This window comes from Endobacterium panacihumi, from assembly GCF_050847465.1.
Classification (GTDB): domain Bacteria; phylum Pseudomonadota; class Alphaproteobacteria; order Rhizobiales; family Rhizobiaceae; genus Neorhizobium; species Neorhizobium panacihumi.
On sequence record NZ_JBOZRA010000001.1, the window covers coordinates 2020941 to 2075780 of the forward strand.

A 54840-nucleotide genomic window follows, 5' to 3' on the forward strand; every position below is an offset into this window, starting at 1 on the left:
TATTGAAATTGCGCGCATCTGCGGCTGACCGCCTCTCAACAGCTTGCTTTTCCGTCGGAGCGGCAGGTGTTGTGGCGCCGCTGTTCGCGCCCATATTTCAAAGCGGGCCGACCATTCCAAAAACCTATACCGAGATGCTGCTGATTTTTGGTGCTACCCTGATTTGGCTCACGATGGGCTTCGTGCTACATATGATCGGAGGAGCTTTTCTACTCAAGCTCGGAGACAAGTAATGGATGCACTCACGCTTTATGCTGGTAGCGGCGCAGTGCTTTTGATCATTGCCCTTTTCGTACTTTACCGCCTGCGCCATAACTGACGCAGGCAGACGGACTGTTATTACAGCCCGATCTCTTCCGCAAACGGCGGATTGGCCCCTGCTCGCGAGACGGTGACGGCAGCAGCCTTTGCACCCAGCGCCAGCGCGCTTGCGATCTGGTCTTCCGTCAGGCTCGCCACCTGCGCCTTGGTCAGCAGGTTCTGCATCTTTAGAGAGGCGAGAATGCCGGCATCGAACGTATCACCGGCGCCGACCGTATCAACGACCGTCACCCGTTCGCTCGGTACCGTGACCTTGTGGGCAGCGGTGTAACCGACAGCTCCTTCGGCACCGCGCGTGACCACGACGAGCTTTGCACCGTGGCGCAGCCAGTGGCGGGCGAGCGTATCCTCATCGCCTTCCATGCCGAACCATGCCAGGTCCTCGTCGGAGAATTTGACGATATCGGACATCGCCGCCATGCGGTTGATGCGGGCAAGGTGCGCTGCCTTGTCCTTGATGAAACCGGGGCGGATATTGGGGTCGAGCGAGATGACGCGGGTGGCGGCTTCGCGCTTCATCAGCGCCTCATAGGTCGAGCCGCAGGGTTCCGGGATCAGGCTGATGGCGCCGAAATGCAGGGCTTCGCACGTATCGTCCAGTGCCGGCAGGTCGGCTTCGGTGATCATGCGGCCGGCCGTGCCTTCGTCGTAGAAGGCGTAAGTAGCGTGGCCGTCGACCAGCTTCACGAAGGCGATGGTTGAGGGACGCGATGCGAGTGCGCAATAGCTGAAATCGACCTTGCTCTTGCGCAGCGTGTCACGAAGAATGTCGCCCATCATGTCGTCGGCGAGACCGGTGAAAAAGCCAGTCTTCACACCAAGGCGGCCAAGCGCGATCGCGGTATTGAACACCGCACCACCGGCATAGGGTGAAAATGCCGGTTCGCCGAGCGTCGTTTCACGCGGAAGCATGTCGATAAGGGCTTCGCCGCAGCACAAGATCATGGATTTCCCTCCCGAGGAATAACCTGTTTTGCACAGGAATAAGCGAGCTTTTGACAATTGGCCAGAGCAAAAGCTCGCTTTAAATGAATCGCTTAACGCGGCAACTCGCTGATGCCGCCATTGCGGGCGGACCATTCCAGCGGTGCATCGAGGAATGCTTCGACTTCCGAAAGCGTCTTTTCGTCGAACAGTTTTTGGTCACGCGCGACGGCCAGAACATTGCGCCATGTGGCGATGTGGTGGAACTGCACCTTGCCATCGGCAAACCGCAGCGCGCCTTCATCGAAAATGCCGTAATAGAACAGCGCCATGCCGTGATCGACAACACCACCGGCAGCGCGGATCGCGTCGATGAACTTGAACATCGAACCGCCGGCCGTGGTCAGGTCCTCGATGACGAGGACACGCGATCCTTCCGGCATGTTGCCCTCGATCTGCGCATTGCGGCCATGGCCCTTCGGCTGCTTGCGCACATAGATCATCGGCAGGCCGAGACGATCAGCCAGCAACGCTGCAAAGGGGATGCCGGCCGTTTCGCCACCGGCGATGCAATCGAATTTTTCGAAACCGGCATCGCGCAGCAGGGTGGCGACGGCGAAATCCATGATGGTGGAGCGGACGCGCGGATAGGAAAGCAGCTTACGGCAATCGATATAGACCGGGCTCATCATGCCGGAGGCGAACTTGTAGTGCTTTTCAGCGTTAAAATGCACCGCCCCGATTTCCCACAACATCTTTGCCATGAGTTCGGCCATGACCGTGCGATCGGTAAATGTGGTGTGCATACCTTGTGCTCCTTGTGCGTCCGTTGCTGCGGCATATCAGCAAGAAAGCCGCGCATCCAGTGGATCGCGGCTTTCAAGAGCTAAAAGTGCTGAGAACATCAAGCGCTGGTGCGCACCTCTTCCAGTTCGACCGCATGCAGGAAGCCGGCCACCTCGACCCGATTGCGACCGGCGCGCTTGGCCTCATAGAGCGCGCCATCGGCCATATTCAGGACACTGTCAAAACTGCGATTTTCGGCTGTGCCGAAGGCGATACCAGCACTTACGGTACAGGACACAGTCTTTTCGCCGATCTCGATCATCCGTTCTGCAAATCCGCGACGGATGCGCTCGGCAATTCGTTCGGCGCGACCCGGCAAAACATTTCTGACGATGACCACGAATTCCTCGCCGCCAAGACGAGCGACCGTATCTGTTTCGGCCTTGACCTTCATCTCCTCGGCAAAAGCGCGGATGACCATGTCGCCGGCAGCATGACCGTGCTGGTCGTTGATCGACTTGAAACGATCGATATCGAAAACGATGATCGCTGTTGACTGGTCGATCTGCGTGGCATCAAATTCTTCGAACACGGCGCGGCGATTGAGCAGGCCGGTCAGGGGATCCGTCATCGCCTCGCGGCGGTGGAAAGCGGCAAGACGCCACTGGTGCAGCGCCAGCGAGAAAGCGCCGACGCCGGTCATGCTGGCGATGCAGATGGCGATGTTGAGCTTCTCCGCCCAGTTCTGCGGCGCATGGCCGATCACCCATTGCTGGTCGCGGATCAGCACATAGGCGCAAAGCGCGAACGAAACGCCGGCTGTGGCGTAAAGTGACGCCATGCCGACCAGCGGCCCCGGCGCTTCATGCCGGACGAGCCAGTATTCGCGGGCGGTCGCCGTCAGAAGTATCGCTGTTGTGACATTCATCATGATGATGGAAATGCCGTCATAGCCCATCAACATGGCAGGCAGGCCAAGTACCATGGTGATGGAGCCGGCAACCAGAGAGATCCGCAGAGGCGAACGACCGGAACGGAACTGGCAGCCGGCGGCGTACATGACGGAAAAGCCCGCCATGATGAAGAAATAGGAGATGGCGCCGGTCACGATGCCGGCCTGCAGCGTATAGGCGCTGTAGCTGAAAATACCGACGATAATCAGCGCTAGGCTGACCACCCAGGTGAGCATGAAGCTGTCGCTGCGGCGCGATGCCCAGGTCGCGAAAAGCGCCACAAGCAGGCAGATCGCCGAGAATCCCAGCGCGAGAAGAAGTGAATTGTAATCGAGCATCATGCCTCGCCGTGTCCCCGACGGGCATCATGTCCCGCCATTCCCCCAAGGCGAACATCCGCCCTCACGTTGGGCGGTAACTTAGGACCTGATTCATGATCAAAATATTACCAACCTTCGTAAAAGGCCATGTAATTTCGACCATTACTGGGGGGATTTCTACCCTATATTACACAACTGCCCAGTGTATCGGGAACATTGGATCGAAGACCGTCACCGGTCCGGCACCCGTCTCGATCTTGGCGGGGAAGGAAACCGGCTTCGTCTGTTTTTCCAAAATGATGCGCTCTTCGTTCGGCACGAGGCCATACCATGCCGGACCGTTCAACGAGGCGAAGGCCTCAAGACAATCGAGCGCGCCCTCCTCTTCGAACACATGGGCAAGGCAGCTCATCGTGTTGATCGAGGTGTAGATGCCAGCGCAGCCGCAACCGCATTCCTTGAGCGGATCGACATGCGGGGCGGAATCCGTGCCGAGGAAGAACCGGCTGTCACCGGAAGTGGCGGCGGCGCGCAGCGCCAGACGATGGCTTTCGCGCTTGGCAACCGGCAGGCAGTAGTAATGCGGGCGAATGCCGCCGACCAGAATGGCGTTGCGGTTGATGATCAGGTGATGAGTGGTCAGCGAGCCGGCAAGGTTCTTCTCCGCCGACTTGATGTAGTCGATGCCGTTGGAGGTGGTGACATGCTCCATCGTGATCTTCAGTTCCGGCAGGCGCTTTCGTAGCGGATCGAGCACGGTTTCGATAAACACGGCCTCGCGATCGAAGATGTCGACCTCCGGTGTCGTGACCTCGCCATGTACGCAGAGCGGCAGGCCGATCTTGGCCATCCGCTCCAGAACCGGCATGGCCTTGTCCATGTCGCGCACGCCGCCATGCGAATTGGTGGTGGCGCCGGCCGGATACAGTTTGACCGCATGGATAAGGCCGCTTGCCTTGCCGGCTTCGACGTCGTCGGCATCGGTATGTTCGGTCAGGTAAAGCGTCATCAGCGGCTCAAACCGATCACCTTCCGGCAAAGCTGCCATGATGCGCTGTCGATAGGCTTCTGCATCCTTGGTCGTTACCACGGGCGGCACGAGGTTCGGCATGATGATGGCGCGGGCAAAATGCCGGCTCGAGTCGCCGATGACTCCCTTCAACATGTCGCCATCACGCAGATGCAGGTGCCAATCATCGGGGCGACGGATGCTGATGCGGGTCATGGAAGCGGCCTTTTTCGTGGAAAGAGCTTTCGCAATAACACCGAAAGGCCCAGTGAAACAACCGCGCACCAAAGCGTGATTAAAATTCTCAGCGCCCGCAAAACGGGAATGTTTTCAGAGGAATAGCCGCTGTGTTGGGACGATTTTTCACGCCTTGGATTTGATGAAACCCACGAAATCCGGGCAACAACGCGGAACCGACGCCCATTTTCGGCGTTCGTTTATCAATCTTTAAGTGGTTATGAATCGGAGGCGAGGATGAAGTCCCGTTCCAATAAAGTCAATCGAATGATGTTGCTGGCAACAGGAAGTGCTGTCGCATTATGCATGCTGACCGTTTCCCTCAACGCCGAACAGCGTGCGAAGGTCGAAAATATCGCAGCCCTGCAGAGCGATTGCGACCGCATGGCCGGCAGCGCCTATGACAAGGATCGCAATGCAACCTTCGCACCGGTGGATATCGACAATATCGACGCGCAGGCCGTCGGCGTCTGCCGCACCGCCTTCGAGGCAACCGGCAATCCCCGCTTCGCTTACCAACTGGGCCGGGCACTCAACAAGGCTCAGGAACCAGATGAAGCCATGGTCGCCTATGAAGCCGCCGTCGACGGCGGATATTCCGCCGCAAAGGTCAATTTCGGCATGCTGATGGGGCGCCTTGGCGATGCCGAGTCCGAGTTCCGGCTTTACAGCGAGGCTGCCACCAGCGGCAATGTGCTGGCGCAGTACAATCTTGGTGTCGCCTATCGTGATGGTCTGGGCACCAATGCCGATGGTCAGCAGGCTCTGAAATGGTTCGAAGAGGCTGCCGTTGGCGGTGATGATACTGCCGCCTTCAATATCGGCTCCATCTACGATGAGGGCAAGCTTGTTCCGGAAGACAATCAGACAGCCATCGCCTGGTACGATCTGGCTGCCCAGCGGGGCTCGACGGACGCGATGATCAATCTCGGCCTGATGTACGAAAATGGCGAAGGCATTGCCGCCAACCCCGAGCGTGCGGCCGAGATGTTCCGCTCTGCGGCCGACAAGGGTGACGTGTTCGGCGCCTACAAGCTGGCGCAGCTGGAAGACCATGGTGTCAATCCGCCGGCCCCACAACAGGATGAACTGGCCGAAAGCGTCAATACGCTGGTGCTGAAGCAGGGCGATGTCGAGCCGTTCGGCAGCAAGCCCAAGGACATCTGAAACCCCTGGGAGGCGCGGCCCGCTCCATCCCGGGCCCATGCGCTTTCAAGAGCCCGGACCGGCTGATGCTGGTCCGGGCTTCTTCATGTTCAGGCGTCGGGGATATCGCCTGCGGATGGCCCCCAGACATCGGTCATGGCGAAACCGGCGCTGAGCGGATCAAACGGATCGAGAGCGACCTGGTGCAAGCCGAAGGTAAAGCCGCGCCCGGCAATGGTCGGCACGATGGCGGGTTTGCCGGCAATCATGGTTTCTCGCTCAACACCGACCTCGAATTCCGAGCCTATGATCGAGCGTGAGGTAAAGACATCACCGACCTTCACCTTGCCGCGGGCATGCAGGGCGGCAAGATTGGCGGAATTGCCGGTGCCGCAGGGCGAACGATCCGCCCTGCCCGGCCACATGGTCGTGCATGTGCGCACCGCGCCATCCGCATCCACATCGCGGAACATCACATAGGCGATGCCAGAAATGGCCGGGATTTCGGGATGGACGACCGGCAACGCATCATTGGCCAATTGCTTGATCACCATACCGGCGCTGACGAGTGTCGCCGCATTGCTTTTCGAGATCGTCAATCCGATCTGACCGACATCCACCAATGCGTAAAAAATACCGCCGTAACAGACATCGAGGCTGATCTCGCCCCATTCCGGTGTCGACAGTTTCTGGTCGAGCGCGTGCACGAAGGACGGCACCATGGTGAGCTTGACCTTTTCGCAGCGACCGTCACGGCAGGTGGCCACGGCACGCACGAGGCCGGCTGCCGTTTCCAACGTGACCACGGTTTCCGGCTCCTGCATTTCGACAATCCCAGATTCGAGAAGGGCAGTCGTGACACAGATCGAGTTCGAACCCGAACTGGCGTGCGCCTGATCGGGCTGAAGGATGACGAAGGCGGCATCGGCTGACGGGTCGGTCGGTGGCAGCAGAAGGTTGACGGAACCGAGCGGCATGCCGCGCGGCTCCAGGCAGAGGAAACGGCGCAGCTCCTGCCCCTTGGGATCACTGTTCAGCCAGGCCAGCTTGGCGGCCGTGGTTTCACCCGGGATCTTTGGCACACCGCCGATCGCCACACGGCCAATCTCGCCTTCGCAGTGGACGTCCAGCAGCTGGATCGTACGCTTCCACCTCATTTCCGTCTTCCTTATATGAGCAGGTGTATTTTGTCGTTGTCTGCACCGCGGTTCAGGTGCAGTAGTGCGGTTAGTTCTAGACCGGTCCAGCAGCGCAAATCGAGGGAAAAAACGTCGGATGCTCGCCATATTCGGAAAAGCCGCCCTGACTGCGGGTGCCGCTATTCTCGATGTCTATCGCAACGGCATGGAAGTGTCGCTGAAGGCGGATGCAAGCCCGGTGACACAGGCTGACGAACTGGCCGAAGAGATCATCGTTGCAGCGCTGAGTGAAGCTTTTCCCGATATTCCCGTCATTGCCGAAGAAGCCGTCGCCGCTGGTCATGCGCCCGAGATCGGCACGCGTTTCTTTCTGGTGGACCCGCTCGACGGGACAAAGGAATTTGTCGCCAGGAACAGCGATTTTACCGTCAATATCGCGCTGATCGACGGGGGCGTGCCGGTGGCCGGCATCGTTTATGCGCCTGCACTCGGTGTTGCTTACGCCGGCGAAGGCGACAAGGCATGGAAGATGGCGGTGTCCGACGATGGCAAGGTCAGCATTCGTGTGCCGATCAACAGCCGCACCGTGCTGAAGCCACCAGTCGGGTTGATCAGCCGCTCGCATTGCAATGCCAAGACCCACGAATTTGTCGCCGAACATGCGGTCAAGGACTGCCGCAGCATCGGTTCATCGCTGAAATTCTGCATGCTGGCAGAGGGTGACGCCGACGTTTATCCGCGTTTCAGCCGCACGATGGAATGGGACACCGCCGCCGGCGACGCCATTTTGCGGGCGGCCGGCGGCAGGACATTGGGCTTGGATGGCAAGCCGCTCATCTACGGCAAGCGCAAGCAGGGTCATGACAGCGACTTTGCCAACCCCTCCTTCATCGCCTGGGGGCGGGCCGCCGAAACGGCCTGAATCCTACACCGCCACCGAGTGCCGGGCCGCGCCCTGTCCAAAATAACGGTCGAAGCGTGAGGCTATCGTGCGCACGAACGTTCTTCCCTGCGGCGTGACCGAAAAGACGTCACCATCAAAACCCGTCATGCCGTCGCCGTCCTGCTGATTGACCTGCGCCGCTTCGGCGCGCAGTACCGAGGCGGCCGGGCCAAAACGGTGCTCCAGATTGCTGACGGAGAAAGCATAGGAACACATCAGGTCTTCGATGGCCGCGCCGACAACACGATCGATATCCGTCAACTCCTTGCCGCGGAGAACCGGCAAGCGGCCTTCCTTGACCGTTCGCATATATTCTCCCGTCGCCACGATATTCTGGATGTATCCGCCACCGACCTTGCCAATGGAAGATGCACCGAGACCGATGAGGCCGGGCGCAGCGTCCGTTGTATAGCCCTGGAAGTTGCGATGGACCTCGCCGGCCTCAAGAGCCGCAGCAAGGCTGTCTCCGGGTTTGGCAAAGTGGTCGATGCCGATGGCAACGTAACCGGCCTGTTCCAGCCGCTCCGCCACGAGGCTTGCCATGGAGAACCGATCCTGAATGCCCGGCAGTGCCTGTTCGTCGATCAGCGTCTGGTGTTTTTTCAGCCACGGCACATGCGCGTAACCGAAGATCGCAAAACGATCCGGCTGCACGGCAAGGGATAGCTCGATCGTGCGGGCAACACTGTCCATCGTCTGATGCGGAAGGCCGTAGACGATATCGAGATTGACGCCGCCGACGCCGAGCTTGCGTAGCGTTTCGACAACAAAAGCCGTCTGCTCGAAACTTTGCGGACGGTTGATGGCTTTCTGGACAGCCTCGTCGAAATCCTGCACGCCGATGCTGGCACGGGTGACACCGAAGTCGCGCCAAGCAGTGAGCTTTTCTGCATTGACGAAACCGGGATCGATCTCGACACTGATCTCGCAATTTTGGGAAATGTCGAAATGCCGGTCGAGCGCGTCACGCAGACGCACTAGATCCTTCGGTGCAATCATGGTCGGAGAACCGCCACCGAAATGGATGGCGATCACTTCACGCCGCTCTTTCAGCGCCGCAGCAACAAGGCCGATTTCGAGAAGCAGCGCATCGAGATAGGTCGCCAGCGGATCGTAGCGCTTCACCTGCTTGGTGTGGCAGCCACAGTACCAACAGAGCCGGTCGCAGAAGGGCACATGCAGATAAAGGGACAGCGGGCCGTCGTGTTCGGCAAGCCAGAGCGCATAATCGTCCGGACCGATACCGGCATGGAAATGCGGCGCTGTCGGGTAGCTGGTGTAGCGGGGAACGGGTGCGGCGTAGCGGGCAACGAGATCCGGGTGCATGAAAGGCTCCTTTTCAGCCCGAAAATTAGGCCGGCCTTGCAGACAATTCCTTGACTTCAATCAAGTCTCCTCTGCCATCCCCAATGTGCGTGCAATGATGTAGGCTTGGCCATCCAGCCAACCGCCGACAAACCGCGGCACATTCGAATCGGAGTTTCGAAATGTCATTGGTTCAGGAAAAACTTTTGCCGGCGCCGCTTCCTCATCCCGAAGAGATCAGGTCGGATTTCGAAATGCGATTCGGAAAACACATCACGCTGCAGGCCAGTGCGCGCATCACACCGGCAGGCGTGATCAGTGCCGGTATCGCGGTCGCATTGATGACAATGGCGCTGGGATACGCGGCCGGATCAGCATTGCGGCGAAAATAAAAAACCAACTGGACATAAGTGCGACAAGGCACACTGTGCGGTTATGATTTCATCGCGATTTCAAAGGGAAGAGAAATGGCGCACCCGAAGAGATTCGAACTCCTGACCCCCAGATTCGTAGTCTGGTGCTCTATCCAGCTGAGCTACGGGTGCGTCTGTCGGCGGTGTGTCCCGCCTCGTCAGCGGCGTGTTCCGCTGGCGTGGCGATCCTCTAAAACGTCCCGAATACGAATGCAAGCGATTTTCCCGCCCGATTTGTCATTTTACCGACATAAGTCGTGCGCAGCATTGAATTCATTACGAAAAACGTATCAAGCTCGAGCCCGATAGTCTTCGAAGGAAACCGGACGGTCGGGAATCTCGATGCGGAACTGGGTTCCCGGTCCCGGTTTTTCCACCAGCCCGATGGTTCCACCATGGGCAAGCACCAGTTCGCGGGCGATGACGAGGCCAAGACCAGTGCCGCCGGAGCGCGCCGAGCCCCGGAATGCCGAAAACAGATTTTCCCGTGCCTTGCGCGGCATGCCCGGGCCGGTGTCATCGATGGTGATGCCTACCACGCTGCCGACACGCTGCGCGGTGACGCTGACGCGGCGGCCGACAAGCGGATCACCGACATCAGCCTGCGCCAGCGCCTGAACGGCATTACGGCAGAGATTGTGGATGACGCGAAACAACTGCTCGCTGTCTGCGTCCACTTCCAGATCGGCCGGGATTTGGTCGAGATATTCGATATCACCATCGGGATCGAGCGCCAGCATGTCACGCACTTCCTGGCACAATCCGCCCAGCCGGATGCGCCGACGTTTTGGCGCAGCCTCGCGGGCCTGGCCATAGGCCAGAACCTCGGTCGAATATTCGACCGCGCGGTCGATTGTGCGCAACAATTTTGGCGCAAAGCTGCGTACCATCGGATCCTCGACATCCACCAGCCTGTCCGACATCAGCTGTGCCGAGGCGAGAATGTTGCGCATGTCGTGATTGATCTTGGAAACAGCCAGCCCAAGATCAGCGAGATTTTTCTGCTGTTTCAGCGTGCGCTGCAGCTCCACCTGCATGGCGGTGAGGTGGCGACCCGCAACGGCAAGCTCCCCCTTTTCCTTGGCAGGACTGAAAAGCCGGCCCGGATCTTCGGGATGTTCGGAAAAGATCTGCATGCCGCGCGTCAGGCGTCGGATCGGCTTGATCATCATCCGGTTGATGGCGACATAGATCATAAAGGCGGTGATCAATGAGATCATCAACGACAAGATGAACATGTCGCGTGAAAAGCTCAGCATGGCCTTGTGCAGCGCCTTGTCGCTCATCACAAGCTCGATGATCATGTCGCTTTCGCCGATCGGACCATAGACGCGCATGATGCGATTGCCGCCGAACACCAGCGTCTCGAGAGAATCGCGCATGGAGATCAGTGGTGTCTGGGCGGCAAGGTCGATCTGCTCGTCGACCTGCGGCGGCATGTCCATGGCGGCGAGAAGCCGCGAGGTGCCGTCCTTGCGCAGCGCGATCACCTTGGTGCCGGTGGCCAGCAGCGTATCATCCTGAACGGCACGCGGCAGCTCAGCCGGTTGCAAGCCATCGATGACGATGCCTGCAGCAGCAGCCGTATCCAGTCGGTCACGCAACCAGCCATCGCGCATATTGGCGACGGTCGGTACGAAGATCAGAATTTCGGCAAGCATGACAAAGATGACGGTGAGCCAGAGCAGCCGTCCCGACAGCCCGCCGAAGACACGCGGCATCGGCTCCAGCGGCAAATCAGCCGCCGGGCGCGTCTCGGCTTCCCGAGGCATCACCGCCGCGTCATCCGTCATGCATTTCTCCATGCCATGTATGCCGGCGAACATCATTGCGCCGCAGAGGCTGCATATTAGCGGCGTGACGCAGCTTTTCCAATCCCATCACTGCAAACTAAGGGCGCCGGCATGCAGGAAAAGCCCTTCTGCGATTGACTTTCGCGTCTGACTGCCCTTATAAGCCGCCCCAACGTCCGGCCACCCGATCCGCGCGAGCGCGAACGGCGTGCCGGAACGTTTCTTTCGCAACGCTCTTGCTCTTAGAAGCAAACCCAAGAAGGGCCGCACACCGCGGTATTAAAAAAATGAAGCGTACTTACCAGCCGTCCAAGCTTGTTCGCAAGCGTCGTCACGGTTTCCGCGCACGCATGGCAACCAATGGCGGCCAGAAGGTTCTGGCAGCTCGCCGCGCACGCGGCCGCAAGCGTCTTTCCGCCTAAGGCCGGCTGCCCGATGACAAACCGGGCGACCAAAGACGACAAACCTCCGAAAAATGCTGTCGGGCGGCTGAAAAGCCGTCCGCAGTTTCTTCGTGTCCGGGAGGGAGAACGCCGCAAGGGCAAGTTCTTTCTTCTGGAAGTGCTCGACCGCCAGGAGCCGGACACCGGTGCGCGCGTCGGGTTCACCGTCACCAAGAAGCATGGCAATGCGGTTGAACGAAACCGCATGCGCCGCAGGCTGAAGGCCGCTGTCGGCCACAGTGCCGCAATTGCAATGAAAGACGGACACGATTATGTCATTGTCGCCCGACGCGAGGTGCTGACGGCGAAATTTGCCGATCTGGAGGCCGCGCTTTCCCAGCGCATCGAGAGCCGCCCAAGACATGGCACCCCGAGGAACTCCGCCCCAGGAAAGCATGATGGAAAAAAACCGTAATTACTTCATCGCGATCGGACTATCGGTCCTGATCGTCCTTGCCTGGCAGTTCCTCTATATGGGCCCGCGCATGGAAGCCCAGCAGCGCGCCGAAGAAGCCCGTCAGGCTCAGCAGGCGCAGCAGCAGACCATTACTCCTGAAAGCCCGGGCGCGACCTCGCCGACCACCGGCCTCCCGGGCGCGACACAGGCTCAGGCGACCGCCACCCGCGAGGAATCGCTTGCCAAGTCGCCGCGCATTGCTATCGACACGCCGGCTCTTTCCGGTTCGATCAACCTGGCCGGCGCCCGCTTCGACGACCTGAAGCTGCGCGAGTACCACGAGACCGTGGATGACTCGAGCCCGCTGATCACGCTCTTTTCTCCGGCCGACACCAAGGACGGCTATTTCAGCGAAGTCGGCTTTGTCGGCAGCGCCGATTCCGGCAGCGTTCCCGGTCCCGGCACGCAGTGGACCGTGGCCAGCGGTGACAAGCTGACCGTCCAGACCCCGGTTACGCTGAACTGGACCAACGACAAGGGCGTTGTCTTCACCCGCAAGATCTCGATCGACGAGCATTACATGCTGACGATCGACGACAAGATCGACAACCCGACCGGTGCTGCCGTCAACATCGGCTCCTATGGCCGCGTGACCCGCTACAACAAGCCGGCAACGCCGTCGGTCTGGGTCATTCACGAAGGTTTCCTCGGTGTCATCGGCACCGGCGGCAGCCTTTCGGAGCACACCTATTCCAATATCGAAGAAGAGAACGTCACCCATCCGAAGGCGACCGGCGGCTGGATCGGCATCACCGACAAGTACTGGGCATCTGCTCTCGTGCCGCCACAGGGCGTTGCCTACGAGTCGCGTTATTCGCACTTCACCGATGGCCAGCCGCGTTACCAGGCCGACTTCAAGACCGACAACATCACCATTCAGCCGAACGGCTCGACCGAACTGAAGAACCTGATTTTCGCCGGCGCCAAGGAAGTGCCGCTGATTGCGCAGTATGAAACCCAGTTCAACATTCCGCTGTTCGACCGCATGATCGACTGGGGCTGGTTCTGGTTCTTCACCAAGCCGATGTTCCAGCTGATGGACTTCTTCTTCCGTTATTTCGGAAACTTTGGCGTTGCCATCCTGATGACGACCATCGTTGTCAAGGCGATCTTCTTCCCGCTGGCCAGCAAGCAGTATGCTTCCATGGCCAACATGAAGCGCGTTCAGCCGAAGATGGAAGAGCTGAAGGCCAAGCATGGCGACGACCGCATGGCCCTGCAGAAGGGCATGATGGAGCTGTACAAGGAAGAAAAGATCAATCCGATCGCCGGTTGCTGGCCGGTTCTTCTGCAGATCCCGGTCTTCTTCGCGCTTTACAAGGTCATCTACGTGACCATCGAAATGCGCCACGCTCCGTTCTTCGGCTGGATCCAGGACCTTTCGGCTCCGGACCCGACCTCGCTGTTCAATCTGTTCGGCCTTCTGCCCTACGACGTGCCGCACATGCTGATGATCGGTGTGTGGCCGCTGATCATGGGTGTCACCATGTTCATCCAGATGCGCATGAACCCGACGCCGCCGGACCCGACGCAGGCGATGATCTTCACCTGGATGCCGGTCGTGTTCACCTTCATGCTGGCAAGCTTCCCGGCTGGTCTGGTCATCTACTGGGCCTGGAACAACACGCTCTCGGTCACCCAGCAGGCGATTATCATGAAGCGCCACGGCGCCAAGATCGAACTGTTCGGAAATCTGGCGAGCATGTTCAAGAAAAAGCCGGCGGCGGAAAAGCCCGCCGAAGACAAGAAATAAGCATTGAGAAACCCCGCTTCGGCGGGGTTTTTCTTTGGACGCTGAAAATGCCCTTTGCCTTGCAAAGCTTGACATTGCGTCCCAAAACCACGAAGCCCGAGCCTTCGGATCAAAGACAGGATACCAAGACCAATGCCCACTGACGGAAACATGGACGCCAAGCCTCTGTTCGGCCGCCCCTGGATCTTCATCCGTGGCGTGCCCTCGATGGATTTCCTGCCGCCGGAAGGCCCGTTGGAAGTGGCCTTTGCCGGCCGCTCCAATGTCGGCAAGTCGTCGCTGATCAATGCACTGGTGGCCAAGAAGGGGCTTGCCCGCACATCGAACACACCGGGCCGCACACAGGAACTCAATTATTTCGTTCCCGATGGCTTCTCCGGCCAGGAGGGCGACCTGCCGCCAATGGCGATCGTCGACATGCCGGGCTACGGTTACGCGCAGGCGCCGAAGGAGTTGGTCGACAACTGGACCAAGCTTGTGTTCGATTATCTGCGTGGCCGTTCCACGCTGAAACGCGTCTATGTGCTGATCGACAGCCGCCACGGCATCAAGAAGAATGACGATGAAGTGCTGGATTTGCTGGACAAGGCAGCGGTGTCCTATCAGGTCGTTCTGACCAAGACGGACAAGATCAAGGAAGCCGGCGTGCGCCGGCTGATCGAGGAAACGACGGAAAAGATCCGCAAGCGCCCAGCCGCCTTTCCGGAAGTCTTGGCGACTTCCTCGGAAAAGGCCGGCGGCATCGACGACCTGCGCCGCGCCATCGGCGTGGCTGTGGGGCGACCGGCCTGACAGTCATGCTGTGGGGACGGCAGGGGGACACCGTCAGGCCGGCCGAACGGCCGCGTTCGGGGCGGAAGCGGCCGTCATTCCATGATGGTCCGGCCCCTCGAACTCTTGGATGAGTTCATTTTCAGCCGGACCATGCGCATTCGAACTTACATCTTTGGCAGAAGCACCGCGTCGATGACGTGAATGACGCCGTTCGACTGCTTGACGTCGGCGATGGTGACATGTGCGACGCCGCCATTTTCATCGGTCAGCGTGATCTTGCCCATCGACTGCTTGGCCTTCAGCACGCAGCCACCGACGGTCTTGACGTCGTGGGTGCCCTTGTCGTCCTTGATCATCTTTTCGATGGCCGTGGACATGGCATTGGCGGCAACCACATGGCAGGTCAGAACCTTGGTCAGCTGCGCCTTGTTTTCCGGCTTCAGCAGCGTATCGACCGTACCCTTGGGCAGCTTTGCGAAGGCTTCGTTGGTGGGCGCGAAGACCGTGAACGGACCCTTGCCGGAAAGTGTATCGACCAGGCCAGCGGCCTTCACGGCGGCAACCAGCGTGGTGTGATCCTTCGAATTGACGGCGTTTTCGACGATGTTCTTGTTTTCATACATGGCGGCACCGCCGACCATCGGGTTCTTGGCCTGCGCCACGCCAGCAGCAGCCACCACGCCGACAATCGCCAGCGCGCGAATAACAGATTTCAACATTTCAGAAGTCCTCTTCCACAATTGATCCGGCGGTCTCGGCGGGTTGCCGGAGCGCTGGTTCCTCATCCTCGGGAACATAAGAAGAGACGGACATCAGGCGAAAAGAGTTTCAGCCGGAACGAGTGCTTCAAACAAAAAATCCGGCGATTGCGCGCCGGATTTTCAACTACGTAAAGAAGACGTTAACGCGTCAGGGTGCGCGCGTCTGGCCGGCAGCGATGACCGGACCGGTCGCAGTGCCTGTCGGCGAACCGCCAAAGGGCTCGAGACTGACGGCGAGCGTGACGCCTGCGGCAATGCGACTGCGGATTGCTTCCGGGATTTCGATTTCACCCTCGCCGCTCTGCGGCAGCACACCCAGCGACACGGCCGGATCGTTGCCGGAGATCATCCACAGTTCCAGCGACTTCTGATCGCTCGGACCGGCGGCGACCGGGGTGACAGAAAGGCGGCCGTTATCGGCGCTATAGCTGGCGACGAGGCTGATGGCGTTGCCCTCACCCGACATCTGCGCCACCAGCGGCTGAACGGGCTTGGGAGTCCCGAAAGGCAGGTTCTGCAGCACGACTGTACCGGCCAGCAGGATTACGGAAAGCGCGGTCAGCGAACGCCACAAGGTCACCGAACTCCAGACACCGGCAAAACCGCTCCTTGCCGGTTTCGGGAACAGTCGGTCTTCGATACGGGGATAGATGCCCGCACGCGGATGCGACACATCATAATCGTCGTTGAAGCTCGACAGGTTTTCCGACCAGCGGCCGACCATGGCCGCAAACATCGTGTCACGCGCCATGCGCGCCTCGACATTGCGTCGCTCTTCCAGCGACAGCACGCCGAGAACATATTCCCCGGCAATCACCTGGTCGCGGGCTCTATCACCTTCGCTCTGGTCCGGTGTGGTCATCTGTCCAAGCACTCTCTCAGCTTCAATAGGCTCCGTCGCAGCCAGGTGCGCATCGTGTTGAGCGGCACGGCGTGGCGGTCTGCCAGTTCCTGATAACTCAAACCCTCCACATAGGCGCTTCGAACGGCACCTGCGCGGTCAGATTCCAACTCTTCCATGCACCTGTCAATGCGCTTGCCCTCGCCCTTGAGGACGGCGGCCTGCTCGGGATCGGCACCGCTATCCGCGATGTCCCACCCCTCTTCATCGATATTGCTGGCCACCGGTCGGCGCGCCCGCAATAGGTCGATCGAATGGTTACGCGCAATCGCCATCAGCCAGCCAAGCGGGTTTATGCCGCTTGCCGCAAAACGATCTGCGCGGTGCCAGATTTTGACGAAGATTTCCTGCAAGGCATCTTCGGCATCGGTCCTGTCCTTGAGAATACGGAGGCAGACGGAAAAAAGTTTCGGCGAGGTTGCACTATAAAGCGCGGAAAACGCCGTCCTGTCGCCAAGACTGACACGTGAAATCATCGCTGCGAGGTCTTCACCCGCCATGCTTGCATCCCCTTCACTTCCCTATCCCGCAAAGGTTGGCCAACAACGCACGATGTCAATATGGCAGATTGCTAAATCTGCGCAGGAATTGTTTTCACCGTCAAAAACATGCGTTAAAAGGCCCGCACTCGAGATGTAGGGATATTTCCATGACGGCTTCCGAAAGCGAACTCCAGGCCCAGTTGCTTGCACAGGCTTTGCCCTACATGCAGCGATATGAAAACAAGACGATCGTCGTGAAATATGGCGGCCATGCCATGGGCGACAACGCGCTGGGCAAGGCCTTTGCCGCCGATATCGCCTTACTGAAACAGTCGGGCGTCAACCCCATCGTCGTGCACGGCGGTGGCCCGCAGATCGGCGCCATGCTGACGAAGATGGGTATCGAATCGAAATTCGAAGGCGGCCTGCGTGTCACCGATGCGAAGACCGTCGAGATCGTCGAAATGGTTCTCGCCGGTTCGATCAACAAGGAAATCGTCGCGCTGATCAACCAGACCGGCGAATGGGCGATCGGCCTTTGCGGCAAGGACGGCAACATGGTGTTTGCCGAAAAGGCCAAGAAGACCGTGATCGATCCCGACAGCAATATCGAGCGTGTGCTCGATCTCGGTTTCGTCGGCGAGGTGGTCGAGGTCGACCGTACCCTTCTCGACCTTCTGGCCAAGTCGGAAATGATCCCGGTCATCGCGCCGGTTGCTCCGGGCCGTGACGGCGCCACCTACAACATCAATGCCGATACGTTTGCCGGCGCCATTGCCGGCGCGCTGCATGCCACCCGCCTGCTCTTCCTCACCGACGTGCCGGGCGTGCTCGACCGCGACAAGAACCTGATCAAGGAACTGACGGTCGCGCAGGCGCAGGCGCTGATCAAGGACGGCACGATTTCCGGCGGCATGATCCCCAAGGTCGAGACCTGCATAGATGCAATCCGCTCCGGCGTTCAGGGTGTCGTCATCCTCAACGGCAAGACTGCCCATTCCGTGCTCTTGGAAATCTTCACCGAGCATGGCGCCGGCACGCTGATCGTCCCCTGATCAGGCCGGACAAGGTCAGGAGAGGGCAAACAAGCCCACCGGCCGCATATCGCCTTCGTGGCGCAGGAGCCATTTCTTGCGCCACAGACCGCCGCCGAAACCGGTCAGCGAGCCATCCGAACCGATACAGCGGTGGCAGGGAATGACGATCGGGATGCGGTTGGCATTGTTGGCCTGCGCCACCGCCCGAAACGCCGTAGGCTCACCGATCGCGCGGGCCAGATCGCCGTAGGAACAGGTTTCGCCGAGCGGCACCTTCAAAAGCGCATCCCAGACACGGCTTTCGAACTCCGTGCCCTCGCAATGGAGCGGCACCCGAAAATCGAATTGTTTGCCCGCCAGATAAGCTTCGAACTCATCGGAAAACTGTTCGAGCGCATCGCTGCTGCCGGTAATGACATGGGTCTTCAGCTTGCGCTCAAGCTGCAACACCGCGTTGCCCCTTGTCTTCTCGTCATGAAACTCGACGGCAAACAGATGCGTCCCGCTGGTGACGGCGAGGATCGGGCCGATCGGTGTTTCGAACCATTTTGCAAACAGGCCGATCTCTTCCATCACAACATCTCCGGTCTTTTCGCGCTGGTCTTTATGTAAGCGGCAGTGCATAACCCCGGCATGCCTCACCTGAAGACAGTTCCCGACGCCGCCGATTTCGCCCATGTCACCGAATGGGTGTTCGATCTCGACAATACGCTCTATCCGCATCACATCAATCTGTTCGCGCAGATCGATACCAACATGACCGCCTTCGTGGCGGAACTGCTGCAGATGGAACCGGCCGATGCCAAGGTGCTGCAGAAGAAATATTACCACGAACACGGCACGACGCTGAAAGGCCTGATGCTCAATCACAGCGTCGATCCCGCCGCCTTTCTGGAACGCGCGCATGCGATCGACTATTCGCTGCTGCAGCCGCAGCCGGATCTGGGCGAAGCCATCAAGGCGCTGCCGGGCCGCAAATTCATCCTGACCAACGGCACCGTGCCGCATGCGGAAGCCGCTGCCGGCGCGATGGGCATTCTCGACCAGTTCGACGACATCTTTGACATCGTCGCGGCCGACTACCTGCCGAAACCGGCCAGCGCCACCTATGACAAGTTCGCGGCGCTGAATAAGGTCGATACGAAGAACGCGGCGATGTTCGAGGACCTGCCACGCAACCTGATCGCACCGAAGGCGATGGGCATGCGCACCGTGCTTCTGGCGCCGGAGGTGACGGCCGATATCGTTATCGAGCGCTGGGAAAAGATCAGCGACGAGGATGTGCATATCGATTACCTGACGCAGGACCTCACCGGCTTCCTGCAGGCGATCCTCAAAAAGTAAGGTCTGGCAGGCGGTGATCCGCCCTGCCGCCACCTTACCGAAAGTTCATCCACCTTACCGATGTTTAAGTGGTTCTTGCCGGACCCCGGCCTTACCTTGAAGCTGTCAAAAGCAATCAGGAAGGAAACATCATGAACGCCAAGAAGATCGCACTTGCTGCCCTTGGAGCCGCTTTTGTGTTCGGCGCCACCGTCCCGAGCTTTGCGGCTCCGGGCGATCGCGGCCCCGGCCGTCATGGCCCGCGCCACGAAATGGGTGGCCCGATGATGAAGGACCGCGCCTTCATTTACCTCCTGAAAAACGCCGATGCCGACAAGGACGGCAAGGTGACGAAGGCCGAACTGACCGCTTTCGAGGAAAAGAAGTTCGCCGAGATCGACGCCGACAAGGATGGCTCGCTGACGCCGGGCGAATTCCGCGCCTACCGCAAGGCCGCCATGGAAGCCTTCCGCAAGGACCATCCGCGCCCCGAGCGTGAGGAAGCCAAGACAGACGGTGACAAGAAGCCATCCGAAGAGCGCGCCGAGGGCAAGGAAGGCAAGCGCCACCATGCCAAAGGCCCCGGCCGCCATGGCAAGGGCGGAGGCGCAATGGGTTTCATCCGCTTTGCCGATACCGATGAAAACGGTCAGGTAAGCAAGGCCGAAGCCACCGCGGCGGCTGAAAAATTCTTCGCCTTCATGGACACCAACAAGGATGGTGTCATCAGCATCGACGACCTGCCGGACCGCCCCCTCTAATTTCCGGCAGAGCGTTACAGAACCCGCCCCTTTCCCCCGAGGGGCGGGTTCTTTCTTTTCGGCTTACAGCCCGTAAAACTCCGACACGACCTTCCACGCCTCGTCCGCCGTCTCGACAAAATTGATCAGCGCAAGATCTTCCGGCGCGATCGTGCCGAAATCGGCAAGTGCATCGAAATTGATGATGCCGCGCCAGAATTTTTCCGAAAACAGGATGAAGGGGATCGGCTCCATCCGCTTGGTCTGTATCAGCGTCAGTGCCTCGAACATTTCGTCCAGCGTGCCAAAGCCGCCCGGAAACACCACGACAGCCTTTGCCCGCGTCAGAAAGTGCATCTTGCGGATGGCGAAATAGTGGAAGTTGAAGCTGAGTTCCGGCGTGACGAAACGGTTCGGCGCCTGTTCGTGCGGCAGCACGATATTGAGGCCGATGGTCGGCGCACCGACTTCGGAAGCACCGCGATTGCCGGCCTCCATCACGCCCGGGCCGCCGCCCGTCACCACGACATATTCCTTGAAACCGTCAAGCCGTGACTGTTCGGCGCACAGGCCGGCGAACTTGCGGGCTTCCTCGTAATAGACGGAGGCAGCGGTCAGGTTCTTGCGCTGGACCTCGTTGCGCGCCGCCCAGGGCTCGGTGCCGGGTGCGGGAATGCGCGCGCCGCCGAACAGGACCACGGTCGAGTTGATGCCCATTTCCTTGAGCGACAGTTCGACCTTCAGAAGCTCGAGCTGCAACCGCACCGGCCGCAGTTCCTCGCTGCAGAGAAAATCCTCGTCGGCATAGGCAAGGCGATAGGAGGGCGACATCGTCTGCGGAGTTTTGGGAACGGCCTGCGCCTTGCGCTTGTCCGTGCCGCTGTCCTTCAGGGGATCCCATGAACCGTCCGCACGCCGTGCGGCTTCGTTTTCAGTCTTTGTCATTCCATTCCCTCAGTACCAAATCGCATTGACGCCTGATCGGTGGTCGCTTAGACCAAAGCCCATGTTTTTGCCAGACGGCAAGGCCATCTCCATCTTCACGATATCGCGTGACGTTTAAGGATTCCCCATGAGCAGCTTCGACTTCGCCGCCCTCGAAAAGACAATCGAGACCGCCTTCGACAACCGTGACAACGTCAATGTTTCGACCAAAGGTGAAGTGCGCGATGCGGTCGAGACCTCTCTGAACCTGCTCGACTCTGGCCAGGCCCGCGTCGCGGTTCGCGGCGAAGACGGCACATGGACCGTCAACCAGTGGCTCAAAAAGGCCGTGCTTCTCTCCTTCCGGCTCAACGACATGGAAGTCGTCAAGGGTGGTCCGGGCAACTCGACCTGGTGGGACAAGGTTCCGTCCAAGTTCGAAGGCTGGGGCGAAAGCGAATTCCGTGGCGCCGGTTTCCGCGCCGTTCCGAACGCCGTCGTGCGCCGCTCGGCTTATGTCGCCAAGAACGTCGTGCTGATGCCGTCCTTCGTCAATCTCGGCGCCTATGTCGATGAAGGCACGATGGTCGACACCTGGGCCACCGTCGGCTCCTGCGCGCAGATCGGCAAGAATGTGCATCTTTCCGGCGGCGTCGGCATCGGCGGCGTTCTGGAACCGATGCAGGCCGGCCCGACCATCATCGAGGACAATTGCTTCATCGGCGCCCGCTCGGAAGTCGTCGAAGGCTGCATCATCCGCGAAGGTTCGGTCCTCGGTATGGGCGTCTACATCGGCAAGTCGACAAAAATCGTCAACCGCGCCACCGGCGAAGTCACGTTTGGCGAAGTACCGCCCTACTCGGTCGTCGTTGCCGGCTCTATGCCGTCGGGCAATGCCACCATGCCGAATGGCCTTGCCGCGCCGCACCTCTATTGTGCCGTGATCGTCAAGACCGTCGATGAAAAGACGCGCTCCAAGACCGGCATCAACGAACTGCTGCGCGACTGATCCCAATCATCCCAAGGTCTATCCGATGTCCGTTGTTGATCCGGTCGCAAACCTGCAGGCGCTGATCCGTTGCCCTTCCGTCACTCCGGCGGAAGGCGGCGCATTGACCGCACTGGAAGCCATGCTCAAGCCGCTCGGTTTTACCGTGGAGCGCATGGTGGCCAGCGAACCGGGCATGCCGGATATCGAAAACCTCTATGCCCGTATCGGCGGGCATGGACCGCACCTGATGTTTGCCGGGCACACCGATGTCGTGCCGCCCGGCGACGAGGCTTCGTGGAGCCACCCGCCCTTTGCGGCCGAGATCGCCGATGGCGAATTATTTGGTCGGGGTGCTGTCGACATGAAGGGCGGTATCGCCTGCTTTGTCGCCGCCGTCGCCCGCCATATCGAACAGCACGGCGCGCCAAAAGGCTCGATCTCCTTCTTGATCACCGGCGACGAGGAAGGCCCGGCCGTCAACGGCACGGACAAGCTGCTGAAATGGGCCGCCGAAAAGGGTGAGCGATGGGATGCCTGCCTTGTCGGTGAACCGACCAACCCTGACGTGCTGGGCGACATGATCAAGATCGGCCGCCGTGGCTCCGTTTCCGGCAAGGTTGTCGTCCACGGCGTTCAGGGCCATGCCGCATATCCGCATCTGGCCGACAACGCGGTGCGTGGCGCATTGACATTGGCATCGTCCCTGATGCACCCGCCATTCGATGCCGGCACGCCGGAATTCCCGGCTTCCAATCTCGAAGTGACGACGATCGATGTCGGCAACCCGGCCACCAATGTCGTGCCGGCCAAGGCGACATTCGCCTTCAACATCCGTTTCAACGACCGATGGACGGCGGACACGGTGAAGGCGGAAATCCTGCGCCGTCTGGATGCTGCGGCCGCGAAAAACCCATTGCGTCCCGGCCGAGACGTCACGCGCTACGATATCACTTGGGCCGACCGCCCGAGCCACGTCTTTTTGACCCGCAACGATGCGCTGATCGGTTCGCTTACCGCCTCGGTTGAAAGCGTGACCGGCAAGCGTCCGCAGCTCTCCACGACCGGCGGCACGTCCGACGCGCGCTTCATCAAGGATTATTGCCCGGTGGTGGAATTCGGCCTTGTCGGTCAGACCATGCATATGGTGGACGAGCGCGTGGCAGTGGCCGATCTGGAAACACTGACTCGTATCTATGGCGATTTCATCACCCGGTGGTTTGCCGATGCCGTCATTCGCTGAACTTCAGCTTTACATTTCCGGGCTCTGGCTGCTGATCAAAGGCGACGCGCAGGGTTTTCGACGACTGGACCTGACAGATCGCGGCATGAACCGCTCGTTCTGGGCGATCGTCTGGTGCCTGCCGCCGATGCTGATCTCATGGAACTGGGCACGTCTCGCGGTGCTGGAGGATAGTCCGCCCGGCACAAAACTTGGCTTGCCGTTTTTCGCCAAGCTGGGGTTGATCGACGGCATGAACTGGATCGTGCCGCTGGTTCTGGTCGCCGTGCTTTGCATGGTGCTTGGCCTGCGTGGACGCTTTCCAGCCATCGTCGTGATTTCAAACTGGCTGTCCGTGCCGTTTTCCTACGGTTATGCGCTGCTGATCATCATCGCATTTTTGCTGCCGGGCAGCGAAGGTTTTGTCGCGCTTCTTTGGCTGGCGCTGCTGTTAGGGCTGGTGTTTTCGCTGTCGCGCATTCTGCGTATGATCTTGGGTCCGCAGCCGCTGATCGTCGCCACCACGGCGATGACGCTGATCATTCCGTCGCTGCTGCTTTCGGATGCCTTGCAGACGTTTCTGGGCGTCGCGCCCTGATGCTGCGCCATCCCGGCATCACGGATCGCCGGGATATTCCACCTTCATGAAATAGAGCCCGTCCGGGGGTGCCACCGGACCGCATTCCTTGCGGTCTCTTGCTTCCAGTGCCCCGCGCACATCTTCCGGCGTCACCTTGCCCTCGCCCGCGATCTTCAGCGTGCCGGCAAAAGACCGGATCTGGTTGTGCAGAAAACTTTGGGCGCTGGCGCGGATTTCGATGAGATCGCCCACTCGCGTCACATCCAGCCGGTCGAGCGTGCGAACCGGATTTTTGGCCTGACAGTGCGTGGAGCGGAATGTCGTGAAATCGTGGTGGCCGACCAACATTTGCGCCGCAGCATGCATGGCCTCGTGGTCAAGCTCCCTTGCCACCCACCAGGCGCGGTTCTTTTCCAGCGCAAGTGGCGCCGGGCGATTGAGGATGCGGTAGAGATAATGCCGTTTGAGGGCGGAAAAGCGGGCATCGAACGTGTCGTCAACGGCCATGACCTCAACCACCGCCACGGCCTCTTCCGCCATCATCAGATGGGCGTTGACGGCGTTGCGCAGCTTGTGCGGCAACCATTCGCGCGACAGATCGGCATGGATCACCTGACCGCGCGCATGCACGCCGCTGTCGGTGCGGCCGGCGCCACGGATGGATACGGTTTCGCCGGTCAGCTTGAGAATGGCCTTTTCGATGGCCGACTGGACCGAATGGCCGTTTTCCTGACGCTGCCAGCCGACATAGGCGGTGCCGTCATATTCGACGGTCATGCGAAAGCGCGGCATCAGGCGACCTCGGAGGGCGCGGGCAAAATGGTGCCGGCGACGATCGGCGTGCCACGCAAAAAGTCTGCGGCCCCCAGCGGCTTGCCGCCGGCCTTCTGCAGGCGTGTCAGCCGCACGGCACCCTCGCCGCAGGCCACGAGCAACGCAGTATCGGCAAGAACTTCCCCGGCCTTGCCCTGACCTTTAGCACATTCGGAACCCAGAACCTTGATGCGTTCCGGCTTGCCGTTGATCTCCAGTTCGAACCACGCGCCGGGAAACGGCGACAGGCCGCGGATGTGGTTATGCACGTCACGGGCAGGTTTCGAAAAATCGATGCGCGTCTCGCCCTTGTCGATCTTGGCGGCGTAAAGCACGCCTTCTTCCGGCTGCACCGTCAGCGGCAGGTCGTCCGCCTCCAGCTTTTCCATGGCCTCAACCATGGCGCGGGCGCCGACCAGCATCAACCGGCCATGCAGCTCACCGGCCGTCATCGCCTCGCCGATCTCGACTTCCTTCGTCAGCGCCATCGGGCCGGTATCGAGACCCTTTTCCATTTTCATGACGACCATGCCGGTCTTTTCATCACCGGCCATGATAGCCCGCTGGATGGGGGCCGCACCGCGCCAACGCGGCAGAAGCGACGCGTGACCGTTATAGCAGCCGAGCTTTGTACCTTCGAGAATGGCGACCGGTAGCAGCAGGCCGTAGGCCACGACGACGGCGACATCGGCGTTGTGGGCCCGAAAAATCTCGCGGTCTTCCTCGGCCTTGAAATTGAGCGGCGTTAGAACCGGAAGGCCAAGCAGTTCAGCAGCCTGATGCACAGGGGATTTTGTCAGATCGAGCCCACGCCGTCCCGCCGGGCGCGGCGGCTGGCTGTAGACGGCGACGATCTCATGACCCGCTTCCTTCAACGCTCGCAGTGTCGGCACGGAAAAATCCGGCGTGCCCATGAAGATGATGCGAAAAGACATGGTCGAACCCGTCGTTGTTCATGGGCTTTGGGCCATCGAGGTCGATAAACTTCGATGGCAACGCGATCCTCAGACCGCCTTTGCCTTGGCGGCCTTGGTGAATTTCTTGATCACCATCTCACGCTTGAGGCGGGAAATATGGTCGATGAAGAGAATGCCGTTGAGGTGATCCAGTTCGTGCTGGAAGCAGGTCGCCAGCAGACCGTCGGCCTCCAGCATGTGCTCCTTGCCGTCACGGCCGATATGTTTCACCGTCACCGTCGCCGGGCGCTCGACCTCGGCATAATATTCCGGGATCGACAGGCAGCCCTCTTCGTAGACCGAGCGCTCATCCGATGATTTCAGGATTTCCGGATTGATGAACACCATCGGCTGCGCCGGATCACCTTCCTTGGCGACATCGATGACCAGCAGACGGCGCGGCACACCGATCTGGATCGCGGCAAGGCCGATGCCGGGAGCATCATACATGGTTTCCAGCATGTCGTCGGCGAGTTTCAACACCTCGTCGTCGACACGTTCGATGGGGGCGGATACGGTACGAAGCACCGGATCGGGAAGGATAATAAGCGGCTTGATCGTCATGGCCTCCCATTATCTCATCTTTTCGGCAGGGAAAACAAAAATTGAAGCCTTGGCTTCCCCGACGCGTGAAAGCGGATGAATGGTACCCCGTTTCGGCAGCCCATCGCAATTTGTTCCTGTTTTGATCTTTTCGCCAAAAATAAATCTGCTAGGCTTGGCACCATGGAAACCCAACACTCCCTTCTGGCCGCGCTGACCGGCAACCCGATGTTTGCTGCAGCTTTTGGCATTACCGTGCTTCTGTTTGTGCTCGCCCTCGTGATGGTGGCGTCTGGCAGGCGCTCGGCCGCCTCTGCGCAGGAAGAAGCGGCGCGTCGCGCCGTGGAAGCGGATGCACGGCTTGCCGAAGTGCTGAGGCTGCAATCCGAAATGCAGGGACGCATGGCGGCGATGGGCGAGGCGCTGAGCAGCCGCCAGTCGGAACTCAACCGTGCCGTCAGCCAACGCCTCGACGGCATGAGCCATCGGCTCGGCGCAACCATCACGGAACAGACCAAATCCACCCACGACAATTTGCGCGCGCTGCAGGAACGGCTTGCCGTCATCGATGCGGCGCAGAACAATATCCAGACGTTGGCGAAAGATGTCGTCGGCCTGCAGGCAATCTTGTCCAATAAGCAGACACGCGGCGCGTTCGGACAGGGCCGTATGGAGGCAATCGTTGCCGATGCATTGCCGCAGGGTGCCTATGGTTTCCAGACAATGCTCTCCAATGGCACGCGGCCGGACTGCACGATTGCGATGCCCAACGGCGCACCACCGCTGGTGATCGACGCAAAGTTTCCGCTGGAAGCATGGAACGTGTTTCGCGAAGCAACCGATGCCGACCTGCGCCGCAATGCCGGCCAGCAGTTTCGCCGCGACCTTGAAGTCCACATCAAGGACATTTCGGAAAAATATCTGATCCATGGCGAAACGCAGGAGACCGCTTTCCTGTTCGTGCCTTCGGAATCGATATTTGCCGAGATACACGAACACTTCGAAGGCGTGGTGCAAAAGGCCCAGCGTGCGCGAATCGTCATCGTCTCCCCTTCCCTGCTGATGCTCTCCATCCAGGTCATCCAGGCCGTACTGAAGGACCAGCGGATGCGTGAACAGGCGCATCTGATCCAGGGCGAAGTGGCACTGCTGATGGACGACCTCGGTCGGCTAGACGACCGCACGCGAAAACTGCAAAGCCATTTTCTGGCGGCGCAGAAAGATGTCGAACAGATTCTCACCTCGTCCGACAAGCTCAACCGTCGTGGGGCCAAGATCGGCGCGCTGGAACTCGAGGCTCCCGCGCCGCACAACACGGCCGTGGCAGACCATAAAGCGCAGCCATCACATGGCGTCGAAAGCCGTACGGGCCTTCTGAAGCTGCGGGTGGTTGACGAGGACTGACACTGTCGGGCAGTGTCGCCCGCAAAATATCGGCTTCGAACGCACGCACAGGCTTTTCATGATCACTGTCCTCGGCTCCATCAACATGGACCTCATCGCCACCACGCCCCGGCTGCCGCAGCCCGGCGAAACAGTGGCCGGAACCAGCTTTTCCACGGCGGCCGGTGGCAAGGGCGCCAATCAGGCACTGGCAGCGCGGCGCGCCGGCAGCGGTGTGCGCATGGCGGGTGCTGTTGGTGAAGACGAGTTTGCCAAGCCGGCACTGGAGCTTCTTGATCAGGCCGGCGTCGATCTTTCCGCCGTTGCGCGCAGCAGCGAACCGACCGGTACGGCGCAAATCCTTGTTGGTGGCGATGGCGAGAACATGATCGTCGTCGTGCCCGGAGCCAATGGCACGATCGATGAAGACCAGGCGCATATTGCCGTCGGCACGATGCGGGCCGGCAGCCTGCTGATGCTGCAACTTGAAATTCCGGCTGACAGCGTCGAGCGCGCGCTGCGCTCCGCACGTGCCCAGCATATCGTCAGCATTCTCAACACGGCACCATTGACGCCGGAAGCAGCTGAACTTGCGAAACTCGCCGATGTGGTGATCGCCAACGAGACCGAGTTTTCGCTTCTGGTTGGCAGGCAGATTGCTCAAGCTGATGATCGCGAAGCGGCCATGCGGGAATGGCATTCCGAACGCGGTCAAGCACTGATTGTAACGCTTGGCGCCGACGGCGTGATCGCAGTCCGCAACGGTGTCGTACACAGGGTCAAGGGGCTCGACATCACCCCTGTCGACACGGTCGGAGCCGGTGACACATTCTGCGGCTATCTCGTATCGGGCATGGAACAGGGGCTCGATTTCCCCGATGCGTTGCGCCGCGCAGCAATCGCAGGATCGCTTGCCTGCCTGAAAGCCGGTGCGCAACCTTCGATCCCTACGGCAGAAGAGGTCGCCGCGCATCTTTGAGCGTTTCCCTTGGCTGCAGGCGTTTTCTGCGCTTGCAGCCGGACGGCTTATTTCCCATATGAATGTCTTAAACCGCATGCCACTTTCGGGTGCGGACATGGTCGCTTGAATTCAAGGACTGGAACGACATGAGCCGAAGCACCACCTTCGCAAGCCCTCTCTTTCTGGGTTTTGATGCGATGGAAAAGACCCTCGAGCGCCTTGCAAAGGCGAATGACGGCTATCCGCCCTACAATATCGAGCGAATTGCTGCCGATGCCAGCGGCGTCGAAAAGCTGCGTATCACCATCGCTGTCGCTGGCTTTTCCGAAGAGGAACTCGACGTCACTGTCGAGGAAAATCAACTTGTCATTCGCGGCCGCCAGATCGACGTGCCGGAGCGCGATTACCTCTATCGTGGCATTGCCGCACGCCAGTTCCAGCGGGTCTTTGTGCTGGCCGACGGCATGCAGGTGGGAGGTGCGGGATTGCGCAACGGACTTCTTTCCGTCGATCTCATTCGCCCGGAACCGGAGCGCATGGTGCGAAAAATTAATATTTCCGTCTCAGAGTAGGTCAACGGCGACGATGCCGGAATGCCCTCAAGACGGAGGCTGGAATGCTGCTTAAAGAAGCGACTGCGCGCCTGACGCAGAATGAACTTGTGGACCTCGGCGCCGGTGAAGTCGGCTATATCCGCAGGATGCGCTCAGAAGAAGTGTCGCGCTGTTTTCCGGAAGCTCCCGATATCGATCCGGCGCTTGACCTCTGGGCACTGTTCGGCGCCGATGGCACGCCGATCCTTTTGAGCGACAACCGTTCCAGCACCTTTTTCAAGGCAGCGGAAGACGAGTTGCGCACCGTCAGCCTTCACTGAATTCATTAAAAAATGGCGCGGCGGCCTTTCGGCAACCGCGCCATCATTGTCTCTGCAAACCCGCCTGACCGTCAGACGCGTTTGAAGGTGAGATAGGCTGACGAGCGGCCTTCGCGCTTGGCCTTGGCCTCGTAGCGCGTGCCCGGCCAGCCGGCGAAGGGCGTCAGCCAATCCGCTGGTTCTTCCGCCGTCCAGGCAAAACCACCGTGATCGTGGCAATGCGTCAGCGTCCAGTTCACATAGGTATCGATATCCGAGGCGAAGCAGAACACTCCGCCCGGCTTCAGCACGCGGTGAAAGCGCGTGAGATTGACCTGTGACACGAAGCGCCGCTTCCAGTGCTTCTTCTTCGGCCACGGGTCGGGGTAAAGCAGATCTATGCGATCGACACAGGCTTCCGGCATCCAGTCAAGGAGCTGGGTCGCATCATCTGCGTAAACGCGAACATTCTTCAGATCCAGTTCGCCGACGCGGCCCAGCAGCTTCGCCATGGAATTGACGAAAGGCTCGACGCCGATAAAGCCGGTGGTCGGCTCTTCCTGTGCGCGATGCACCAGATGTTCGCCACCACCAAAGCCGATCTCCAGCCGGATGCGCTCGGGGGTGAACGGAAACAGTTCACCAAGATCTTTCGGTGCTTCCACATTCAGATCAACAGACAGCGCCGGCAGGACCGTGTCCATCGTTTCCGCCTGGCGTTCGCGCAGGGGCTTGCCCTTGCGTCTGCCGAAGAAGGCTTCGGTCGCGCGGGTTGGATGCGATTGTTCGGTCATGGTCGGTCTTTCGAAATCAAAAAGCGGATATCTCCACAAAGAGACACCCGCTTTACAGTTTTTTGAGATGGTCCGTAAAGGCCGATCAGGCGGCCTTCAGGGCTTCCTTGAGCGGCTTGACGAGATCGGTCTTCTCCCAGGAGAAGGAACCGTCACGACCGTTCTTGCGGCCAAAGTGACCGTAGGATGCGGTCTTGGCATAGATCGGCTTGTTGAGATCGAGGTGACGGCGGATGCCGCCCGGCGACAGGTCCATGGTCTTGCGGATAGCGGCCTCGACCTGATCCTCGCTCACGCCATTGCCGGTGCCGTGCAGATCGACATAGATCGACAGCGGCTGCGCAATGCCGATGGCGTAGGACAACTGGATCGTGCAGCGTTCGGCAAGGCCGGCAGCCACAACGTTCTTGGCAAGGTAACGGGCGGCGTAAGCAGCCGAACGGTCGACCTTGGTCGTGTCCTTGCCGGAGAATGCGCCGCCGCCATGCGGGGCCGCGCCGCCATAGGTGTCGACGATGATCTTGCGGCCGGTGAGGCCCGCGTCACCATCCGGGCCGCCGATGACGAACTTGCCGGTCGGGTTGATGTACCACTTGCAATCGGCGTCGATCGGCAGATCGCCGATCGCTTCGCGGATGTAGGGCTCAACGACCTGGCGAACCTTCTTCGAATCCCAGCTGGCATCGAGATGCTGCGTGGACAGAACGATGGAGGCAACGCCTGCCGGCTTGCCGTTTTCGTAACGTACCGTGACCTGGCTCTTGGCATCAGGACCGAGCTTGCCGGCATCGCCCTCGCCCTTCTTGCGGGCGGCAGCGAGCAGCGCCAGGATCTTGTGCGAGTAATAGATCGGGGCCGGCATCAGGTCCGGCGTTTCCTTGCAGGCATAACCAAACATGATGCCCTGGTCACCGGCACCTTCATCGCCCTGCTGGTCGGCAGCGTTATCGACGCCCTGCGCGATATCGGCCGACTGCGAATGCAGCAGTACGTCGATCTTGGCCGTCTTCCAGTGGAAACCATCCTGCTCGTAGCCGATATCGCGGATCGCCTTGCGTGCGGCAGACTTGAACTTCGACGGATTGATGACGTCCTTGCCGTCCTTGTCCTTCTTCATCAGACTCGGTGGCAGGCGCACCTCACCGGCGATGACAACGCGATTTGTGGTGGCCAGCGTTTCGCAGGCAATGCGCACCGTCCAGGGATTGACGCCTGTCTTCACGGCTTCGCGGTAGACCAGATCGACGATCTCGTCGGAAATACGGTCGCAAACCTTGTCAGGATGACCTTCAGCAACGGATTCGCTGGTGAAGAGGTAGTTGGCACGCATGGTGGGATTCCCCTCAAGAAACAACTCGGCGCATGTTTAGTGACTTCGCTCTTTGAAGACAAGCACACAACGACATAAATATATCTTTATGCGATGATTTCGTGATGCTGCGACGGGAATGCGACACCGGATCGCCGAGAGGATGGCCAGCAAGAACAAAAAAAGCGGCCATGAGGCCGCTTTCGAACACGCAGTCTTGGGAGGAAAGCGTTATTCGGTATCTGCCTCGGCAGCGAGGGTCTTGACGAGATCAACCAGGCGGCGACGAACCTTGGGATCAGAGATCTTCACGAACGCGCGGTTGAGTTGCAGGCCTTCCGATGACGACAGGAAGTCGACAACGTAGTTCGAGCTGGAGGCTTCGGCCATACCGGCCTGTCCATTGGTCTGATCGCCCGGAGCATCTTCAAAGAAGAAAGACACAGGTACGTTCAGTATGCTCGAAATATTCTGAAGACGGCTGGCACCAACGCGATTGGTACCCTTCTCGTATTTCTGGATCTGCTGGAAAGTAATGCCGAGGCTTTCACCCAGCTTTTCCTGGCTCATACCCAGCATTGTGCGGCGAAGACGAATACGGCTGCCGACATGAATGTCGATCGGATTCGGCTTCTTCTTGTTTTCAATCATCTCACAGTCCTACTTAAGTTGCTATCAAATCCCCATGACCCGTATCACGTGTGTAAATACACTCATTGCTAATTTAGCTGCACGCAACATAAACGAGAAAGCATATGGCAACACGATAGGCTGCTCACACTATGCAATTTTGGGGGTTTTTGGTCAATTGACGCGAGATTTAAAACCTTGACGGGAAATCGCTGCAATCAGAAACATTGCAGCAGCAATCAACCATAGGTGAGTTTCACGACTGAAATTGTTCCAATGAGAGACAGCTCCACCACCAACAGTAGAATCGATCACGCTCTTGTGATTAAGATCTAAACCTGTGGATACGCGTCCGAAGGGGTCTACCACCGCCGATATGCCGTTGTTGGCATCTCGAATCAGAGGCAGACCCGTTTCGATTGCACGCACGCGCGCCTGTTGAAAATGCTGGTAAGGACCCGGCGTGATGCCGAACCAGGCGTCGTTGGTTATATTGAGGATAACACTCGCCTTTTCCGCCTCGGCAGAGATTTCATCGGGGAAGATCGCCTCGTAGCAGATCAATGGATAGAAGCTGGTGCCGGAGGGAAGCGTAATCAAAGAGCGCCGACTGCCCGCCGTATAACCGCCCGGCATATCGACCACATTCCCGATGCCGATAGAGTTAAAAAAGTCTTCATAGGGCAGGTACTCGCCGAAAGGTGTCAGATGCACCTTGTCGCTGGCACCGATAATTTGGCCCTGGCTGTCAATCGCATAGACCGAATTGTAATAACGCGGCGGGCGCCCCGGCCCCGCATCTTCGGCGCGGACGGCACCGGCGATGAGTACCTGACCATCTTCAAGCACATCGGCGATACGCACCAAGGCGTCCTGGTTTTGCGTCAAAATGAAGGGCAAGGATGTTTCCGGCCAGACAATGACATCCGGTCGCTTGCCCCCCTCAGGCGGGGGAGCAGAACTGAGGGCCAGATGCTCCTCGAAGATCGCCACACGGTCGCTATTGTCCATTTTTCGAGCCTGATCGATGACAGGCTGGACAAGGCGTACGGACACATCCTGCTGCGGGCGAGCTGCCATCATCGCATCCGCGCCATTCAGCCGCCATGCACCGTAACCGAGATGCGCGGCAAACAGCACCACGGCGATGGAAAGACCAGTGGCCATGCCCTTGCGGGTGCCGATCAGCGCCGGAGCCGCGAAGATGAAGACGGCGAGCATGGAAAGGCCGAAAATGCCGACAATCCCGGCCGATTGCATCATCAGCGGGATGGGCATGATGCCATAGGCAATCGTGTTCCACGGAAAGCCGGTGAGCACAAAACTGCGCAGCCACTCACCGATACCGAAGCCGAGCGCGAGCGCCGCCAGACGGCCAAAACCATCCGACCAGAGAATGCCGGCAATCGCAGCGGCCAATCCGTAGAAGAGCGCCAGATAGGCGGGCAGGCCAAAAATGGCGAGCGGCAGCGCCCAGGCAAACTCGTCGGAATCGACCAGAAGCGCATTTCCCAGCCACCAGAGGCCCGCCACGAAATAGCCGAATCCGAACAGCCAGCCGAGAATGAAGGTGGAGCGAAACCGCCTGAAGAAACCGCCTTCCGAACCGGCCGTCGATCCATCCATCAGCCAGACAAGCAATGTGAAAGAGATGAAGAAGGCAGCAAAAAAGCCCACCGGGGGCAGTGCCAGGGCACCGATTGCACCCGCAGCGATTGCCAGAAGCGCCCTCTTCCAGCCCCATAGAAGCATGACCTTGCCTGCCAGCCGCTCCATTCACACCCTCATATCGCCCGAATCAAACCCGCGGCAGTGTTCCAAAAAAACCGCCTCTTGTCGTGCAGCTTGTCCGTGCAGTTTGATCGGGCCTTAAACGCAAAACGGCACGCCATCGCGTGCCGTCTGGGCTTTTAGGGTCTGGCGCATCAGGTGCGTGGCTGCTCCACCCGCAGCGGCTGCGGCGGGACGACACCGTTGATCGGCGTCACGTCGGCTTCACCAGAAACATCGACTTCCGGCGAATGCTCAAGATCGCTCTTGAGGCGACGACGGGCAGCGGTGCGCTTGCGCAGGATGCGGACGCGCTTGATGCGGCGCGGGTCTGCTTCGAGGATCTGGAACTCGAAACCCGGAACTGCCTGCACGACTTCGCCCCGCACCGGGATACGACCAAGCGCCGAAAAGATCAGGCCGCCAAGCGTATCGACGTCTTCGAGCTGCACGCGCACGTCGAAATCCGAACCGATCGCCTCTGCGATCTCCTCCAGCTCGACGCGGGCATCGGCAACGAACACATCTTCGCTGACCTGCGAGAACATCACTTCGTCATCGTCATGTTCGTCCTCGACATCGCCGATCACCATCTCGACGATATCCTCATGGCTGACGAGACCGTCGGTGCCGCCATATTCATCGATGACCAGCGCCATCTGCGTGCGTGCGGCCTGCATGCTGCTCAGAAGCTCGGAGGCAAGCATGGACGGCGGCACAAACAGGATTTTGCGGACGAGGCCAGCCTCTGCGACGGTCTTTGTGAGGTCGACGCGACCAAGATCAAAAGCTGCCTTGGCGATCCGCGCGGGTTTCTCAGCCGTTGCTGCTGTGCCTTCGGCAGCGACATCCACCTGCACGGTGCGTGGCGTGGCGCCACGCCGTTTGTTGCGAGCCTGCTTGGCCAAGTAGGACAAGAGATCGCGGATATGCACCATGCCGCGCGGATCATCCAGCGTATCGGCATAGACCGGCATGCGCGAACGGCCGGTTTCCTCGAAATGGATCAGAAGGTCGCCGAGCGTCATCGTCATGTCGACGGCTTCGATATCGGCGCGGGGGATCATCACATCTTCGACGCGGACTTCGCGGAAGCGCAGGATGTTGTGCAGCATCGCCCGCTCTTCGGGCGAAAACGCATTGCTGACGGCCGCATCGGTCATCAGCGCGTCGGCCAGATCCTCACGCAGTCTTTCGCCCTGCGAGGGTCTCAGCAGCCGGACGGCGCGTGTCCAGAAGGACGACTGGGTCCGGTTGTTATTTTCGTGACGTAACGGACTTCCGCCCTCTTCTGAGGAGGACGATTCCGCATTGCCGTCACGGGCGGCAGCATTGCTCGAATGATCGTTCATTGTTCCAGACTATACTATCGGGTCCTGTCCCGCATAGGGGTCAGATAGGCCAAGTGTGGCCAAAATGCGAGTCTCGAGCCCTTCCATCTCTTCCGCCTCATCCTTTTCGATGTGGTCGTAACCGAAGAGATGCAGAAACCCGTGCACCATCAGATGCGTGAGATGATCGTCGAAATCCTTGTCGAGATCAACCGCCTCGCGTGCAACAGTTTCGCGTGCAATCACGATATCACCCAGCATGGGACCCGGTTTGCCACCCGGTTCCAGCGGGAAGGCAGGGAAGGACAAGACATTGGTCGGCTTATCCTTTTGCCGCCACTCGGCGTTGATCTGCCGGATGGATTCGTCATCCGTGAAGACCAGAGAAATTTCCACGGGCAACGGCGGAAAAGGCTGTTTTTCTTCTTCCGAGAGGAAGGTTGCGGCCGCCTGGAGCACCTTTTCGCTGAGTGCGAACAGGGTTTCCTCGTCCGGCCAGCCGCCTTCTTCCACGCTGATCTGAATATCGAGTTCGGGCATCAAAAAATTCTCGGCCACTTAACCGCGGTCGAGATCCTCGCTTTCCTCGTGGACGGCATATTGCGCGTCATAGGCACGCACGATGCGGCCGACCAGCGGGTGACGCACGACATCCGTATCCTGGAAACGGACGACGGCGAGGCCTTCAACACCTTTGAGGATATGCAGCGCCTCGACCAGACCGGATTTCACGCCGCGCGGCAGGTCGACCTGGCTCGGGTCACCGGTGATGATCATGCGGCCGTTTTCACCCAGACGCGTCAAAAACATCTTCATCTGCATCGATGTCGTGTTCTGCGCTTCGTCGAGGATGATCGCGGCGTTGGACAGCGTGCGTCCACGCATAAAGGCGAGTGGCGCGATTTCGATAACGCCAGCGGTGATCGCACGATCGACCTTGTCGGCCGGGATCATGTCGTAAAGCGCGTCATAAAGTGGGCGCAAGTACGGATCGACCTTTTCCTTCATGTCTCCGGGCAGGAAGCCAAGACGCTCGCCGGCTTCGACGGCGGGGCGGGTCAGGATGATCTTGTCGACGGCACCACGCTCCAGAAGCTGGGCTGCGTGGGCGCAGGCGAGATAGGTTTTACCCGTGCCGGCCGGACCGACGCCGAACACCAGCTCGGTGCGTTCCAGAGCGCGCATATAGGCGTCCTGCGTCGGCGTGCGGGCCTGAATGGTCTTCTTCTTGGTGGAAATCTGGCTCATCGACAGCCGGGCTTTCTTTTCCAGCGTCGGCAGTTGCAGCTGATCATCCGCCGCCTGCGCCATGCGGATGGCACCTTCGACGTCGGAAATTTCGACCGAGCCACCCTTTTGCAGACGCTCATAGAGGACATCCAGCGTGCGTCGGGCCTGATTGGTGGCCGTCACCTCGCCCGAAATCGTCACGGAATTGCCGCGGGCGCGGGCATCCACGTTGAGGCGCTGTTCCAAAAGCTTGAGGTTCTGGTCGAACTGTCCAAACAGTTCGCTGGCGAGCCTGTTGTTTTCGAACGTCAGGATGAAGTGATTTGCGTCGGTCGCGGCTGGGCGTGGCTGGCGCGCTGATGAAGAAACCAATTCACGTTCGACCAATAGGCAGGCTCCTGTTGCTGTTGGTGCCTATTTAAGCCCCTGCCCGCTCGGCAAACAAGCTGTTCGGCCCCGTTCCTGTGATTCGTACCTGAATAATGTCACCGATTTGCGATTCTTTTGCATCAACATTCACAGACTGCAGCCAGGGCGACCGACCGATCAGCTGACCCGGCATCCGGCCGGGCTTTTCCAAGAGAAGATCGATGGTCTTGCCGACGCAGCCTTCGGCGAATTCCTGCTGCTGGCGCAGCAGCAAAGCCTGCAGCCGTTCCAGCCTTTCGGTCTTCACCGCTTCATCCACCTGAGAACCGAGTTCGGCGCCGGGTGTTCCCGGACGGGTGGAATATTTGAACGAATAGGCCGAGGCATATTTCACTTCCTCGACGATTTTCAGCGTGTCTTCAAAGTCCTGATCGGTCTCGCCCGGGAAACCGACGATGAAATCGCCCGACATGGCGATATCGGCGCGGGCAGAGCGGATACGCTCGATAAGCCGCAGATATTCGGCGCCGGTGTGGCGGCGATTCATGGCTTTCAGAATACGGTCGGACCCGGCCTGAACCGGGAGGTGCAGATAAGGCATCAGCGCACGCAGATCGCGATGCGCCTCGATCAGACAGTCATCCATGTCGCGCGGATGGCTGGTCGTATAACGCAGGCGTGCAAGACCGGGAATTTCAGCCAGACGATAGAGCAGTTCGCCAAGCCCCCATTCGCCGCCCTTCGGGCTTTCGCCGCGCCAGGCATTGACGTTCTGGCCGAGCAGGGTGATTTCACGCACGCCACTATCGACCAGACGCATGGCCTCGTCGATGATCTGCGAGACCGAACGGGAAATTTCAGAGCCACGTGTGTAAGGCACGACGCAGAAGGTGCAGAACTTGTCGCAGCCTTCCTGCACCGTCAGGAACGAGGTGACGCCGCGCGAGCGGGCCTTGGCTTTATCCACCTTCGGCAGATGTTCGAACTTGTCCTCGACGGCATAATCCGTCTCGACCACGCGCTCACCCTGCCGGGCGCGGGCGAGCGCCTGTGGCAGGCGGTGATAGGTCTGCGGCCCGACGACGACATCCACCGCCGGCGCGCGGCGCAAGATTTCCTCGCCCTCGGCCTGAGCAACGCAGCCGGTGACGCCAATCATCAGTTCGCGGCCATGTTCGGCGCGGGTGCGCTTCATGTCGCGCAGACGGCCGAGCGCCGAATAGACCTTGTCGGCCGCCTTTTCGCGGATGTGACAGGTGTTCAGGAGGATCAGGTCTGCCTCGCCCATTTCTTCGGTCGCAACATAACCTTCGCTCGCCAGCGCATCGCTCATGCGATTGCTGTCGTAAACGTTCATCTGACAGCCGTAGGTCTTGATGAAAACCTTGCGGGTGTTGCTGGCGACTCCAGCCTTTTCGGCCGTGTCCGGGGAAATGACGGTGATCTGGTTCATGGCCGCTCTTTACCGCAAGAATGGCCGGATTTGAAGGGCTGTGTTACGGCGCGTCGGCTGGGTGCTGAGGAGCATGCTGCTCGACCGGCTCCAGACCGGTTTCGGCGATCTCGGCATCCGGCGTCTTCTTGCGCACGCCATAAAGCCGATCCCGCAGCATGCGCTTCATCGAAGCGATGACAGCAGCACTCAGGTGCTTGCGGTTATCGCCCTCGCGGAACGGGATGGCCTCGCCGAAATCGACATCCACATCGATCGCCTCAGCCCGAAAAATGCCCATCAGATGCGGCAGCAGCTCTATACTGCCGGGCCATGCGGCGATCGGGCGATGGTACCGGCCCATCGGCATGCCGTAGATGCCGGTATAGGCGATGGTGACCGGCTGGACATAAACCACCTTGTCCGGCGTGTGCGGCACGGCAGCAGTCGCTGCGCCGAACAGCGAGGATTTGACGTCGAGAAGGCGGTTGCCGTCCGATGTCGTGCCTTCCGGAAAAAGCACGACGATTTCGCCGCCGGTCATACGCTCTGCAATCTCATTGACCTGATCGCCGGTGCGGCGCTTCTGCTCGCGCACCACAAAAATCGTCTTCTGCAGTTTTGCCAGCGTTCCGAAAACCGGCCATTCGGCCACCTCGATCTTGGCGATATAAGCGACATCGGCAACCGCGCCGAGGACCAGAATATCCTTCCAGGAGGCATGATTGGCCGACAGCATGACGGGGCGGCGGCGCTCGACCGAACCATGCACGCGGATGCGGATGCCGAGCAGCCAGCAGGCGATACGGTGCCAGATGCGGGGAACGTATCGACGGATTTTCAGATCACAGGCAAGGCCGATCAGCTGAAACGGCAAAAGGACCAGTGTCGTCAACACGAGGCCCGTGATGATGAAAAAAATCCGTATCCAGGTGATCAAGGATCGTCCTTGTCGAGCGGTATGCCGTAAAGCTCGAGCCTGTGGCCAACGAGACGAAAGCCGTGCTCGCGGGCGATCCGTTCCTGCAAAGCCTCGATCTCTGCCGAATGGAACTCGATGACCGTGCCCGACTGCACATCGATCATGTGATCGTGGTGTTCTTCCGGCACGGTTTCGTACCGCGAGCGGCCGTCGCGAAAATCGTGGCGCTCGATGATGCCTTCATCCTCGAACAGTTTTACCGTGCGATAGACGGTCGAGATGGAGATGCGCGGATCGACCTTGGAGGAGCGGCGATAGAGCTCCTCGACATCCGGGTGGTCATCCGATTCCTGCAGCGTGCGGGCAATGACGCGACGCTGGTCGGTCATCCGCATACCCCGCTCGGCACACAGTTCCTCCAGCGATTTGGCAAGATCTGTCACGTCGTTCGGTCCTGCTTCATGCGATTTCTAAAGTTCGGGTCTAGCCAAGATCGCGACGCATGACAAGCGCTGCGGATTTGCTTCCATCGACCGCTTCATAATAGGCCGGGCGGGTGGCGACTGTGGCAAACCCGAGCCTGCGATAGAGGCCGATTGCGGCGACATTGCTGTCTTCGACCTCGAGAAACATGGTCTCACCGCCGCGTTCCGCAGCCTCACGGATGGCCGATTGCATCAACCGCCAGCCCAGCCCGGTGCGACCGACCTTTTCCGAAACGGCGACGGTCAAAATCTCGGCTTCGCCGGCCACTTCGCGGGCGAGAACGAAACCGCCAAGCGGGCGACGGAAGAAGGCATTGGTCTGGTAGGCGACGAAGCCAAACGTGTTTTCCTGGCTGAGAAGGCTGTGGATTTCGCCGTCATTCCAGCGACGGGCAAACCGGAGCCCATGCAGTTCCGAAACGGCATGGCAGTCATCTGCCTTCATGGCGACGATTTCGAAAGTGGGTTTCAAACTCAGGTAATCGTCGTTCATGCGCGTCTCAGGAGCGGGCCAATGCGAATCCTGTCTGAGGTTTAGCATCCGGCCCGCGAAGGTAAAGCGGTTTCGGTTTTGCACTGCCGAAGGGTTTTGCCGCACCGAGCTTCGCGACGGTGGCGATGTCGAACCGATCAGGCACGATTTTGATGCCGGGTTCGCTGACTTCACCGGCTGCGGCGGCAGCAATCGCCACCGCGCCGGTACCAAAAATGGTTGCGCTATGATGTGTGGCGAGAGCGGTGACGGCTTCCGGCGAAAGCGCCTGCGCCTCTTCGAGAGGGGAGCCATCGGGACCGAAAGGCTGCGCGTAAATCTCGCCGCGCTTGGCATCCATGGCGGCTATGACCGGGCGACCGGCGGAACTGGCGAGCTGATGGGCGGCCATGGTTTCGAGCGTGGTGATGCCGACTGCCTCGATACCGAGCGAGAGCGCAAAACCGCGAGCAGCGGCGACACCGACGCGGATGCCGGTGAACGAGCCGGGACCGATGGTGACGGCGACGCGGTTGACCTGTTGGAGCGTGATGCCGGCCTCTGCAAGCGCGGCCTCGATCTGCGCCATCAGCTTTTCGGCGTGGCCCTTACCGATCATATCTGTCTGTACGGAGAGGATTTTATCGGCTGTCGCGTCATAAAGCGCAACCGAGCAATCGATGCCGGCGGTGTCGAGGGCGAGGACGATCATGACAGGTTACCGGCAGTTTGGTGCGCCGACCTTATCGCCGGCGCAGGGATTTATCAGAGGGATTCGACGGCCTGCACTTCCGGCACAAAGTGCTTGAGCAGGTTCTGTACGCCATGCTTGAGCGTGGCGGTCGAGGACGGGCAACCGGCGCAGGCGCCCTTCATGTTGAGGTAGACGGTACCGTCCTTGTAACCCTTGAAGGTGATATCGCCACCATCCTGCGCAACGGCCGGACGAACGCGGGTTTCAAGCAGTTCCTTGATGGTGGCAACAACGGTTTCGTCGCCTTCCTCAAAAAACTCGCCTTCCTCATCGGTGGCTTCCGCCATGGCGGAACCGCCGCCCATGACCGGCTGGCCGGACATGAAGTGTTCCATGATCGAACCGAGAATGGCGGGCTTCAAGTGCTGCCACTCGGCATCGGACTTGCTGACGGTGATGAAGTCGTAACCGAAATAGACGCCGGTAACGCCCGGCACGTCGAACAGACGGGCAGCAAGCGGAGACTTCTCAGCCTCGGCAGCGGAACGGAATTCGGCGGTGCCGTTTTCCAGCACGACCTTGCCCGGAAGGAATTTCAGGGTGGCCGGGTTCGGCGTGGCTTCCGTCTGAATGAACATTTTTATGTCTCCTGGCGAAAGGCGCTCGCCGTTTAGAATTCTTCCAAAGAAGATAAGACCGTTCAGGTTTCGGTTCAAGTGCGCCTTTGCGGAAACAAGGTCAAGAGCGAAGGTTTGTGCGCAAGGACAAAGACCTTATGCCAGCGCATCGATTTCCTCGTCGGTCAGCGTGCTCGGCAGAACCGTCACGGGAATGGGGAAGGCTGCGGTGCGGCCGGCAATCGAGGTGACGAGCGGCCCCGGCCCTTCCTTGGCGGAACCGGCGGCTAGAACAAGAATGGCGATATCCTGATCTTCCTCGATCAGTGAATTGATCTCGTCGGCAGCGTTGCCTTCACGGATTACCACTTCGGGATCGATTCCGATACTTTCCCGCACACTCTGGGCGGCCTTGGCCATGACGGCCTCGGCTTCTTCGCGGGCTTCGGCGCGCATGATCGCCTCGACACCCAGCCATTGCTGGAAGTCGCCTTCTGGGATGAGATAAAGCAGCAAGAGTGCGCCATTGGAATTTTTGGCGCGGCGTCCGGCATAGTGCACGGCCTTTTCACATTCCGGCGTGCCATCGATGACCGCCATGAATTTTCGGCGGTGGCCTTCGAGGCGCGATAGCCGAGTTGAAACCATGCCGATCCCCCTGATGCGCTGACACGACCCGTCTGGTCGTGATGGACATTATACAATTCGGCGGGGATGGGAAAGAAGGGGAAGGAAAGTGGTCCGGGATGGTGCGGCTTGTCCCTTCTCCCCATTGAAATGGGGAGAAGGTCCGGAGCGATAGCGAGGGGATGAGGGGCAGACGCAACGCTGAAGTTCGAGGCTCTTGCCCCTCATCCGGCTGCCGCCACCTTCTCCCCGCAAGCGGGGAGAAGGGAGCAGGCCGCACCGTCTCGTTTCACGATAAACCACCGGCCCTTACAGGCCGGCAGCCATTCTTACCGCAGGAAACCGATAATATCGGAAACCTCGTTCATGGTCTTTTCGGCACGGGCACGGGCGCGTTCGCCGCCATCCTTGAGGATCGCGTCGATATGCGTCGTGTCGTCCATCAGGCGGCGCATTTCCGTGGTGATGGGGGCAAGCACCTCAACCGCCAGATCGGCAAGCGCCGGCTTGAACACCGAAAACTGCTGGCCGCCGAATTCGGCAAGAACGTCCGCCTTGGTCTTGTCCGACAGGGCAGCATAGATGCCGACCAGATTGGCGGCTTCCGGGCGGCCTTCGAGACCATCGACTTCGCTCGGAAGCGCGTCGGGGTCGGTCTTGGCCTTGCGAATCTTCTTCAAAATCGTGTCGGCATCGTCCATCAGGTTGATACGCGACAGATCCGACGGATCCGACTTCGACATCTTTTTCGTGCCGTCCTTCAAAGACATGACGCGCGGCGCCGGGCCGCCGATCAGCGGCTCGACCAACGGGAAATAACCGTGGATCGGTTCTTCGCCAACGATCATGTCCACACCCGTTCCGGTCTCGCGGATCTTTGGGCCGAAATCAATGTTGAAACGCTGGGCGATATCGCGGGCCAGTTCCAGATGCTGTTTCTGGTCGTCACCGACCGGCACATGGGTTGCGCGATAGACCAGAATGTCGGCGGCCATCAGGCTCGGATAGGCGAGCAGGCCGAGCGAGGCGTTTTCGCGGTCCTTGCCGGCCTTGTCCTTGAACTGCGTCATGCGGTTCATCCAGCCGATGCGCGCGACACAGTTGAAGATCCAGGCAAGCTCTGCATGCTGCGGCACGGCCGACTGGTTGAACACGATATGTTTGACCGGATCGATGCCCGAGGCGATGAAGGCGGCGGCGATGGAGCGGATCTGGCCCTTCAGGTCGTCATGGACGAGCTGGGCGGTGATGGCGTGCAGATCGACGACGCAATAGATGCAGTCGTTATCCTGCTGCAGCGCCACGAATTTGCGGATGGCGCCGAGATAGTTTCCGAGATGGAGATTGCCCGTCGGCTGTACGCCGGAAAATACGAGCGGCTTAAACGTGTTCATGTCGTCCTCATCAGGCTTGTGGAAGGCCCCAGGGCATGGTGAGCAGGACGGATTGCCCGGCCTTTTGAGCTCATGTCGCCCATGTTGCTAACGGCCGGGCTTATGCACGGCGCGCCGGTCGGGATCAAGAGCTCAACCGTCTGCATGCTCAATCAAATCCCAGCTATTGCCATAGGGATCGGTGAACACGGCAACCGTGCCGTAGATTTCATGGCGCGGTTGTTCGAGAAACACGACGCCTTTGGCGAGCATGGCGGCATGATCGCGGGCAAAATCATCGGTTTTCAGGAAGAAGCCGACACGACCACCGGTCTGACGTCCGATCGCAGCTTTCTGGCTTTCGGATGCAGCCTGGGCCAGAAGCAGCGACGCTCCCTCACCGCCGTTCGGCCGAACCACGAGCCAGCGCTTTCCATCGGGCTGTGGCGTATCTTCAAGACAGTCGAAACCGAGGGCATCGCAATAGAACGCCTTGGCACGATCATAATCGTGCACGACCAGGGTGACGAGAAAAAGCGAACACTGTGGCATGGCGGCTCCTCACGGTTTCGGACGTGGTTGGCATTTTTGAAGACAGAGTCGTCCCTTGGCGATCCCGGTTTTTCAATTTTTGCCCGCTGTCGTTTGCGGGTTATGCGGCCGGGGCACGTCCTGTGCCTCCTAATTTAATTTTATAATGGCGCACGACGTGCCCCGTTCGGTGGTTTTTCCGCGCAACTCCGGTCCTTCTGCGGCGACTCGCTGTTATTGGTTATTAGATCGAGCCGGTTTGTGTGCGACACACGCACGCCCCGCCATCTTTCAGGCGAGAGGAAGACCATTTTCTGCGCAGCCCCGCATGGATCACCTGCATCAGGGCGTCCCATGCGATCACCGGCCCTGTCTCGCCGGCAATGCAGACCGGTGTAGCCGAAACAGAACGCGTGAAGTATCGCACGATCCCGAAATGTGGGGATGAACTCGGAGTCAACGTGTTGATATCGTTGAATCGACCCCTCAAAACGTCCCCGGGCTTTTGTCAAATATTGTAAATTCGAGTTATTTTTGGCAAACTTTGCCAAAGGAGTTTTGAATGGCCACGATGAACATTTCTCTACCCGACCAGATGAAGACCTGGGTCGAGGAGCAGACGCAAAGCGGCCGTTATGGCAATGCCAGCGATTATGTGCGCGATCTCATTCGACGCGATCAGGAACGACGGGCGGACTTGGAAGGCCTGCAAGCGATCATCGACGAAGGAATGAACAGCGGCATCAGCGACAAGGACATGACGGGCATACTGCTCGAAGCGCGGCGTCGCGTTCGTGGCGGGCATTCATGAGATTAAAATTTTCCGTTCAGGCAGAGGAAGACCTGATCGGGATCTATGTCTATGGCGCTGTGCAATTCGGCATCGAGCAAGCCGAGCGGTATTATGCCGACCTGCAGGATACGTTGGAGATGCTCCGACAACATCCGCGCCTTGCCCGAGAGCGGACGGAGTTCAAGCAACCCGTCCGCGTGCATTTTCACCGAAGCCATGCGATCGTCTATCACGCCGACCCTGAGGACCTATTTGTCATTCGTGTCGTGAGCGGAAGACAGGATTGGGAACGGCTTTTCCAGGAAGACTGAGACCTGCTCCGCCCGCTCCTCCTCACAAGGACGCAATCTTGTCCGTCAGCGCCACCCAGCCGCCGGGCTCCATGATCAGTGCCGCAATATCGTATTTGCCGAGCACGGCCAGCGCCGAACGACGGGTATAAAGTTCGGTGACGAGGCTGGTGGCCGGGCCGGCATCGCGGTGAAAATAAAAGCTCTGGCGGGCATCGTGTACCACCCGGTCGAACTCGCGGGACGGCAGGCGATGCTGTGGCGGATCATGCGCTTCCAGCGCCTCGCGGGCGGCGGCAAGGCCCTTGCCGGTCAAGCGTGGCGGGCGATCCGCCTCGCGCAGTTTTTCATTGGCCTTTTTCAATCCCAGGCCGGTGAGACGTGGCGGACGCTTGCGTGCGAGATAATTATCGCGCTCGAAAAAATCGGCCGGATCGAGCTTGTGCATGCGGCAGAAGGCGGAAAACTGTTCCTGATAGGCGCGCCAGTGGATTTCCAGCGCCAGCTTTGCGCAGTTTTTGGCGTGATAGGCCTTGTCGAAGGTTTTTGCGGCGGATGTCGCGCCGTTGATGCCGGCATTGATGCTGGCGGTGACGATTTCACCCAGAACAGGAATGGAGCCGGTCACGAGTTTTGTGCCCTCGATACCCGTCTTGTGCGCCTTGACCTTCATGACCTCGCGCACAAGCTCCGACAGAGTGACGCCACGTTCCGCACTTCCACCCAGCGCATCGATTTCGCGTGCAAGAATTTTCAGCTTGGTGAGATGGGCAGCCGTAGAGCCGGTCGTATTGGCCTGGCGCGCAATCGACAGTGCATTGACGGGCAGCGTGCCCATTGAGGCGGCGACCGCTACCGTGCCGGCAATGCTGAAACCGTTGCCACCGAATTCCTTCACCCGGCGACGCTCGAGATATTTCAACGTGGCCGGGCTTTCAGTGTTCAGATCTCCCCGGCTGTGTCCGTGACCGACAAAAAGCGGATTGGGTGGCGCCGAGACGCTTTTGGTCGCCTTGTAACTTTTCTGGCCGCTGTCGGCGACCGTCTGTGCCAAGCCCGCATAACCGGAACTGGCGCCGCCAGCCGCTGACCCGAAGGCGACATCAAGACAGGTGTTGACCACATCGGTGATGGCAAGCGGCGCATCCTTCTTGTCGTAAGCGCCCTTCTTGTTGGCCTCCGCCTGCACCTTATCGGCCATTGTCGGGATGACATTCTTGCTGATCGGCGTGTTCACTGACGGCGTTTTACGCTTGAATGGATTGAGGGAAGATGCGTCTTTTGAAAAACCAAACATCGAAATCGGCCTCTTACTATCGGCGCATCGACGTTTTTTTACGAAAATTCGAATGTTTTTCGTGGTCGATGCAGAAGGAGGAGCCGGCACCTTGGGGTCGGTGCCATATCCATCGGTGAAATGCACGGCGTATCATGGGAAACTGGCGCAGCTTGGCTGAGTGTCAACCGCTGGATTATGAAGGATTTTTACCGGAAATATGACAGTCCGTAATGCGCCGTGCGTTCTGCGGTCATTCTGGGGAAATCGATCCCGAAAACGCACCCTCAAATACCACATCAATAGTAAAAAAATCCACAATTCTTAACAGTTGTTCATCATTATGGCGCTACATTTACTAATTTAGAGCATTTTCGCCCTTATTGCCGTCACTTTTAGAAAAGAAATACCCCGAAATCAGCTTTCCGTTCACCATGAGTGACGGACACGGTTTCGGAGTCCAGAATGCGCATTTTTTCCCGCGTCGCGCTTGCCTGCCTTGTGACAGCCAGCGTCGTACTTTCAGCCATTTCCGCAGACGCGGCGGATAAAAGCGGCAAACGCCGTGGCACCACTTTCAAGCATGATTATTCAGCCGCCTATACGGTTCAGCGCGTCAGTGTCCGTACCGCCTGTTTTCCGGACAAACTGGAGGCGATCCTTGCGCATATTCGCGCCAAGACCGGCAAGAAACCGATGGTGACATCCGGCCACCGCCCGCGTTCCGGCACATCGCAGCACAGCCGCTGTTATGCCGCCGACATCCGCGTGCCGGGGGTTTCGGAAAAGGCGATCCTTGCGGCAGCGGCCGGCGCACCCGGCATTGGCGGCATCGGCCGGTATTGCAACGGCATCGTTCATGTCGATATCGGCCCAAAACGCCGCTGGGCGCATTGCGGCGGAAAGTCCAAGGGCAAGGGTGGTTTGGCGAACCTGAAGCGTCACCACCGCAAGAGCTGATCAGCCTTCCGGGTCCACCGCTGCCGCCGCCTGTTTCGGTTTGCGCTTGAGATTGCGGCGGATCATGCCGAGATCGGCGCCGCCAATCAGGAAGGCGACAGAGAAATAGACCAGCATGGAAATGGCGATCAGCACGCCGAGTGCCGCGACCTGCTGCAAAAAGTGTGAACCGGATGAAAGCCAGGGGCGCGCATAGCTTAAGGCATAGGTCAAAACGACCGCCATGATGCCGGCCGAAACAAGCAGCATGACCGTGCGGCGGGCAAAGGCCCATTCCCATTTCAGGTGGCCGCGCCAGACCAGCGTGGAAAACAGAAAAATGGTGTTGATCCAGCCGGCGGCGGCTTCCGCCGTGGCGATGCCGCGCTCCTCGATCAACGGGAAAAGCGAGATGGCGAGCGCCGAGTTCACCACAACGGCCATCATGGTGAAACGCATCGGCGTCTTGGTATCTTCGCGGGCGTAAAAACCGGGCTGCAGCGCCTTGATCAGCACAAAACCGGGAAGACCGAGACCGTAGATCGCGAGAATGGAGCCGACGACGGCGGTGTTTTCCGCCGAGAATGCGCCGCGCTCATAAAGCACGCGGATGATGGAATCCGACAGGACCCAGAGGCCGGCGGCAGCCGGCAAGGTCAGGAACAGCACGAATTCGATCGAGCGGTTCTGGATATTGGCGGCTTCCTTGAGATTGCCGCCCTTCAGCGCGCGCGCCAGTTCCGGCAGAAGCACGACGCCGACGGCGACACCGACCACGCCCAAGGGCAGCTGGTAGATACGGTCGGCATATTGCAGGGCGGCGATCGCGCCTTCCTTGCCCGATGCAATGGCCTGGCCGATGATCTGGTTGATCTGGGTGACGCCGCCAGTGATGGCAGCGGGGACGGCGAGAACCAGCAGACGCTTGACGTTAGGGGTCATGCGCGGACGGCGGAAGCCGATTTTTATGCCGGCATGGCGCACACCGACATAAACCACGGCGAGCTGCAGGACACCGGCGACGAGCACGCTCCAGGAAAGATACCAGGCGGTCGACAGCGGATCGGCACCGGTCCACAGCGCGTAAAACAGGGCGGCGATCATCACCACATTCAAAAAGACCGGCGCTATGGCGGCAGCAAAGAAGTGGTGCAGCGAATTGAGCATGCCGCTCATCATCGCCGTCAGCGACATGCACATCAGGTAAGGGAACATCACCGCCGCAAGGCGAATGGTGATCGAGGTCTTTTCCGGATCGTCGGCAAAACCGGGCGCGATGATCCAGGTGACCAGCCAGGGCATGGCCAGTTCCATGGCGATGGTGATGATCATCAGCGCTGAAAACAGGACGCCAAACACTTCCTCGGAAAACCGCTTGGCGCCTTCGACGCCATTGGCCTCGATCTCCTTGGAAAAGAGCGGCACGAAGGCGGCGTTGAACGCGCCCTCGGCAAACAGGCGACGGAAGAGATTGGGAAAGCGGAAGGCGGCGTAAAACACGTCCGCCATTGGCCCGGTGCCGAGTGCTGCCGCCATCAGGGTTTCGCGGGCAAAACCGAAGATGCGGCTGCCGAGCGTGGCACCGCCGACGGTGGCGAATTTTTTCACAAGGCTCATGCGGGGGCTCACCGGGAGGTTCGATTCGTGGGGGGTGTTATAGCGGGAGGTGGGGCGGACGGCCATCGGTTAACGGAGAGGGCGAAAAATTGCCACGCAAGCGTTATAGCCCGAATTCCCGCGACGCCGCCAAGCGCTCAGTTGGGTTGCTGGCCGCTGTTGCGCGCCTATGTTTTTAGGATGTTTTTTGACAAAAGGCTCCACGGATGGTGACAGCGAAAATTCGAGAGGCAGTTGAATTGGTACGTGGCCACCCGGAAGCCATCACCTCTCAAATTCCGCTGCCGGACGAAAGCGTCATCCAGTATGTCGAGGCCGAAAGCGGCATCCGATTGCATCAGGACTACCGATATTTCGTGCAGAGCGTCGGCAACATCGCGCTTGCCAAAGAGCTTCTTTACCTGCGCGAAAATCGCGAGGGACGGCTCAATATCCTACGAGTGATTGACGAAGCGCGCCAGTCTGGAGTTCCAGCAGACTGGTTGCCGATCTGCCGGGATAACGGCGACTATTATTGCCTTTTGCCCGATGGAACGGTTCAGCTCTGGACTCATGACGACATGTTTGAAGGACGATGGCCCGATTTATCAGAATGGGTCATTGATAGCTTTGTCCATGGGGATTAAGCGGTTCGGGCGGCGCTGAGGCTTGCCACCATCAGGGTTTCGCGGGCAAAACCAAAGATACGGCTGCTTTTTCCTCTGTCGCGAAGAAAGACTACGCTCAAGCCTGTCGGGACCGGATAACTTCCAAAATGCCCCACATGACCTAAATGGGCCATCCAATAGCTTTGTGATTGAAGAGGGCTCAATGGCTGCGTTTTTGAACAAGGAAGACATCTGCCTTGCATTGGCAGATCAAAATCTGTCGCAGTTCGAAGATCGCATACTCGCAACGATTAAACCTGCAATCGATTTCGTCCGCCGTCAGATGAAAGATAAGGATTTGCCAGCGGGTACCAGCAAAATGGGAGGTCTTCCAGATCTACCGGTCGGATTTCGCTGGCCGACTCGGCCGGCTCTCTCGAATGAAGAGGACGGCGCGCCTACTACCACCCGCGATGTCTACCATCAACTTAGAGAAGCGGCGCGCCGAAAAGAGTTTCCGCTGGCATTCTTTGCGCAATTGAATCTCAGTATCCTTTCTCTGGAAGCGGGTTTTGATCTCGATCTTCCTGACAGCGGAATGCTGTACATCTTCGAGGATATAACCGCCTACGACGAGCACGAAGCATATAGCGTTTTCCAGATTGAAGAAGACCTTGCGGGAATGGAGCGACACTCTCCTCCCGAAGAGCTGGTTATCCTTTCTGATGCGAAGGACCCTACGTTACCTTTTTTCGATCAGCCAATGGCGGAAGTCCTTGAACCCTATTCGATCCTCACAGTTCCGTATCACTGGCTGCAGTCTTCAGCGGCATTCTATTCGCAAATGTCTGACTTCCTGGAGATGCCCAAAACAGATTATCGACCACCTGTGACCGCTGTCGATGGCGAGAACGCCAGCCCATTTGGCGATAGGCTGGGCGGTTGGCCGGTTCCCATTCAGCATGACCCCGAACCAAAATTCAGGCATGACCGCTCGCGCTCCTTCCGGCCGGGAGACGACGAGATTAGGCTGTTATTTTCATGGGGCGGTGAATATTTCGCTGGTACGCGCCTAATGCATTCCGATCTTAGCGGTGACGGAGCGATGCATATCATGATGCATCGTGATGATATGCTCGCCCGCCATTTCGACAAGGCAAAGGCCCTCTATCAATACACTTAGAACGGCACCCATGCTCCTCACACCTTCAACCTCGGCGCATTCCCCGGTCCCAGATCCGGCGTCGACCCTTCCGACGGCGCAGGTTCCGGAGCAATAATGCCCGACGGCATACGGGAGCGCAGTTCGTCGTCCTGATCGTTCATCACCGGTTTCAGGCGCGCGGTTATGCTGGACTGGCGGTTTTCGTTGGTGATCTTCATGCCGACGATATCGGTCACGTAGAACGTATCGATGACCTTCTCGCCAAACGTGGTGATGTGGGCCGATTTGATGTCGAGCGACAGATCGGAAAGCACGGCGGTGATTTCCGCAAGCAAGCCGACGCGGTCGAGGCATTCCACCTCGATGACGGTGAACTTGTTGGACAGCGTGTTGGAGATCGTGACCGACGGGTGGACGGAAAAGGTCTTGTTGCGTTTCTTGGATTTCGCACGCGAGGCGATGACCTCGGGCAAGCGCTTCTTGCCCGACAGTACATCCTCGATCATGCGGCTGATCGTGCCGGCGCGGCGCAGTTCGTCGGCATCATCGGTGAATTCGCGGCTGACGAGGATCGTATCCAACGCACGACCGTCATTGGTGGTAAAGATCTGCGCGTCGGCGATGTTGGAACCGGCCGCCGCACAGGCGCCGGCGATGATCGACAGCAGGCGCGGATGGTCGGGCGCCAGAACGGTGATTTCGGTGATCGCGCGAAAACTGTCGGTGCGCACCATGGTGGCAAGCGCCTTGCCGGCCTTGTCGGTATCGCGGATAAATTCCGCATGGCGGATCTGATCATCCAGCGGCACCGAGAGCAGGTAGGGCTGGTAGTGCATGCGACCGTAAAGTTTTTTGTCCTTTGCGGTCCAGCCGTTTTCCAGCGCCTTGACGAGGGCTTCTTCCGCAGCCTTTGCCCGCTCCTTGCGTGAGGTTTCCGAAAAACCGCCGGAGAGCAGAAGTTCGGTTTCGAAATAGAGCGTGCGCAGAAGCTGGCCCTTCCAGCCGTTCCACACGCCCGGGCCCACGGCACGGATATCGCAGACGGTGAGGATGAGCAGCGCCTTCAGCCGCTCCATCGACTGCACACGTTCGGCAAAATCGGTGATCGTCTTGCGGTCGTTGAGATCGCGGGTCTGGGCTGTCATCGACATCAAGAGATGCTGGTCGATCAGCCAGACGACAAGTTCGGTCTGTTTCGGGTTGAGGCCGAAACGCGGGCAGAGTTTGCGCGCCACACGGGCGCCGGCGATAGAGTGATCTTCCTGACGGCCCTTGGCGATATCGTGCAGCAGCACGGCCACATAAAGCGCGGTGCGATCTTCGATGGTCGGCATCAGCTTGTTGATCAGCGGATGTTCATCACCGAACTTGCCCTTGTCGATATCCGACAGCGCCTCGACGGCGCGGATCAGGTGCTCGTCCACCGTATAGTGGTGGTACATGCTGAACTGCATGAGCGCGACGATGCGGCCGAATTCGGGAATGAAACGGCCGAGAACGCCGGCTTCGTTCATGCGCTTCAGCGTCATGGCCGGGATGCGCGGCGATGTCAGGATGGAGAGGAAAAGGCGGTTGGCTTCCTCGTTCTCGCGCAGATCGTTATCGATCAGCCGCAGGCCGCGATTGACCTGTTTCAGCGCGTCCGGGTGATATTCCAGCCCGGCGAGATCGGCGACATGGAAAAAGCGGATGAGGCTAACCGGATCACGGCGAAATACGTCGGGATCGGCCAGCGCGATACGGCCGCGGTCTTCCACGAACTCGCTGCTGCCGGGGATTTTTCGCGTGCGGTAGCGGAAACGGGAGATGACGCCGGTGAGGCCCGGGGCGGGTTTGGCCTGTTCCTCCTCCAGTGCCGCGCAGAGAATGCGGGTGAGATCTCCGACATCCTTGGTGACGAGGAAATAATGCTTCATGAAGCGTTCGACGGCCGAAAGACCCGGACGCGCATTATAACCAATGGCGGCCGCCACTTCGCGCTGGATATCGAAGGACAGGCGTTCTTCCGCCTTGCCGGTGAGGAAATGCATGTGGCAGCGCACCGCCCATAAAAAATCCTCGGCCTTTTCGAACAGGCGCAGTTCGGCGCGCGACAGCACCCCGCGCTTGACGAGCGCAGCGGCGTCGCGCACGCCATAATGGTATTTGGCGATCCAGAACAGGGTCTGGATATCGCGCAGGCCGCCCTTGCCTTCCTTGACATTGGGCTCGACCAGATAACGGGTATCGCCAGCCTTCTGGTGGCGCAGGTCGCGTTCCGCCAGTTTGGCGGCGATGAAATCCGGGCCGGAATTCTTGACGATCTCGTTGTCGAAACGGGTATCCAGTTCTTCCGCCAAGGACTGTTTTCCGCAGATGAAGCGGGTTTCCAGAATGGCGGTGCGGATGGTCATGTCCTCACGCGACAGGCGGATACATTCCTCCACCGTGCGGGTGGCATGACCGACCTTGAAGCCGAGATCCCACAGGACATAGAGCAGGAACTCCACCGACTTGCGCATGGCATCGGTGCTGGAGGACGGCAGCAGGAACAGAAGATCGATATCCGAGCCCGGCGCCAGCGTGGCGCGGCCGTAACCGCCAACGGCGGCAATGGCCGTGGCGCCCGCCGCCTGCGGATAGACATGCTTATCGACCAGATCATGAATGGCGACGATCAACTGATCCTGCAGCCAGGAAATCCGTTCCGCGCATAAAATGCCGCCGCCCTTGGTGGCTTCCAGCAGCGCGCGCGCCTTGTTGCGGCCTTCCGTGTTGACGGTGCGCAAAAGCGGCAGAAGTGCTGCGCGCATATCCGCCGGCTTGCCGGCATGGATGGTGGCGATCGCTTCGATATCGGCCTTCAGCCTGGCGACATCGAGCAGTTCTTCAAAATCGGTATCGGGTCTGGCCATGTCTTCCTACCGGTGCCAGGTCGCCACGCGTCCAACCGACGGGGCTTCGACCTCATTCACGCACCTTCTTGCACGGGATTATGATTGCTGGATGTTTCCAACTTGTTGCTTTGTGGCAACAAGATCAACCCCGTTAGCCGACACGGCAGCTGTGCTTCTGTCGCGCGCCTTCCACTGCCGCGGACTTTTGCCGGTCACACGGCGAAACTCGCGATTGAAATTGGATTTGGTCGAAAACCCGACATCGAACAGGATCGTGGTTGCCGATTTTTGCGTTTCATCCAGCAGCCGGCAGGCTTCGACTACGCGACGATTGTTGACGAATTGCGAGACATTGAGCCCGGTGGCGCGATTGATCGCGACAGAGACATCACGTGCCGGCAGGCCGGCCTTGCGGGCAAGCTTGGCAAGGCTGAGATTTTCATCGGCAAAAAGCGTTTCGAGCGCCGTCGATACGCTTGCGATGATCGCCTCGTCCTCCGGCAATGCAGCCGGCGCCTGTTGCTGTTGCGGCTTTGGCGAAGCCTCCCGCATCTGCGGCCACAGATAATAGGCGACGACGGCAAGGATGGCGGCCAAGTTCATCACCGACACGGCGAGCGGCACTTCGGAATTGCCATAAAATTCCGCATAGATGGCAAGCGCGCCATCGCTGAGCGCAAAAAACAGCATAAGGGCAGCCGTCAATCGTGCGGCCCGAAACGCCGGACGCATGCGCTGCAAGGCGGCTTCAGCCATCACCTCAGCCCCGCCCGCACGGGTGATGCGCCAAAGCGCAATGCTGTAGCCGACAAAGGTGAGAAACAGCAGCAGATCGACAAACTGCCGGGCGAAGGCAACGGAAACCGCGACAGCCAGCGGCGGTAGGATGTGTACCCAAAACCTTTCGACCGGCATGGCAGTCAAGCTGCGAAAGGCGAGATAGGCGAGCGGCGGCATGGCAGACGCCGTCACCGGCAGGAGCGGCACGAGGCTTTCGACGCCATACCCGAAACGCAGGCCGATGCCGATGCCCTGTGCCGCATACAGCGCTAGAAAGGCATTGAAGATTTTTCGCGTGCCCGGCAGCTCCACGCCCTTGAGGCTGAGATGCAGCGTAGCCACAAAAACGAGGCCGGCGAAAAACGGCAGCGGAATGGTGAGCAAGATAAGCGCCCCGGTGGATGACGGCAGATTTAGATCAGCCTATAACATCGACCGCGAGGTGGCGCACCGGAGATATCGAAAGAGCTCACCGACCAAGTTGCTGCCTACTCGAAGCGACATAAAGGCGGACGCGGCGTACCCTTTCTGGTCGCTGACGTCCCTTCGTACCACCCGGCACCCAAGGCGATCAGGCTGACATCCATGAAGAGAAAGGCGTTGGTCGGCTTTTCGCCAAAGACCTGTTCCGCCACCTCGGCAAATTTCCAGCTCGGCCCCGACCGAGACGAACAAAGCTCTTCAATAGCCGCATCAGCCCTAATCAACGCATCAAAATGCTTCATCAGAAGGTCGTGACTACGCCTAA

Annotated in this window: 60 protein-coding genes and 1 tRNA gene (2 of these 61 running past the window's edge); 24 read left to right on the forward strand and 37 right to left on the reverse strand. The window is 59.4% G+C overall.

Annotation, left to right across the window (positions count from 1 at the left end; genetic code table 11):
- Nucleotides 1–233, forward strand: the 3' portion of a protein-coding gene (locus ACRQ1B_RS10040) for a hypothetical protein (RefSeq protein ID WP_432293427.1). The gene continues 127 nt to the left of window position 1, outside the view; only the last 233 of its 360 coding nucleotides appear in the window; the start codon falls outside the window, past its left edge; the stop codon is at nucleotides 231–233.
- A gap of 106 nt (nucleotides 234–339) precedes the next feature.
- On the opposite strand, the gene ACRQ1B_RS10045 is transcribed toward ACRQ1B_RS10040, so the two are convergent.
- From ACRQ1B_RS10045 to pyrC, 4 genes are all read right to left on the reverse strand, one after another.
- Nucleotides 340–1266 (reverse strand): carbohydrate kinase family protein, encoded by a 927-nt coding sequence (locus ACRQ1B_RS10045; RefSeq protein ID WP_432293428.1) that lies wholly within the window; start codon nucleotides 1264–1266, stop codon nucleotides 340–342.
- Between the two features lie 92 nt (nucleotides 1267–1358).
- Entirely contained in the window at nucleotides 1359–2051 is a 693-nt protein-coding gene (locus ACRQ1B_RS10050) for an orotate phosphoribosyltransferase (protein WP_432293429.1), read from the reverse strand.
- A gap of 98 nt (nucleotides 2052–2149) precedes the next feature.
- Nucleotides 2150–3325, reverse strand: a complete 1176-nt coding sequence (locus tag ACRQ1B_RS10055) for a sensor domain-containing diguanylate cyclase (RefSeq protein ID WP_432293430.1) — start codon at nucleotides 3323–3325, stop codon at nucleotides 2150–2152.
- Between the two features lie 166 nt (nucleotides 3326–3491).
- Nucleotides 3492–4529 (reverse strand): dihydroorotase, encoded by a 1038-nt coding sequence (gene pyrC / locus ACRQ1B_RS10060; RefSeq protein WP_432293431.1) that lies wholly within the window; start codon nucleotides 4527–4529, stop codon nucleotides 3492–3494.
- A gap of 327 nt (nucleotides 4530–4856) precedes the next feature.
- Here pyrC and ACRQ1B_RS10065 point away from each other — a divergent pair, with 327 nt between their 5' ends.
- Nucleotides 4857–5717: a tetratricopeptide repeat protein gene (locus ACRQ1B_RS10065; protein ID WP_432293432.1), complete on the forward strand. Its 861-nt coding sequence runs from the start codon at nucleotides 4857–4859 to the stop codon at nucleotides 5715–5717.
- 89 nt (nucleotides 5718–5806) lie between these two features.
- On the opposite strand, the gene ACRQ1B_RS10070 is transcribed toward ACRQ1B_RS10065, so the two are convergent.
- Nucleotides 5807–6853: a proline racemase family protein gene (locus ACRQ1B_RS10070; protein ID WP_432293433.1), complete on the reverse strand. Its 1047-nt coding sequence runs from the start codon at nucleotides 6851–6853 to the stop codon at nucleotides 5807–5809.
- A gap of 118 nt (nucleotides 6854–6971) precedes the next feature.
- Here ACRQ1B_RS10070 and cysQ point away from each other — a divergent pair, with 118 nt between their 5' ends.
- Entirely contained in the window at nucleotides 6972–7757 is a 786-nt protein-coding gene (gene cysQ / locus ACRQ1B_RS10075; RefSeq protein ID WP_432293434.1) for a 3'(2'),5'-bisphosphate nucleotidase CysQ, read from the forward strand.
- 3 nt (nucleotides 7758–7760) lie between these two features.
- Here cysQ and hemN read toward each other — a convergent pair whose 3' ends face one another.
- Nucleotides 7761–9104: an oxygen-independent coproporphyrinogen III oxidase gene (gene hemN, locus ACRQ1B_RS10080; protein WP_432293435.1), complete on the reverse strand. Its 1344-nt coding sequence runs from the start codon at nucleotides 9102–9104 to the stop codon at nucleotides 7761–7763.
- A 161-nt stretch (nucleotides 9105–9265) separates the two neighbouring features.
- Between hemN and ACRQ1B_RS10085 the strand changes: the two genes are divergently transcribed.
- Complete coding sequence (locus tag ACRQ1B_RS10085) at nucleotides 9266–9475, forward strand: hypothetical protein (RefSeq protein WP_432293436.1); 210 nt, start codon at nucleotides 9266–9268, stop codon at nucleotides 9473–9475.
- A 76-nt stretch (nucleotides 9476–9551) separates the two neighbouring features.
- Here ACRQ1B_RS10085 and ACRQ1B_RS10090 read toward each other — a convergent pair.
- Nucleotides 9552–9628, reverse strand: a tRNA-Arg gene (locus ACRQ1B_RS10090).
- Nucleotides 9629–9786: 158 nt separating this feature from the next.
- Complete coding sequence (locus tag ACRQ1B_RS10095) at nucleotides 9787–11289, reverse strand: sensor histidine kinase (protein WP_432293437.1); 1503 nt, start codon at nucleotides 11287–11289, stop codon at nucleotides 9787–9789.
- A 287-nt stretch (nucleotides 11290–11576) separates the two neighbouring features.
- On the opposite strand from ACRQ1B_RS10095, the gene rpmH reads away from it, so the two are divergent.
- The 4 genes from rpmH (at nucleotide 11577) to yihA (ending at nucleotide 14734) form a co-directional block, all read left to right on the forward strand.
- Nucleotides 11577–11711, forward strand: coding sequence for a 50S ribosomal protein L34 (rpmH, locus tag ACRQ1B_RS10100; RefSeq protein WP_109458303.1), 135 nt, complete (start codon nucleotides 11577–11579; stop codon nucleotides 11709–11711).
- A gap of 13 nt (nucleotides 11712–11724) precedes the next feature.
- Nucleotides 11725–12147 carry a ribonuclease P protein component gene (gene rnpA / locus ACRQ1B_RS10105; RefSeq protein ID WP_432293438.1) on the forward strand — a complete coding sequence of 141 codons (423 nt, stop codon included), beginning with the start codon at nucleotides 11725–11727 and terminating at the stop codon, nucleotides 12145–12147.
- A complete protein-coding gene (gene yidC, locus ACRQ1B_RS10110) occupies nucleotides 12131–13942 on the forward strand; it encodes a membrane protein insertase YidC (RefSeq protein ID WP_432293439.1) in 1812 nt (603 codons plus the stop codon). The genes rnpA and yidC overlap by 17 nt, the downstream gene beginning before the upstream one ends.
- Nucleotides 13943–14074: 132 nt before the next feature.
- Nucleotides 14075–14734 (forward strand): ribosome biogenesis GTP-binding protein YihA/YsxC, encoded by a 660-nt coding sequence (yihA, locus tag ACRQ1B_RS10115; protein ID WP_432293440.1) that lies wholly within the window; start codon nucleotides 14075–14077, stop codon nucleotides 14732–14734.
- A gap of 146 nt (nucleotides 14735–14880) precedes the next feature.
- Here yihA and ACRQ1B_RS10120 read toward each other — a convergent pair whose 3' ends face one another.
- From ACRQ1B_RS10120 to ACRQ1B_RS10130, 3 genes are all read right to left on the reverse strand, one after another.
- On the reverse strand, nucleotides 14881–15435 hold the full coding sequence (locus ACRQ1B_RS10120) for a fasciclin domain-containing protein (protein WP_432293441.1): 555 nt from the start codon (nucleotides 15433–15435) through the stop codon (nucleotides 14881–14883).
- A gap of 190 nt (nucleotides 15436–15625) precedes the next feature.
- A complete protein-coding gene (locus ACRQ1B_RS10125) occupies nucleotides 15626–16339 on the reverse strand; it encodes an anti-sigma factor (RefSeq protein ID WP_432293442.1) in 714 nt (237 codons plus the stop codon).
- On the reverse strand, nucleotides 16336–16878 hold the full coding sequence (locus ACRQ1B_RS10130; RefSeq protein ID WP_432293443.1) for a sigma-70 family RNA polymerase sigma factor: 543 nt from the start codon (nucleotides 16876–16878) through the stop codon (nucleotides 16336–16338). The genes ACRQ1B_RS10125 and ACRQ1B_RS10130 overlap by 4 nt, the downstream gene beginning before the upstream one ends.
- A gap of 149 nt (nucleotides 16879–17027) precedes the next feature.
- Between ACRQ1B_RS10130 and argB the strand changes: the two genes are divergently transcribed.
- Nucleotides 17028–17915, forward strand: a complete 888-nt coding sequence (gene argB / locus ACRQ1B_RS10135; protein ID WP_153352230.1) for an acetylglutamate kinase — start codon at nucleotides 17028–17030, stop codon at nucleotides 17913–17915.
- Between the two features lie 15 nt (nucleotides 17916–17930).
- Here argB and ACRQ1B_RS10140 read toward each other — a convergent pair whose 3' ends face one another.
- Nucleotides 17931–18470, reverse strand: a complete 540-nt coding sequence (locus tag ACRQ1B_RS10140; RefSeq protein WP_432293444.1) for a methylated-DNA--[protein]-cysteine S-methyltransferase — start codon at nucleotides 18468–18470, stop codon at nucleotides 17931–17933.
- A 60-nt stretch (nucleotides 18471–18530) separates the two neighbouring features.
- Here ACRQ1B_RS10140 and ACRQ1B_RS10145 point away from each other — a divergent pair, with 60 nt between their 5' ends.
- Together ACRQ1B_RS10145 and ACRQ1B_RS10150 are read left to right on the forward strand one after the other, a co-directional pair.
- Nucleotides 18531–19241 (forward strand): pyrimidine 5'-nucleotidase, encoded by a 711-nt coding sequence (locus tag ACRQ1B_RS10145; protein WP_432293445.1) that lies wholly within the window; start codon nucleotides 18531–18533, stop codon nucleotides 19239–19241.
- Between the two features lie 131 nt (nucleotides 19242–19372).
- The gene (locus ACRQ1B_RS10150) at nucleotides 19373–19981 is read left to right on the forward strand and encodes an EF-hand domain-containing protein (RefSeq protein ID WP_432293446.1); all 609 of its coding nucleotides are present in this window, start codon (nucleotides 19373–19375) and stop codon (nucleotides 19979–19981) included.
- A gap of 63 nt (nucleotides 19982–20044) precedes the next feature.
- Here the strand turns inward: ACRQ1B_RS10150 and ACRQ1B_RS10155 are convergent, their stop codons facing one another.
- Nucleotides 20045–20905 (reverse strand): LOG family protein, encoded by an 861-nt coding sequence (locus ACRQ1B_RS10155; protein ID WP_432293447.1) that lies wholly within the window; start codon nucleotides 20903–20905, stop codon nucleotides 20045–20047.
- Nucleotides 20906–21032: 127 nt separating this feature from the next.
- Here ACRQ1B_RS10155 and dapD point away from each other — a divergent pair, with 127 nt between their 5' ends.
- The 3 genes from dapD to ACRQ1B_RS10170 are packed head-to-tail and all read left to right on the forward strand — an operon-like array spanning nucleotide 21033 to nucleotide 23692.
- A complete protein-coding gene (gene dapD, locus ACRQ1B_RS10160) occupies nucleotides 21033–21893 on the forward strand; it encodes a 2,3,4,5-tetrahydropyridine-2,6-dicarboxylate N-succinyltransferase (protein WP_432293448.1) in 861 nt (286 codons plus the stop codon).
- A gap of 25 nt (nucleotides 21894–21918) precedes the next feature.
- The gene (dapE, locus tag ACRQ1B_RS10165) at nucleotides 21919–23115 is read left to right on the forward strand and encodes a succinyl-diaminopimelate desuccinylase (protein ID WP_432293449.1); all 1197 of its coding nucleotides are present in this window, start codon (nucleotides 21919–21921) and stop codon (nucleotides 23113–23115) included.
- On the forward strand, nucleotides 23099–23692 hold the full coding sequence (locus ACRQ1B_RS10170; RefSeq protein ID WP_432293450.1) for a hypothetical protein: 594 nt from the start codon (nucleotides 23099–23101) through the stop codon (nucleotides 23690–23692). Before dapE ends, ACRQ1B_RS10170 begins: the two co-directional genes overlap by 17 nt.
- A gap of 18 nt (nucleotides 23693–23710) precedes the next feature.
- Here the strand turns inward: ACRQ1B_RS10170 and truA are convergent, their stop codons facing one another.
- From truA to def, 3 genes are all read right to left on the reverse strand, one after another.
- On the reverse strand, nucleotides 23711–24466 hold the full coding sequence (gene truA, locus ACRQ1B_RS10175; protein WP_432293451.1) for a tRNA pseudouridine(38-40) synthase TruA: 756 nt from the start codon (nucleotides 24464–24466) through the stop codon (nucleotides 23711–23713).
- Nucleotides 24466–25422: a methionyl-tRNA formyltransferase gene (fmt, locus tag ACRQ1B_RS10180; protein WP_432293452.1), complete on the reverse strand. Its 957-nt coding sequence runs from the start codon at nucleotides 25420–25422 to the stop codon at nucleotides 24466–24468. Before fmt ends, truA begins: the two co-directional genes overlap by 1 nt.
- 69 nt (nucleotides 25423–25491) lie before the next feature.
- Nucleotides 25492–26007: a peptide deformylase gene (gene def, locus ACRQ1B_RS10185; protein ID WP_432293453.1), complete on the reverse strand. Its 516-nt coding sequence runs from the start codon at nucleotides 26005–26007 to the stop codon at nucleotides 25492–25494.
- 162 nt (nucleotides 26008–26169) lie between these two features.
- On the opposite strand from def, the gene ACRQ1B_RS10190 reads away from it, so the two are divergent.
- From ACRQ1B_RS10190 to ACRQ1B_RS10205, 4 genes are all read left to right on the forward strand, one after another.
- Nucleotides 26170–27390, forward strand: coding sequence for a DNA recombination protein RmuC (locus ACRQ1B_RS10190; protein ID WP_432293454.1), 1221 nt, complete (start codon nucleotides 26170–26172; stop codon nucleotides 27388–27390).
- 58 nt (nucleotides 27391–27448) lie between these two features.
- Nucleotides 27449–28348 (forward strand): ribokinase, encoded by a 900-nt coding sequence (locus ACRQ1B_RS10195; protein ID WP_432293455.1) that lies wholly within the window; start codon nucleotides 27449–27451, stop codon nucleotides 28346–28348.
- A 128-nt stretch (nucleotides 28349–28476) separates the two neighbouring features.
- On the forward strand, nucleotides 28477–28902 hold the full coding sequence (locus tag ACRQ1B_RS10200) for an Hsp20 family protein (protein WP_432293456.1): 426 nt from the start codon (nucleotides 28477–28479) through the stop codon (nucleotides 28900–28902).
- A 44-nt stretch (nucleotides 28903–28946) separates the two neighbouring features.
- Complete coding sequence (locus ACRQ1B_RS10205; RefSeq protein WP_112733747.1) at nucleotides 28947–29204, forward strand: BQ00720 family protein; 258 nt, start codon at nucleotides 28947–28949, stop codon at nucleotides 29202–29204.
- A 71-nt stretch (nucleotides 29205–29275) separates the two neighbouring features.
- Here ACRQ1B_RS10205 and trmB read toward each other — a convergent pair whose 3' ends face one another.
- The 16 genes from trmB to ACRQ1B_RS10285 form a co-directional block, all read right to left on the reverse strand.
- The gene (gene trmB, locus ACRQ1B_RS10210) at nucleotides 29276–29977 is read right to left on the reverse strand and encodes a tRNA (guanosine(46)-N7)-methyltransferase TrmB (protein ID WP_432293457.1); all 702 of its coding nucleotides are present in this window, start codon (nucleotides 29975–29977) and stop codon (nucleotides 29276–29278) included.
- An 85-nt stretch (nucleotides 29978–30062) separates the two neighbouring features.
- Nucleotides 30063–31307 (reverse strand): methionine adenosyltransferase, encoded by a 1245-nt coding sequence (metK, locus tag ACRQ1B_RS10215; protein WP_432293458.1) that lies wholly within the window; start codon nucleotides 31305–31307, stop codon nucleotides 30063–30065.
- Nucleotides 31308–31517: 210 nt separating this feature from the next.
- Nucleotides 31518–31937, reverse strand: coding sequence for a helix-turn-helix domain-containing protein (locus ACRQ1B_RS10220; RefSeq protein WP_432293459.1), 420 nt, complete (start codon nucleotides 31935–31937; stop codon nucleotides 31518–31520).
- 153 nt (nucleotides 31938–32090) lie between these two features.
- The gene (lnt, locus tag ACRQ1B_RS10225) at nucleotides 32091–33692 is read right to left on the reverse strand and encodes an apolipoprotein N-acyltransferase (RefSeq protein ID WP_432293460.1); all 1602 of its coding nucleotides are present in this window, start codon (nucleotides 33690–33692) and stop codon (nucleotides 32091–32093) included.
- Nucleotides 33693–33841: 149 nt separating this feature from the next.
- The gene (locus ACRQ1B_RS10230) at nucleotides 33842–35038 is read right to left on the reverse strand and encodes a hemolysin family protein (protein ID WP_432293461.1); all 1197 of its coding nucleotides are present in this window, start codon (nucleotides 35036–35038) and stop codon (nucleotides 33842–33844) included.
- A gap of 9 nt (nucleotides 35039–35047) precedes the next feature.
- Nucleotides 35048–35557, reverse strand: coding sequence for an rRNA maturation RNase YbeY (ybeY, locus tag ACRQ1B_RS10235; RefSeq protein ID WP_432293462.1), 510 nt, complete (start codon nucleotides 35555–35557; stop codon nucleotides 35048–35050).
- An 18-nt stretch (nucleotides 35558–35575) separates the two neighbouring features.
- Complete coding sequence (locus ACRQ1B_RS10240) at nucleotides 35576–36634, reverse strand: PhoH family protein (RefSeq protein WP_432293463.1); 1059 nt, start codon at nucleotides 36632–36634, stop codon at nucleotides 35576–35578.
- Between the two features lie 31 nt (nucleotides 36635–36665).
- Entirely contained in the window at nucleotides 36666–38069 is a 1404-nt protein-coding gene (miaB, locus tag ACRQ1B_RS10245) for a tRNA (N6-isopentenyl adenosine(37)-C2)-methylthiotransferase MiaB (protein WP_432293464.1), read from the reverse strand.
- A 43-nt stretch (nucleotides 38070–38112) separates the two neighbouring features.
- Complete coding sequence (olsA, locus tag ACRQ1B_RS10250; protein ID WP_432293465.1) at nucleotides 38113–38988, reverse strand: lyso-ornithine lipid O-acyltransferase; 876 nt, start codon at nucleotides 38986–38988, stop codon at nucleotides 38113–38115.
- Nucleotides 38985–39413: a Fur family transcriptional regulator gene (locus tag ACRQ1B_RS10255; protein WP_432293466.1), complete on the reverse strand. Its 429-nt coding sequence runs from the start codon at nucleotides 39411–39413 to the stop codon at nucleotides 38985–38987. Before ACRQ1B_RS10255 ends, olsA begins: the two co-directional genes overlap by 4 nt.
- A 40-nt stretch (nucleotides 39414–39453) precedes the next feature.
- Entirely contained in the window at nucleotides 39454–39948 is a 495-nt protein-coding gene (locus tag ACRQ1B_RS10260; RefSeq protein ID WP_432293467.1) for a GNAT family N-acetyltransferase, read from the reverse strand.
- A gap of 7 nt (nucleotides 39949–39955) precedes the next feature.
- Nucleotides 39956–40639, reverse strand: coding sequence for a tRNA (adenosine(37)-N6)-threonylcarbamoyltransferase complex dimerization subunit type 1 TsaB (gene tsaB / locus ACRQ1B_RS10265; protein WP_432293468.1), 684 nt, complete (start codon nucleotides 40637–40639; stop codon nucleotides 39956–39958).
- A 53-nt stretch (nucleotides 40640–40692) separates the two neighbouring features.
- Nucleotides 40693–41259 carry a NifU family protein gene (locus tag ACRQ1B_RS10270; protein ID WP_432293469.1) on the reverse strand — a complete coding sequence of 189 codons (567 nt, stop codon included), beginning with the start codon at nucleotides 41257–41259 and terminating at the stop codon, nucleotides 40693–40695.
- Between the two features lie 135 nt (nucleotides 41260–41394).
- Nucleotides 41395–41886, reverse strand: a complete 492-nt coding sequence (locus tag ACRQ1B_RS10275) for a universal stress protein (protein WP_132276496.1) — start codon at nucleotides 41884–41886, stop codon at nucleotides 41395–41397.
- Between the two features lie 308 nt (nucleotides 41887–42194).
- Nucleotides 42195–43259, reverse strand: a complete 1065-nt coding sequence (gene trpS, locus ACRQ1B_RS10280) for a tryptophan--tRNA ligase (RefSeq protein WP_432293470.1) — start codon at nucleotides 43257–43259, stop codon at nucleotides 42195–42197.
- 132 nt (nucleotides 43260–43391) lie between these two features.
- On the reverse strand, nucleotides 43392–43790 hold the full coding sequence (locus tag ACRQ1B_RS10285; RefSeq protein WP_432293471.1) for a VOC family protein: 399 nt from the start codon (nucleotides 43788–43790) through the stop codon (nucleotides 43392–43394).
- Nucleotides 43791–44331: 541 nt separating this feature from the next.
- Between ACRQ1B_RS10285 and ACRQ1B_RS10290 the strand changes: the two genes are divergently transcribed.
- On the forward strand, nucleotides 44332–44580 hold the full coding sequence (locus ACRQ1B_RS10290; protein WP_432293472.1) for a type II toxin-antitoxin system ParD family antitoxin: 249 nt from the start codon (nucleotides 44332–44334) through the stop codon (nucleotides 44578–44580).
- Entirely contained in the window at nucleotides 44577–44873 is a 297-nt protein-coding gene (locus ACRQ1B_RS10295; RefSeq protein WP_432293473.1) for a type II toxin-antitoxin system RelE/ParE family toxin, read from the forward strand. The genes ACRQ1B_RS10290 and ACRQ1B_RS10295 overlap by 4 nt, the downstream gene beginning before the upstream one ends.
- A gap of 22 nt (nucleotides 44874–44895) precedes the next feature.
- Here ACRQ1B_RS10295 and ACRQ1B_RS10300 read toward each other — a convergent pair whose 3' ends face one another.
- A complete protein-coding gene (locus ACRQ1B_RS10300) occupies nucleotides 44896–46053 on the reverse strand; it encodes a hypothetical protein (protein ID WP_432293474.1) in 1158 nt (385 codons plus the stop codon).
- Between the two features lie 16 nt (nucleotides 46054–46069).
- On the opposite strand from ACRQ1B_RS10300, the gene ACRQ1B_RS10305 reads away from it, so the two are divergent.
- Both ACRQ1B_RS10305 and ACRQ1B_RS10310 read left to right on the forward strand, forming a co-directional pair.
- Nucleotides 46070–46309 carry a hypothetical protein gene (locus ACRQ1B_RS10305; RefSeq protein WP_432293475.1) on the forward strand — a complete coding sequence of 80 codons (240 nt, stop codon included), beginning with the start codon at nucleotides 46070–46072 and terminating at the stop codon, nucleotides 46307–46309.
- Nucleotides 46310–46593: 284 nt separating this feature from the next.
- The gene (locus ACRQ1B_RS10310) at nucleotides 46594–47088 is read left to right on the forward strand and encodes a D-Ala-D-Ala carboxypeptidase family metallohydrolase (protein WP_432293476.1); all 495 of its coding nucleotides are present in this window, start codon (nucleotides 46594–46596) and stop codon (nucleotides 47086–47088) included.
- Here ACRQ1B_RS10310 and murJ read toward each other — a convergent pair whose 3' ends face one another.
- Nucleotides 47089–48684: a murein biosynthesis integral membrane protein MurJ gene (gene murJ, locus ACRQ1B_RS10315; RefSeq protein ID WP_432293477.1), complete on the reverse strand. Its 1596-nt coding sequence runs from the start codon at nucleotides 48682–48684 to the stop codon at nucleotides 47089–47091.
- Nucleotides 48685–48890: 206 nt separating this feature from the next.
- Here murJ and ACRQ1B_RS10320 point away from each other — a divergent pair, with 206 nt between their 5' ends.
- Both ACRQ1B_RS10320 and ACRQ1B_RS10325 read left to right on the forward strand, forming a co-directional pair.
- The gene (locus ACRQ1B_RS10320; protein ID WP_432293478.1) at nucleotides 48891–49310 is read left to right on the forward strand and encodes an SMI1/KNR4 family protein; all 420 of its coding nucleotides are present in this window, start codon (nucleotides 48891–48893) and stop codon (nucleotides 49308–49310) included.
- 184 nt (nucleotides 49311–49494) lie between these two features.
- The gene (locus ACRQ1B_RS10325; RefSeq protein WP_432293479.1) at nucleotides 49495–50454 is read left to right on the forward strand and encodes a DUF1963 domain-containing protein; all 960 of its coding nucleotides are present in this window, start codon (nucleotides 49495–49497) and stop codon (nucleotides 50452–50454) included.
- A gap of 17 nt (nucleotides 50455–50471) precedes the next feature.
- Here ACRQ1B_RS10325 and ACRQ1B_RS10330 read toward each other — a convergent pair whose 3' ends face one another.
- The 3 genes from ACRQ1B_RS10330 to ACRQ1B_RS10340 form a co-directional block, all read right to left on the reverse strand.
- Nucleotides 50472–53330 (reverse strand): [protein-PII] uridylyltransferase, encoded by a 2859-nt coding sequence (locus ACRQ1B_RS10330; RefSeq protein WP_432293480.1) that lies wholly within the window; start codon nucleotides 53328–53330, stop codon nucleotides 50472–50474.
- Between the two features lie 78 nt (nucleotides 53331–53408).
- Nucleotides 53409–54476 (reverse strand): helix-turn-helix domain-containing protein, encoded by a 1068-nt coding sequence (locus tag ACRQ1B_RS10335; protein ID WP_432293481.1) that lies wholly within the window; start codon nucleotides 54474–54476, stop codon nucleotides 53409–53411.
- Between the two features lie 104 nt (nucleotides 54477–54580).
- Nucleotides 54581–54840, reverse strand: partial view of a hypothetical protein gene (locus ACRQ1B_RS10340; protein WP_432293482.1) — the 3' portion only. The gene runs 337 nt beyond the window's last position; only the last 260 of its 597 coding nucleotides appear in the window; its start codon lies beyond the right edge, outside the window; the stop codon is at nucleotides 54581–54583.

Coding starts and splice junctions, on each gene's coding strand:
- ACRQ1B_RS10260 (WP_432293467.1), bottom strand. CDS start 39,948: ATGAACGACGATTACCTGAGTTTGAAACCCACTTTCGAAATCGTCGCC.
- ACRQ1B_RS10055 (WP_432293430.1), bottom strand. CDS start 3,325: ATGATGCTCGATTACAATTCACTTCTTCTCGCGCTGGGATTCTCGGCG.
- ACRQ1B_RS10290 (WP_432293472.1), top strand. CDS start 44,332: ATGGCCACGATGAACATTTCTCTACCCGACCAGATGAAGACCTGGGTC.
- ACRQ1B_RS10140 (WP_432293444.1), bottom strand. CDS start 18,470: ATGGAAGAGATCGGCCTGTTTGCAAAATGGTTCGAAACACCGATCGGC.
- ACRQ1B_RS10065 (WP_432293432.1), top strand. CDS start 4,857: ATGCTGACCGTTTCCCTCAACGCCGAACAGCGTGCGAAGGTCGAAAAT.
- ACRQ1B_RS10320 (WP_432293478.1), top strand. CDS start 48,891: ATGGTGACAGCGAAAATTCGAGAGGCAGTTGAATTGGTACGTGGCCAC.
- ACRQ1B_RS10310 (WP_432293476.1), top strand. CDS start 46,594: ATGCGCATTTTTTCCCGCGTCGCGCTTGCCTGCCTTGTGACAGCCAGC.
- ACRQ1B_RS10125 (WP_432293442.1), bottom strand. CDS start 16,339: ATGACCACACCGGACCAGAGCGAAGGTGATAGAGCCCGCGACCAGGTG.
- ACRQ1B_RS10205 (WP_112733747.1), top strand. CDS start 28,947: ATGCTGCTTAAAGAAGCGACTGCGCGCCTGACGCAGAATGAACTTGTG.
- yidC (WP_432293439.1), top strand. CDS start 12,131: ATGGAAAAAAACCGTAATTACTTCATCGCGATCGGACTATCGGTCCTG.
- ACRQ1B_RS10145 (WP_432293445.1), top strand. CDS start 18,531: ATGCCTCACCTGAAGACAGTTCCCGACGCCGCCGATTTCGCCCATGTC.
- def (WP_432293453.1), bottom strand. CDS start 26,007: ATGACGATCAAGCCGCTTATTATCCTTCCCGATCCGGTGCTTCGTACC.
- ACRQ1B_RS10200 (WP_432293456.1), top strand. CDS start 28,477: ATGAGCCGAAGCACCACCTTCGCAAGCCCTCTCTTTCTGGGTTTTGAT.
- yihA (WP_432293440.1), top strand. CDS start 14,075: ATGCCCACTGACGGAAACATGGACGCCAAGCCTCTGTTCGGCCGCCCC.
- ybeY (WP_432293462.1), bottom strand. CDS start 35,557: ATGCCCGAACTCGATATTCAGATCAGCGTGGAAGAAGGCGGCTGGCCG.
- ACRQ1B_RS10095 (WP_432293437.1), bottom strand. CDS start 11,289: ATGACGGATGACGCGGCGGTGATGCCTCGGGAAGCCGAGACGCGCCCG.
- trmB (WP_432293457.1), bottom strand. CDS start 29,977: ATGACCGAACAATCGCATCCAACCCGCGCGACCGAAGCCTTCTTCGGC.
- ACRQ1B_RS10220 (WP_432293459.1), bottom strand. CDS start 31,937: ATGATTGAAAACAAGAAGAAGCCGAATCCGATCGACATTCATGTCGGC.
- ACRQ1B_RS10170 (WP_432293450.1), top strand. CDS start 23,099: ATGCCGTCATTCGCTGAACTTCAGCTTTACATTTCCGGGCTCTGGCTG.
- miaB (WP_432293464.1), bottom strand. CDS start 38,069: ATGAACCAGATCACCGTCATTTCCCCGGACACGGCCGAAAAGGCTGGA.
- hemN (WP_432293435.1), bottom strand. CDS start 9,104: ATGCACCCGGATCTCGTTGCCCGCTACGCCGCACCCGTTCCCCGCTAC.
- ACRQ1B_RS10120 (WP_432293441.1), bottom strand. CDS start 15,435: ATGTTGAAATCTGTTATTCGCGCGCTGGCGATTGTCGGCGTGGTGGCT.
- ACRQ1B_RS10300 (WP_432293474.1), bottom strand. CDS start 46,053: ATGGCCGATAAGGTGCAGGCGGAGGCCAACAAGAAGGGCGCTTACGAC.
- ACRQ1B_RS10230 (WP_432293461.1), bottom strand. CDS start 35,038: ATGAACGATCATTCGAGCAATGCTGCCGCCCGTGACGGCAATGCGGAA.
- ACRQ1B_RS10270 (WP_432293469.1), bottom strand. CDS start 41,259: ATGTTCATTCAGACGGAAGCCACGCCGAACCCGGCCACCCTGAAATTC.
- ACRQ1B_RS10085 (WP_432293436.1), top strand. CDS start 9,266: ATGTCATTGGTTCAGGAAAAACTTTTGCCGGCGCCGCTTCCTCATCCC.
- truA (WP_432293451.1), bottom strand. CDS start 24,466: ATGCCGCGCTTTCGCATGACCGTCGAATATGACGGCACCGCCTATGTC.
- ACRQ1B_RS10050 (WP_432293429.1), bottom strand. CDS start 2,051: ATGCACACCACATTTACCGATCGCACGGTCATGGCCGAACTCATGGCA.
- tsaB (WP_432293468.1), bottom strand. CDS start 40,639: ATGATCGTCCTCGCCCTCGACACCGCCGGCATCGATTGCTCGGTTGCG.
- metK (WP_432293458.1), bottom strand. CDS start 31,307: ATGCGTGCCAACTACCTCTTCACCAGCGAATCCGTTGCTGAAGGTCAT.
- fmt (WP_432293452.1), bottom strand. CDS start 25,422: ATGTCTTTTCGCATCATCTTCATGGGCACGCCGGATTTTTCCGTGCCG.
- ACRQ1B_RS10295 (WP_432293473.1), top strand. CDS start 44,577: ATGAGATTAAAATTTTCCGTTCAGGCAGAGGAAGACCTGATCGGGATC.
- rpmH (WP_109458303.1), top strand. CDS start 11,577: ATGAAGCGTACTTACCAGCCGTCCAAGCTTGTTCGCAAGCGTCGTCAC.
- ACRQ1B_RS10150 (WP_432293446.1), top strand. CDS start 19,373: ATGAACGCCAAGAAGATCGCACTTGCTGCCCTTGGAGCCGCTTTTGTG.
- ACRQ1B_RS10195 (WP_432293455.1), top strand. CDS start 27,449: ATGATCACTGTCCTCGGCTCCATCAACATGGACCTCATCGCCACCACG.
- ACRQ1B_RS10155 (WP_432293447.1), bottom strand. CDS start 20,905: ATGACAAAGACTGAAAACGAAGCCGCACGGCGTGCGGACGGTTCATGG.
- ACRQ1B_RS10285 (WP_432293471.1), bottom strand. CDS start 43,790: ATGCCACAGTGTTCGCTTTTTCTCGTCACCCTGGTCGTGCACGATTAT.
- ACRQ1B_RS10275 (WP_132276496.1), bottom strand. CDS start 41,886: ATGGTTTCAACTCGGCTATCGCGCCTCGAAGGCCACCGCCGAAAATTC.
- ACRQ1B_RS10330 (WP_432293480.1), bottom strand. CDS start 53,330: ATGGCCAGACCCGATACCGATTTTGAAGAACTGCTCGATGTCGCCAGG.
- ACRQ1B_RS10325 (WP_432293479.1), top strand. CDS start 49,495: ATGGCTGCGTTTTTGAACAAGGAAGACATCTGCCTTGCATTGGCAGAT.
- argB (WP_153352230.1), top strand. CDS start 17,028: ATGACGGCTTCCGAAAGCGAACTCCAGGCCCAGTTGCTTGCACAGGCT.
- ACRQ1B_RS10045 (WP_432293428.1), bottom strand. CDS start 1,266: ATGATCTTGTGCTGCGGCGAAGCCCTTATCGACATGCTTCCGCGTGAA.
- rnpA (WP_432293438.1), top strand. CDS start 11,725: ATGACAAACCGGGCGACCAAAGACGACAAACCTCCGAAAAATGCTGTC.
- ACRQ1B_RS10070 (WP_432293433.1), bottom strand. CDS start 6,853: ATGAGGTGGAAGCGTACGATCCAGCTGCTGGACGTCCACTGCGAAGGC.
- dapD (WP_432293448.1), top strand. CDS start 21,033: ATGAGCAGCTTCGACTTCGCCGCCCTCGAAAAGACAATCGAGACCGCC.
- murJ (WP_432293477.1), bottom strand. CDS start 48,684: ATGAGCCTTGTGAAAAAATTCGCCACCGTCGGCGGTGCCACGCTCGGC.
- trpS (WP_432293470.1), bottom strand. CDS start 43,259: ATGAACACGTTTAAGCCGCTCGTATTTTCCGGCGTACAGCCGACGGGC.
- ACRQ1B_RS10130 (WP_432293443.1), bottom strand. CDS start 16,878: ATGGCGGGTGAAGACCTCGCAGCGATGATTTCACGTGTCAGTCTTGGC.
- cysQ (WP_432293434.1), top strand. CDS start 6,972: ATGCTCGCCATATTCGGAAAAGCCGCCCTGACTGCGGGTGCCGCTATT.
- lnt (WP_432293460.1), bottom strand. CDS start 33,692: ATGGAGCGGCTGGCAGGCAAGGTCATGCTTCTATGGGGCTGGAAGAGG.
- dapE (WP_432293449.1), top strand. CDS start 21,919: ATGTCCGTTGTTGATCCGGTCGCAAACCTGCAGGCGCTGATCCGTTGC.
- ACRQ1B_RS10190 (WP_432293454.1), top strand. CDS start 26,170: ATGGAAACCCAACACTCCCTTCTGGCCGCGCTGACCGGCAACCCGATG.
- pyrC (WP_432293431.1), bottom strand. CDS start 4,529: ATGACCCGCATCAGCATCCGTCGCCCCGATGATTGGCACCTGCATCTG.